This is a genomic window from Daejeonella sp. JGW-45, assembly GCF_029360805.1.
Taxonomy (GTDB): domain Bacteria; phylum Bacteroidota; class Bacteroidia; order Sphingobacteriales; family Sphingobacteriaceae; genus Daejeonella.
Genome location: NZ_JARKNC010000001.1, coordinates 403,700 through 461,370 on the forward strand (window position 1 = coordinate 403,700; position 57,671 = coordinate 461,370).

Annotated in this window: 56 protein-coding genes (1 of these 56 cut by a window edge); 7 read left to right on the forward strand and 49 right to left on the reverse strand. The window is 44.0% G+C overall.

The features are described from left to right. Positions 1 to 2,038, forward strand: the 3' portion of a protein-coding gene (locus tag P2W76_RS01845) for a YfhO family protein (protein ID WP_276345763.1). 452 nt of this gene lie to the left of the window's left edge; 2,038 of the gene's 2,490 nt are visible here — the last part of the coding sequence; its start codon lies beyond the left edge, outside the window; the stop codon is at positions 2,036 to 2,038. Between the two features lie 112 nt (positions 2,039 to 2,150). On the opposite strand, the gene P2W76_RS01850 is transcribed toward P2W76_RS01845, so the two are convergent. From P2W76_RS01850 to typA, 8 genes are all read right to left on the reverse strand, one after another. After that, on the reverse strand, positions 2,151 to 2,903 hold the full coding sequence (locus P2W76_RS01850) for a glycosyltransferase family 2 protein (RefSeq protein ID WP_276345764.1): 753 nt from the start codon (positions 2,901 to 2,903) through the stop codon (positions 2,151 to 2,153). Then, entirely contained in the window at positions 2,890 to 4,164 is a 1,275-nt protein-coding gene (locus tag P2W76_RS01855) for a glycosyltransferase (RefSeq protein WP_276345765.1), read from the reverse strand. Before P2W76_RS01855 ends, P2W76_RS01850 begins: the two co-directional genes overlap by 14 nt. Further along, positions 4,161 to 5,057: a glycosyltransferase gene (locus P2W76_RS01860; RefSeq protein ID WP_276345766.1), complete on the reverse strand. Its 897-nt coding sequence runs from the start codon at positions 5,055 to 5,057 to the stop codon at positions 4,161 to 4,163. The genes P2W76_RS01855 and P2W76_RS01860 overlap by 4 nt, the downstream gene beginning before the upstream one ends. Before the next feature lie 21 nt (positions 5,058 to 5,078). Further along, on the reverse strand, positions 5,079 to 7,373 hold the full coding sequence (locus tag P2W76_RS01865; RefSeq protein ID WP_276345767.1) for a c-type cytochrome: 2,295 nt from the start codon (positions 7,371 to 7,373) through the stop codon (positions 5,079 to 5,081). After that, positions 7,373 to 8,155, reverse strand: coding sequence for a class I SAM-dependent methyltransferase (locus P2W76_RS01870; RefSeq protein WP_276345768.1), 783 nt, complete (start codon positions 8,153 to 8,155; stop codon positions 7,373 to 7,375). Before P2W76_RS01870 ends, P2W76_RS01865 begins: the two co-directional genes overlap by 1 nt. Continuing rightward, positions 8,155 to 8,799, reverse strand: coding sequence for an FkbM family methyltransferase (locus tag P2W76_RS01875; RefSeq protein ID WP_276345769.1), 645 nt, complete (start codon positions 8,797 to 8,799; stop codon positions 8,155 to 8,157). Before P2W76_RS01875 ends, P2W76_RS01870 begins: the two co-directional genes overlap by 1 nt. After that, positions 8,796 to 10,118, reverse strand: coding sequence for a flippase (locus tag P2W76_RS01880; RefSeq protein WP_276345770.1), 1,323 nt, complete (start codon positions 10,116 to 10,118; stop codon positions 8,796 to 8,798). Before P2W76_RS01880 ends, P2W76_RS01875 begins: the two co-directional genes overlap by 4 nt. A gap of 68 nt (positions 10,119 to 10,186) precedes the next feature. After that, entirely contained in the window at positions 10,187 to 11,998 is a 1,812-nt protein-coding gene (gene typA / locus P2W76_RS01885) for a translational GTPase TypA (RefSeq protein ID WP_276345771.1), read from the reverse strand. A gap of 126 nt (positions 11,999 to 12,124) precedes the next feature. Between typA and P2W76_RS01890 the strand changes: the two genes are divergently transcribed. Next, positions 12,125 to 12,289, forward strand: coding sequence for a FeoB-associated Cys-rich membrane protein (locus P2W76_RS01890; RefSeq protein ID WP_276345772.1), 165 nt, complete (start codon positions 12,125 to 12,127; stop codon positions 12,287 to 12,289). Here the strand turns inward: P2W76_RS01890 and ispF are convergent. Beyond that, the gene (gene ispF / locus P2W76_RS01895) at positions 12,279 to 12,764 is read right to left on the reverse strand and encodes a 2-C-methyl-D-erythritol 2,4-cyclodiphosphate synthase (protein ID WP_276345773.1); all 486 of its coding nucleotides are present in this window, start codon (positions 12,762 to 12,764) and stop codon (positions 12,279 to 12,281) included. The two genes, P2W76_RS01890 and ispF, sit on opposite strands and share 11 nt — an antisense overlap. A 2-nt stretch (positions 12,765 to 12,766) precedes the next feature. Then, the gene (gene porV, locus P2W76_RS01900) at positions 12,767 to 13,918 is read right to left on the reverse strand and encodes a type IX secretion system outer membrane channel protein PorV (protein WP_276345774.1); all 1,152 of its coding nucleotides are present in this window, start codon (positions 13,916 to 13,918) and stop codon (positions 12,767 to 12,769) included. Between the two features lie 434 nt (positions 13,919 to 14,352). Between porV and P2W76_RS01905 the strand changes: the two genes are divergently transcribed. Beyond that, entirely contained in the window at positions 14,353 to 15,954 is a 1,602-nt protein-coding gene (locus P2W76_RS01905) for an SUMF1/EgtB/PvdO family nonheme iron enzyme (RefSeq protein ID WP_276345775.1), read from the forward strand. 66 nt (positions 15,955 to 16,020) lie between these two features. Here the strand turns inward: P2W76_RS01905 and P2W76_RS01910 are convergent, their stop codons facing one another. The 30 genes from P2W76_RS01910 to P2W76_RS02055 form a co-directional block, all read right to left on the reverse strand. Further along, positions 16,021 to 16,704, reverse strand: a complete 684-nt coding sequence (locus tag P2W76_RS01910) for a gluconate 2-dehydrogenase subunit 3 family protein (protein WP_276345776.1) — start codon at positions 16,702 to 16,704, stop codon at positions 16,021 to 16,023. 4 nt (positions 16,705 to 16,708) lie between these two features. Then, positions 16,709 to 18,448 carry a GMC family oxidoreductase gene (locus tag P2W76_RS01915; RefSeq protein ID WP_276345777.1) on the reverse strand — a complete coding sequence of 580 codons (1,740 nt, stop codon included), beginning with the start codon at positions 18,446 to 18,448 and terminating at the stop codon, positions 16,709 to 16,711. Between the two features lie 163 nt (positions 18,449 to 18,611). Then, positions 18,612 to 19,112, reverse strand: coding sequence for an acetyl-CoA carboxylase biotin carboxyl carrier protein subunit (locus tag P2W76_RS01920; protein WP_276345778.1), 501 nt, complete (start codon positions 19,110 to 19,112; stop codon positions 18,612 to 18,614). A gap of 1 nt (position 19,113) precedes the next feature. After that, positions 19,114 to 19,785, reverse strand: a complete 672-nt coding sequence (locus P2W76_RS01925; RefSeq protein WP_276345779.1) for a DUF4159 domain-containing protein — start codon at positions 19,783 to 19,785, stop codon at positions 19,114 to 19,116. Next, complete coding sequence (locus P2W76_RS01930) at positions 19,782 to 20,483, reverse strand: 16S rRNA (uracil(1498)-N(3))-methyltransferase (protein WP_276345780.1); 702 nt, start codon at positions 20,481 to 20,483, stop codon at positions 19,782 to 19,784. The genes P2W76_RS01925 and P2W76_RS01930 overlap by 4 nt, the downstream gene beginning before the upstream one ends. 12 nt (positions 20,484 to 20,495) lie before the next feature. Next, on the reverse strand, positions 20,496 to 21,815 hold the full coding sequence (locus P2W76_RS01935) for a hemolysin family protein (RefSeq protein ID WP_276345781.1): 1,320 nt from the start codon (positions 21,813 to 21,815) through the stop codon (positions 20,496 to 20,498). A 6-nt stretch (positions 21,816 to 21,821) separates the two neighbouring features. Further along, positions 21,822 to 22,364, reverse strand: coding sequence for an inorganic diphosphatase (locus tag P2W76_RS01940; RefSeq protein WP_276345782.1), 543 nt, complete (start codon positions 22,362 to 22,364; stop codon positions 21,822 to 21,824). Next, complete coding sequence (locus tag P2W76_RS01945; protein ID WP_276345783.1) at positions 22,357 to 23,031, reverse strand: DedA family protein; 675 nt, start codon at positions 23,029 to 23,031, stop codon at positions 22,357 to 22,359. The genes P2W76_RS01940 and P2W76_RS01945 overlap by 8 nt, the downstream gene beginning before the upstream one ends. A gap of 45 nt (positions 23,032 to 23,076) precedes the next feature. Then, on the reverse strand, positions 23,077 to 24,456 hold the full coding sequence (locus P2W76_RS01950; protein ID WP_276345784.1) for an NADH-quinone oxidoreductase subunit N: 1,380 nt from the start codon (positions 24,454 to 24,456) through the stop codon (positions 23,077 to 23,079). Positions 24,457 to 24,458: 2 nt separating this feature from the next. After that, positions 24,459 to 25,919, reverse strand: coding sequence for an NADH-quinone oxidoreductase subunit M (locus P2W76_RS01955; protein ID WP_276345785.1), 1,461 nt, complete (start codon positions 25,917 to 25,919; stop codon positions 24,459 to 24,461). A 22-nt stretch (positions 25,920 to 25,941) separates the two neighbouring features. Continuing rightward, complete coding sequence (nuoL, locus tag P2W76_RS01960; RefSeq protein WP_276345786.1) at positions 25,942 to 27,849, reverse strand: NADH-quinone oxidoreductase subunit L; 1,908 nt, start codon at positions 27,847 to 27,849, stop codon at positions 25,942 to 25,944. 57 nt (positions 27,850 to 27,906) lie between these two features. Then, positions 27,907 to 28,236 (reverse strand): NADH-quinone oxidoreductase subunit NuoK, encoded by a 330-nt coding sequence (nuoK, locus tag P2W76_RS01965; protein WP_276345787.1) that lies wholly within the window; start codon positions 28,234 to 28,236, stop codon positions 27,907 to 27,909. Continuing rightward, positions 28,236 to 28,739, reverse strand: a complete 504-nt coding sequence (locus tag P2W76_RS01970; RefSeq protein WP_276345788.1) for an NADH-quinone oxidoreductase subunit J — start codon at positions 28,737 to 28,739, stop codon at positions 28,236 to 28,238. Before P2W76_RS01970 ends, nuoK begins: the two co-directional genes overlap by 1 nt. Before the next feature lie 128 nt (positions 28,740 to 28,867). Next, positions 28,868 to 29,365: an NADH-quinone oxidoreductase subunit I gene (locus P2W76_RS01975; protein WP_276345790.1), complete on the reverse strand. Its 498-nt coding sequence runs from the start codon at positions 29,363 to 29,365 to the stop codon at positions 28,868 to 28,870. A 64-nt stretch (positions 29,366 to 29,429) separates the two neighbouring features. Next, a complete protein-coding gene (gene nuoH, locus P2W76_RS01980; protein ID WP_276345791.1) occupies positions 29,430 to 30,467 on the reverse strand; it encodes an NADH-quinone oxidoreductase subunit NuoH in 1,038 nt (345 codons plus the stop codon). Beyond that, a complete protein-coding gene (locus P2W76_RS01985; protein ID WP_276345793.1) occupies positions 30,467 to 31,468 on the reverse strand; it encodes a 2Fe-2S iron-sulfur cluster-binding protein in 1,002 nt (333 codons plus the stop codon). The genes nuoH and P2W76_RS01985 overlap by 1 nt, the downstream gene beginning before the upstream one ends. Then, the gene (nuoF, locus tag P2W76_RS01990; RefSeq protein ID WP_276345795.1) at positions 31,465 to 32,829 is read right to left on the reverse strand and encodes an NADH-quinone oxidoreductase subunit NuoF; all 1,365 of its coding nucleotides are present in this window, start codon (positions 32,827 to 32,829) and stop codon (positions 31,465 to 31,467) included. The genes P2W76_RS01985 and nuoF overlap by 4 nt, the downstream gene beginning before the upstream one ends. A gap of 74 nt (positions 32,830 to 32,903) precedes the next feature. Then, positions 32,904 to 33,419, reverse strand: coding sequence for an NAD(P)H-dependent oxidoreductase subunit E (locus P2W76_RS01995; RefSeq protein WP_276345796.1), 516 nt, complete (start codon positions 33,417 to 33,419; stop codon positions 32,904 to 32,906). Next, complete coding sequence (locus tag P2W76_RS02000) at positions 33,412 to 34,623, reverse strand: NADH-quinone oxidoreductase subunit D (RefSeq protein ID WP_276345797.1); 1,212 nt, start codon at positions 34,621 to 34,623, stop codon at positions 33,412 to 33,414. Before P2W76_RS02000 ends, P2W76_RS01995 begins: the two co-directional genes overlap by 8 nt. Then, positions 34,620 to 35,123, reverse strand: a complete 504-nt coding sequence (locus tag P2W76_RS02005) for an NADH-quinone oxidoreductase subunit C (RefSeq protein ID WP_276345798.1) — start codon at positions 35,121 to 35,123, stop codon at positions 34,620 to 34,622. The genes P2W76_RS02000 and P2W76_RS02005 overlap by 4 nt, the downstream gene beginning before the upstream one ends. Continuing rightward, on the reverse strand, positions 35,123 to 35,665 hold the full coding sequence (locus P2W76_RS02010) for an NADH-quinone oxidoreductase subunit B (RefSeq protein ID WP_276345799.1): 543 nt from the start codon (positions 35,663 to 35,665) through the stop codon (positions 35,123 to 35,125). The genes P2W76_RS02005 and P2W76_RS02010 overlap by 1 nt, the downstream gene beginning before the upstream one ends. Before the next feature lie 104 nt (positions 35,666 to 35,769). Next, positions 35,770 to 36,141, reverse strand: coding sequence for an NADH-quinone oxidoreductase subunit A (locus P2W76_RS02015; protein ID WP_276345800.1), 372 nt, complete (start codon positions 36,139 to 36,141; stop codon positions 35,770 to 35,772). A gap of 82 nt (positions 36,142 to 36,223) precedes the next feature. Further along, positions 36,224 to 37,903, reverse strand: a complete 1,680-nt coding sequence (locus P2W76_RS02020; RefSeq protein ID WP_276345801.1) for a hypothetical protein — start codon at positions 37,901 to 37,903, stop codon at positions 36,224 to 36,226. A 22-nt stretch (positions 37,904 to 37,925) separates the two neighbouring features. Continuing rightward, a complete protein-coding gene (locus P2W76_RS02025; RefSeq protein WP_276345803.1) occupies positions 37,926 to 38,825 on the reverse strand; it encodes a substrate-binding domain-containing protein in 900 nt (299 codons plus the stop codon). Between the two features lie 223 nt (positions 38,826 to 39,048). Then, positions 39,049 to 39,873 carry an energy transducer TonB gene (locus P2W76_RS02030; protein WP_276345805.1) on the reverse strand — a complete coding sequence of 275 codons (825 nt, stop codon included), beginning with the start codon at positions 39,871 to 39,873 and terminating at the stop codon, positions 39,049 to 39,051. Between the two features lie 36 nt (positions 39,874 to 39,909). After that, positions 39,910 to 40,461, reverse strand: a complete 552-nt coding sequence (locus P2W76_RS02035; protein ID WP_276345806.1) for a biopolymer transporter ExbD — start codon at positions 40,459 to 40,461, stop codon at positions 39,910 to 39,912. A 23-nt stretch (positions 40,462 to 40,484) separates the two neighbouring features. After that, positions 40,485 to 41,108, reverse strand: a complete 624-nt coding sequence (locus tag P2W76_RS02040) for a biopolymer transporter ExbD (RefSeq protein WP_276345807.1) — start codon at positions 41,106 to 41,108, stop codon at positions 40,485 to 40,487. A 91-nt stretch (positions 41,109 to 41,199) separates the two neighbouring features. Next, positions 41,200 to 42,027 carry a MotA/TolQ/ExbB proton channel family protein gene (locus P2W76_RS02045; RefSeq protein WP_276345808.1) on the reverse strand — a complete coding sequence of 276 codons (828 nt, stop codon included), beginning with the start codon at positions 42,025 to 42,027 and terminating at the stop codon, positions 41,200 to 41,202. Positions 42,028 to 42,508: 481 nt separating this feature from the next. Beyond that, positions 42,509 to 42,853, reverse strand: coding sequence for a translation initiation factor (locus P2W76_RS02050; RefSeq protein WP_276345810.1), 345 nt, complete (start codon positions 42,851 to 42,853; stop codon positions 42,509 to 42,511). A 5-nt stretch (positions 42,854 to 42,858) separates the two neighbouring features. Next, positions 42,859 to 43,731: a diacylglycerol kinase family protein gene (locus tag P2W76_RS02055; protein ID WP_276345811.1), complete on the reverse strand. Its 873-nt coding sequence runs from the start codon at positions 43,729 to 43,731 to the stop codon at positions 42,859 to 42,861. A 208-nt stretch (positions 43,732 to 43,939) separates the two neighbouring features. On the opposite strand from P2W76_RS02055, the gene metK reads away from it, so the two are divergent. The 3 genes from metK to P2W76_RS02070 all read left to right on the forward strand — a co-directional run bounded on the left by metK (position 43,940) and on the right by P2W76_RS02070 (position 46,597). Next, on the forward strand, positions 43,940 to 45,196 hold the full coding sequence (gene metK, locus P2W76_RS02060; RefSeq protein ID WP_276345812.1) for a methionine adenosyltransferase: 1,257 nt from the start codon (positions 43,940 to 43,942) through the stop codon (positions 45,194 to 45,196). Positions 45,197 to 45,270: 74 nt separating this feature from the next. Further along, positions 45,271 to 45,825: an NUDIX hydrolase gene (locus P2W76_RS02065; RefSeq protein WP_276345813.1), complete on the forward strand. Its 555-nt coding sequence runs from the start codon at positions 45,271 to 45,273 to the stop codon at positions 45,823 to 45,825. Between the two features lie 25 nt (positions 45,826 to 45,850). Further along, positions 45,851 to 46,597, forward strand: a complete 747-nt coding sequence (locus tag P2W76_RS02070; RefSeq protein WP_276345814.1) for a lysophospholipid acyltransferase family protein — start codon at positions 45,851 to 45,853, stop codon at positions 46,595 to 46,597. 11 nt (positions 46,598 to 46,608) lie between these two features. Here P2W76_RS02070 and P2W76_RS02075 read toward each other — a convergent pair whose 3' ends face one another. Both P2W76_RS02075 and P2W76_RS02080 read right to left on the reverse strand, forming a co-directional pair. Next, entirely contained in the window at positions 46,609 to 47,328 is a 720-nt protein-coding gene (locus P2W76_RS02075; protein ID WP_276345815.1) for a LytTR family DNA-binding domain-containing protein, read from the reverse strand. Position 47,329: 1 nt separating this feature from the next. Continuing rightward, on the reverse strand, positions 47,330 to 48,343 hold the full coding sequence (locus P2W76_RS02080; RefSeq protein ID WP_276345816.1) for a sensor histidine kinase: 1,014 nt from the start codon (positions 48,341 to 48,343) through the stop codon (positions 47,330 to 47,332). A 202-nt stretch (positions 48,344 to 48,545) separates the two neighbouring features. On the opposite strand from P2W76_RS02080, the gene P2W76_RS02085 reads away from it, so the two are divergent. Continuing rightward, a complete protein-coding gene (locus tag P2W76_RS02085) occupies positions 48,546 to 48,728 on the forward strand; it encodes a hypothetical protein (RefSeq protein WP_276345817.1) in 183 nt (60 codons plus the stop codon). Between the two features lie 94 nt (positions 48,729 to 48,822). On the opposite strand, the gene P2W76_RS02090 is transcribed toward P2W76_RS02085, so the two are convergent. The 7 genes from P2W76_RS02090 to pdeM form a co-directional block, all read right to left on the reverse strand. After that, entirely contained in the window at positions 48,823 to 50,175 is a 1,353-nt protein-coding gene (locus P2W76_RS02090; protein WP_276345818.1) for a M20/M25/M40 family metallo-hydrolase, read from the reverse strand. Positions 50,176 to 50,246: 71 nt separating this feature from the next. Continuing rightward, positions 50,247 to 51,653 carry an MBL fold metallo-hydrolase gene (locus P2W76_RS02095; protein ID WP_276345819.1) on the reverse strand — a complete coding sequence of 469 codons (1,407 nt, stop codon included), beginning with the start codon at positions 51,651 to 51,653 and terminating at the stop codon, positions 50,247 to 50,249. A gap of 164 nt (positions 51,654 to 51,817) precedes the next feature. Next, positions 51,818 to 52,354, reverse strand: a complete 537-nt coding sequence (locus P2W76_RS02100) for a hypothetical protein (protein WP_276345820.1) — start codon at positions 52,352 to 52,354, stop codon at positions 51,818 to 51,820. 842 nt (positions 52,355 to 53,196) lie between these two features. Beyond that, positions 53,197 to 53,964: a succinate dehydrogenase/fumarate reductase iron-sulfur subunit gene (locus P2W76_RS02105; protein ID WP_276345821.1), complete on the reverse strand. Its 768-nt coding sequence runs from the start codon at positions 53,962 to 53,964 to the stop codon at positions 53,197 to 53,199. A gap of 93 nt (positions 53,965 to 54,057) precedes the next feature. Beyond that, positions 54,058 to 55,992, reverse strand: coding sequence for a fumarate reductase/succinate dehydrogenase flavoprotein subunit (locus P2W76_RS02110; protein ID WP_276345822.1), 1,935 nt, complete (start codon positions 55,990 to 55,992; stop codon positions 54,058 to 54,060). Between the two features lie 41 nt (positions 55,993 to 56,033). Next, positions 56,034 to 56,819 (reverse strand): succinate dehydrogenase cytochrome b subunit, encoded by a 786-nt coding sequence (locus P2W76_RS02115; protein ID WP_276345823.1) that lies wholly within the window; start codon positions 56,817 to 56,819, stop codon positions 56,034 to 56,036. A gap of 131 nt (positions 56,820 to 56,950) precedes the next feature. Further along, positions 56,951 to 57,655, reverse strand: a complete 705-nt coding sequence (pdeM, locus tag P2W76_RS02120; RefSeq protein ID WP_276345824.1) for a ligase-associated DNA damage response endonuclease PdeM — start codon at positions 57,653 to 57,655, stop codon at positions 56,951 to 56,953. Positions 57,656 to 57,671: the final 16 nt, after the last annotated feature.

The following is a 57,671-nucleotide window of genomic DNA, read 5'->3' on the forward strand; positions in this document are numbered from 1 at the left end:
TATTGCATTTTTCGCTCCTATCCTCGCGGGGATAATAATGACTTTCCGTCGCCAGTACCTCGCCGGTGCGGCGGTTACAGCGCTTTTCCTGGCTATCGAAATACGGACGAACCATATACAGATGACTTATTATCTGTTTATAGCCCTTTTAATATTGGTTGGGATCGAACTATATCATGCGATCAAGGCAAAAGCTACAAAAGACTTTCTTAAATCATCCGGCTACCTGGCTGCTGCTGCTTTACTTGCCATTGCTGTAAATGCAGGCGCGTTGTGGACGAGTTATGAATATGCCAAGGAATCCACTCGGGGCAAATCGAATTTGAGTACCGACAAGTCGGAACCAAACAATGGACTCGACCGGGACTATGCTTACGCATGGAGCCAGGGTGTGGGCGAAAGCCTGACATTCCTTGTTCCGAACGCTTATGGCGGCGCATCCGGAATAGCAGAACTTGATGCTGAGTCTGAAGTGGCCAAAGCCCTAACTTCCAAAGGTATCCCGGCAGAACAGGTGGTGCCTGCAATGCAGCAGCTGTACCAGCTCGGACTGACCACCTATTGGGGTGATAAGCAATTCACTTCAGGACCATGGTATTTTGGGGCTATTATCTGCTTCCTGTTTGTTCTCGGTTTATTTATCATTAAGAGCAGGGTCAAATGGTGGATCGTTGGCGCTACACTCTTATGCCTGCTGCTCTCTTTCGGAAGGCATCTTCCCTTCCTGTCAGATCTGTTTTTCAATTATTTCCCGCTATATAACAAGTTCCGGGCTGTAGAATCTATACTGGTAATAGCCGCACTGCTTGTTCCGGTACTGGCCATTCTGGCTGTTAAGGAAGTGGCTTTCCATACAGAAGAGCCTAAGAAATTGACTAAACACCTGCAATATTCCCTTTACATTACCGGGGGCATCCTGCTCATTTTGCTACTGGTACCCTCAGTCGTGTTGGATTTCAGATCTGCGAATCACAGTATGTTCCTTGAGCAGCTGGCCCAGGCAACGGGCGGTGACAAGCCATTTGCCGAAAGTATAGCAAACGCTCTTGTACAGGACAGGATCAGCCTCGCACGTATGGATGCCCTGCGTTCACTGATCTTCGTATTAATAGGCGCCGGCCTGATCTGGGCTTTAATTAATAAAAAGCTTAATACCCAGCTGGTGTTCATCCTTTTAGCTGCCGTGATCTTGGGCGATATGTGGAATATCGACCAACGGTATCTCAACAACAGTAAGTTTGTTGAAAAGAATGTGCTTGCGCAGCAGTTCCAGCCGCGGGATGTGGACCAGATGATCATGCGTGATACATCGCATTTCCGGGTATTTGACCTCAGCCAGGGAAGTCCGTTCTTAAACTCTGCTCCCTCTTATTTCCACAAGAGCCTTGGCGGATATCATGCAGCTAAATTAAAACGTTACCAGGAGCTATTGGATAAACAGTTTAACGGCGCCATTAACGAAGATGTGCTTGATATGCTGAACACCAAGTACGTGATCACATCTGATGAAACCGGCCAGAAACAAACTATTCAGAACCGCGCTACCGCAGCGGGCAATGCCTGGTTCGTTTCAAATGTTACTTATGTTAAGAATGCAGACCAGGAAATGTCTGCGATCAGCAGTTTCGATCCTAAAAAGGTGATGATCGTTTCCGAAGAGTTTAAATCATTGATCGATGAGAAACGTATTGGCTATGATGCAAATGCGTTTATACGGCTGACGTCTTATCACCCGGACCTGATGACCTATGAATACTCTTCAGGCAAAGACGTTCTGGCGGTGTTTTCGGAGATCTATTATGACAAGGGCTGGAACGCTTATGTAGATGGTGAAAAGATCCCTTACTTCAGGGCCGACTATCTTTTGAGGGCAGCACAACTACCCGGGGGAAACCATAAGCTGGAATTCCGCTTTGAGCCGGCTTCTTACTATACGGGCGAGATCATTTCACTGATCGCGTCGATCCTGCTGGTTCTGGCGCTGGCGTATGCGATCTATCTGGAGGTTAGGAAGCGGGAACCGGAGGGGAAGCTGTAATCAATCCAGGTTTGCAGGGCTTTGCATAGCTTAATAGGCTCCCTGGCACCTGCGGCTGGAGGCCGCGTGCCATCACGAGATCCCCGACCCAGTCGGGGAAAATCTAGAACCGCTAATCGTTAGTCCTCCTGTGCTTCACATAATACAGCGCCAGTTTTGCAGCGATGACGGCATGGTTAAAGAGGTTGGGAATTAAACCATAATGTTTTGAAAAGATGTGGAAGCGCTCGACAAGACTTTGGCGGTGCCTTTTCTTGGACATGCCTCCCACAAGATATTTAGCAACGTACATTTTTGTGTTCACGATCCGGCGGGCCTTTTTTGCTGCTTTCAGTATCCAGTCGATATCGGCGCTCAGCTTGTAAACAAGATCGTAAGGCTCTGTTAGCGACTTCCTGATATAAATGGCCTGGTGACTGATGCTCATCCCATAGCGAAAATCCCTCCAGGTAAAATTCTCCGGCGTCTTATGCCGCCGCCGGCCCAGACTTTGCCAATTTTCATCGTACATTTCCGTTTCGCCGTAATAAATATCTGCATCAGGCTCAGATGCAAATACTTTCTCAACCGTGTCGGGTGCGTAGACCTCATCCCCCGAATTCATAAAAAGAATATAATCGCCTTCAGCCAGGACCAGTCCTTTATTCATCGCGTCGTAGATGCCCTTGTCCTTTTCAGAGACCAGCTTGTGAACCCTGGCCTTATACTTTTCTACAATCTCCAGCGTACCGTCGGTTGAGCCTCCATCAATAATGATATATTCAATTGAAGGGCAGGTTTGTCCCAATACTGAAAGCATTGTGCGTTCAATGCCACTGGCGTTGTTAAAGACTATGGTGATGACAGTTAATTTAGGCTGGGGCATTTTCTCTCACTAAAGAATTGTATAGTTCAATATGGCGGTCAGCAACCTGCTTCTCAGAAAAGTTATCCTCAATAAATTTTCGTGAATTCGCACGCAGCGTTGCCTTGTCAGGATGATCAAAAACCCAGCGGATTCCGGAAGCGAGATCCGTCGCGGAACGGTATTCGGCCAGGTAACCATTATGCAGGTGCTGCACCATGTCGGGGATACCGCCTGTAGTGAAGCCCACTACGGGAGTTCCGCAGGCAAGGCTTTCCATCACGGTATAGGGCAGGTTGTCTTCAAGGGATGGCGCCAGGAATACATCCGCAGCGCTATAGCACATCGCCAGTTTTTCTTCCGCAGCTATTGTACCGAGGAAGGTTGCCTTGACCGGAAAGACGGGTGTATTCGAGACATCCCTGTTCCCAAAAATCACGAGCTCCACGTCCTCAGGACTGATAGAATGGTCAGCGATAAAAATACCGATGGCCTCTATAAGGTAAGATGTGCCTTTATGAAGATCATTACGGGAAGGCATAAATCCACTCATCATGATGAATTTACTGACGGGAAGCCCGAGGCTCCGGCGCGATTCACTCTGATCTATGGATTTGAAAACTGTCGTATCGAGTGTGTTGGGAATGTTTACCGCTGGCTGGGAACCCATCAGCTTGCTTTGCCTTACTGACCTTTCCATCCATTTACTCGGTGCAATCACCGTATACTTATTGCCCTGGTAGGCGCGCGCCTTGCGTTTCCAGATACTGTGGGAAAGATCGTCAGGACCTGATTTCTTCAGAACCGGGCAATTACCGCACTCATTTTGATAGTGCTCGCAATTATAGCGCACATGACAGCCGCCGGTAAAGGCATTGCTGTCATGAAAGGTCCATACGATAGGCTTATTCAGCGCAGATAGCTTTTTAATATCGTCAGGGCGAAGAAATGCATGATTTATCCAATGAATATGAATAAGGTCAGCGGATCTCAGCAGCTCCCGGCCGGATATATCGCGGCCCCAGAAAGGTATAGAAAACGGAACAGGCACCGGCTTCACAAATAGTCTATTTAGCAGGCGCTCCAGAATGATACCGGCTGCGGTGAGCCATTTAAAGAAAAACCCCCGGGAAAGATCATGTACTTCAGGATTCCTTTTAAAAAGAAAATTAACGGCTACCACGGAATCTGTTCCCTGCGACTTCAATGCTTTGCTCAGCCTGAGGCATGCTTTTCCCGCTCCCCCGTTTCCAGCATAGGTATTGAGATGAAGTACTTTCACGAGAGCTTCTCCTTCATAAATCTTATTAATCGGTCCACCAGGCTACCTTTTCTATGCTTTAGAAAATGCTTTATTGCCGAATAAGCTTCCGGGTGTTCCTCAATAACGTCCGGAAAATCCGTTACCGGCTTGTCGCTGACCTTTACATCGTAAATAGTATTTGTACCTGAATGAATGCCTGTCCCATCATGACCGATATTGTTTATCAGGGAGCGCGAGGGATTAAGGGTCAGCCCGTTATTCAGGAATACCGAGGCATACCACCGGATAGCCCAGGAATTGTTCTTCCCTCGTTTAAACTCCCGCACCTGCTTCCAAAAGTTCATTGTCCAGTCGATAGAAAACCGGCTTCTTTTTTGGGCATCAAACTGGCTGATGATCTTATCGATATCGGGCTCGAAATGTTTCCATGCCCGGTCCCAGGTTGCCCAGCCCCAGCTGGATGCAGCGCGGTAAAAGAAAGTCTGCGGAAGCTGTGCGTTTCCAAGAGGATACATATATGCCCCGATATGCATAATCCTTTCTTCATTTTCGTATCTCCTGAGCGCATCATTGAAATATTTAAGGGTGTAGGCCGAACTAATCAGGTCGTCCTCAAAGACGATCACTTTACCGTACTTCCCTGTGAGCATCGTTACCCCGTCGATTATTGATCCGGCAAGGCCCATATTACTTGGCCGCTCGATCACCTGAACCGATTTAAAGCCTTCCGCCGACCGGATGATCTCCCGTACTTCATCGACCTTAGCCTGATCGCTTTGCCCCCTGGCCGCATCTGAAAAAATAAAAAGCCGCGACTCATCGGCAAGCAAGTTTTGCCTCAGGAATGTAAGGGTACGCCTTGTATGCTCAGGGCGGTTATATACGAATAAGGCTATTGGAGCAAGAGTCATTTAAATTTAATATAACAGGCGTTAAAAACCATTCAATTCTTCCATGGTAAAGGGCTTTTGACGCCCTTTAAACTTATTTCTGATGCCAGTTACGTCCCCAGGCTGAAGCACATTCCCTTTGTTGCTCCATGAGTTCCTGATATAATTGAGCAGCTGGGTAATATCCTCGTCAGAAAATTCATTATTAGAAGCAATTCCGGGCATGTCGCCATTTATTTCAGGGGATTTATACAGTTTGTTACCAATCTTTACCGGACCTGTCAGCCCATATAAAACGATAGCACTTAGCTTATTCTTATCGGCAGTGACCCATTCCGAGTTATTAAGAGGCGGGGCCAGCGAGGCAACCCCGTTCCCATCGGGTCCGTGACAGGTTTGGCAAAAGGATCTGTAAATTAAAGCTCCTTTGGGGAACTGTTTGGATACATCTGCTTTGGCGCTTTTCGCTTTTTCACTATCAGCTATGATCTTCATCAGCTTTTTATTTATAACCAGCCCGGTATCCGTATTGACGCCAGCAAGTTCTTTTAAATAGGCTGCTTCTTCATTCTCGAGGCTGCTGATGATGGCATCGGCGATATACGGGTCTTTACCAAACCTGCGGCCCAGCCCCATTAGCAGTTCCTTATGCGCAGCCGTATCAAAAGGCCTGATGTTTTCTGCCAGAAAAGCAATATATGGAGCCGACAATGTATCGTTTTGTTCTATCCGCTTGTTAAATCTCCTTACGAATTCTTTATAATTTCTGTTGCTGATGACCGAGGGAGAAAGGGCAAAACCTTGCATCTGTATTTGCCAGTATGGGTTTTCCAGCAAGGGAAGAACGTCATCTTTACTCAGCCCCCCCAGGCCCTCTATCGTCCACAGGGCATGGGTTACCATTCTTGTATCCTTGGACTCTTTTGATAATTTCCTCAGTGTGGGGATGACAGACTGGTCTCCGGAATCGACCAGAAGCTGCTGAGCCATGCTCCGGACCCACCCGTTATCGTGGCCCAGCAGACGGATAACTTTCGCATTATCATCCGGAAACTTTACAGCTCTCGGTTTTTTACCTTGCGGTACTACCCGGTAGATCCGGCCATAGGAAAGTGGCTGGGTAAGTGACCGCTCCCGGATCTCATTTTTGAGATAGGGAGTTAAGTATGTTTTATGCTGAATGATGCCCCGGTACATATCGGTAATATACAGAGCCCCATCCGGGCCATTATAAAGGCTTACCGGCCTGAAACGCTCGTCAGTGCTTCTCAGGAACTCATTATTGATATAAGCCTGCTTTCCGTTGATTGAATTGCCCCTGTTTGTTAAGATGTTCCTCTTAATCAGGTTTGCCGAAGGTTCAGCAACAAATGCATTGCCGTAATATTCTTTATTGAACAGGTGCCCGCTATAGATAACCGGCCCGCAGGCAGCCGTAAAGTTAACAAGCCGAAGGCTGTCGTCGAGGATACCAGGCAGATAAGCCCTGTTTACCCCGGTCGTCGCCCTGGCGGGGTAAACCTTATTATTTCCGACAATTTTCTGGTTAAAGCCTGAAACTGTTCGCTGGTTTTGATTGGCGGCACCAAAGCCGGGGCTAAAAAGATCGCCCAGAAGATTATCTGAATTGGTATTGTAAAATAAGCGGCCCTGCTCATCCTGCGTAATTCCCCACTGCCCGCGGAAATGTGTTTTCTCAATCAGCCACTTATCACCCTGCTTACGGTAGCGTTTACTTGACTTGGCATTATAGATCCAATTATCCAGGGCGCGAAACAAGCCGTTAGGCTGATGCTCTACATTTCCCCCTTCTGCATAGGCCGCGTCTACCAGCGTCCTTTTAACAGGCTTGTCGTCCTTCATCTCATAGAACCATAGCTTCGGCGACTCAGCAATGAGTATCCCATCACCTATCAGGCAAAGAGCCCTTGGCAGTATCAAGGAATCCAGGAAGACTGTCCGGCTGTCCATTTCACCATCTTTATTTTTGTCGCTGAGGATCACGATCTTTCCGCGGGGCTGATCTTCCCCCGTACCGGCTGTGTCGGGCATATACCCTTCCATCTCAGCAACCCATAACCGCCCCCGCTTGTCGAATACCATAGCCACCGGTGTACTGGTAAGCGGCTCCCTGGCAACGATCTCTATCCTAAATCCATCCTCCAGCTGCATGGCTTTCATTGACTCTTCTGCCGATAAAACGGGGGAAGAAGCAAACTGTTTTCGGATAAGCAATGAATCCAGACTTAAGCTTTTCTCCGCTCCGCGAAATGCACCGCCGCCAATAAGAATAAACAGGCCGGTTAAAATTGAAATAAGATATACTATTCTATGCATTAAGTATTTGCTAGGATGGCTGAACCTTTTGTCTTTTGAAGTAATACGGTATAAGCACTGGCCAGCTGCTCATGTCTTTTCCGGCCGCCGAGCGTGACCAGCACCGTTTTAACAAAATATTCAAGTTCAATCTTTAACGAACGAAACAGGTTCCTTGGTTTTTTCTGGTTAATAAAAGTATTGAATTTCGTAACCTCGGGATTGATGAGGGAGCTCTTATCTGTGATAACTTCAAAGCCCTCGGTTTGTACAAGGAACCTTAAGGAAGTAGGTGTGTACATGTTAATATGACCGTAACTGAGGAAATGCTTCATTCTCTTATCCACGCCATAACGATAGTCCCTGGGAACTTCAATCACCACGTATTTCGATACTCTCCTGATTTCCCGGAGAAGCATCCGTTCAAATTCTACATGCTCGAGAACATGGGACAAGATCACGAGGTCAAATTCATTATCACCAAAAGGAACACCGTAACCATCGAACAATTGAACCGATTTCAGGCTAACAATCTTCCTGCTTTCAATTTGTTGCACCCCGCTTTGGGATATCTCCAGGGCATGCATCTCGGGAGCAAACTGCCACTCGTCCAGGTATTTTAAGATACTCCCATCCCCAGCCCCTACTTCAAGGATTTTCTTAAACTGCTGTTTCGCGCAAACATCTATAATATTACGCGCTTTGTACTTAGCGCTCAGCATACGCCACTGCTCATCAAGTCCCACGTAAAAGCTATCGTAGGAAGTCTTTAGGCCAGCACTAACTAAATCGACATTTTTCATCAGATCCCCAGGCAATTGGCAGATTTGTAAAATACAGAGGTAGACTTCCTGTAAAATAAGCCAGGTGATATTCCGCTAAATGATAGTTCTTTAAACCCTTCTTTCTGGAAAAAGATCCTGGCGTCATTATATTTTGCCCGCTCAGAATCATCCAGCACCACCACGCCAGTTTCGCCTAAGGCCGGTATGGAATGATAACAGCAATTCACGCGGTCGCGGCCATCTACTATAATAATATCAAATTTCTGACCCATGGATGCAGGCATCTTGCTGTAATCGCCATTGGTTTGCAGCTCGCAGAAAACCATATCTGAATTAGCGGGCTTGCCCGATGATATCTTATTAAACCAATCCTTGTCGTGCTCTACAGAAACTACCTTTTTTGCTCTTTTTGCATAATACAGGGTAGAATTGCCCGATCCAAACTCAAATACCGTATGTTCTTTTTTTATGCGTTCTGCAATAAAGTCGATGAAAGAATAAGTAACCCATGGAATGGGATCGCCATCAGACCCTACAGGTGAGTGTGTATTAAACGCTTTAAACCAGCCAATTTCAGTAAGGTAGCCTTTTACTCCAAAAGACAAAAGAGCTTTTAGCTTCGCCGCGTCAAAGAGGCTTGTGTATGATTCTGTTCTTTTCAACGTTTTGTTATTTTTTGTATCAATGAGATTAAAAATAGTGATTTAAGCATGTTAATGCCCTGCTTTCTTGTTTCGGGAAAAACAAGAATAAAAAAAGTTGCCGAAAAATAGGCGATTAATGTTGCATAAGCGGCGCCCTGTAGACCGTATACAGGTATCCAGAGGTAACCCAGAACAATATTTACCACTGCGCCGGCTCCGGTCCGGTACAAAGAATACTTTGTATAACCTTCAGCAACAAGATACTGGCCGCTGGCGTTTCCAAGAAACACGAAAACAGAGGCCCATATATAAATAGAGAGAACTTTCGCACCTTCGGCGAATTCAGGCGTATAGAGGTAGCCATAGATGTATGGCGCTAAAAAGGTCATAACAACAGCGATCCCGAGGCTGAAGATCACCATGAGATCATACATATCCTGCAGCCGCTTCTGATATCTTGCCGGGTCATCGCGGCGGGCGTTCATCAACGCGGGAAATACGGAAGTAACTATGGCAACAGGGATAAAATAAAAGCTTTCCCCCCAGCCTATGGCCGGAGAATAAACTCCCAGAGCATTTACTCCAAGGTAGCTTTCAACCATCAGCTGGCCGATCCTCATATAAAGCGTAACCAAAATGGCGGAAAAAGCCAGTGGCCAGGAATGTTTTAAGAGATAGCCGGCACGCGAGCGGTCAAATGTCCATTCGCGGGGGGCATGGCCATTCCGGGTATAAGCGATCAGGTAACCTGCAGCCAATAAAATTGCATCGGCCAGCAAGGTCCACACAAACCATAACAAGGGCGCGCCAATAAAAATTAAAAAGAGCTTGGCAAAGGCTGAGATGAGGTTAGCAGCTACCTGAACCATCATAACGTATTTTCCCTGCACCTTTGACTGGAAGAAACTATCAATGATATTTAAAGACTGCGCGATACCGATACCCGAGGCAATAAGTATATAGCCCACCGGAACTTCGACGTTCTTTCCAAAGAATACATAAATAATATACGCCAGGGGTATGATCAATATACCAGCAATGAGGCGCAATCCGAACGATGTTCCGAGTATTGCAGATTTCTTTGAGGGGGAAGCCAGTAATTCTCTGGTCACGAACCCGTCAAGGCCAAGTGCTGCCGCCGCGATAAAAAAAGAAATAAAGACGAGAGGATAGCTCAATAAGCCATATTGAGAAGCCCCGAGATAGTTTGCTACCTGTATGCCGGCAAGGATCTTTATGATGAGGCTGCCTATACGTGCGAGAAATAACCAACCCGTGTTTTTCAGATATTTATCAAAAGCTTGCTGGTCAAAACCGGGTACAGCTGGAATCTTCATCAACACAAATATAAAAGAAAAGCCCCGGAATAAATCCGGGGCCTTCCTGTGGCCGATAAAAACTGATCTTACTGGTTCACAAACTTTTTAGCATTGATCTTACGCTCGTTTTCACTCAGATAGATCTTACGCAGGCGCATGCTTTTCGGCGTGATCTCGATATACTCATCAGCCTGGATATATTCCATTGCCTCTTCAAGCGAGAACTTAACTGCGGTTGCAATACGTGTATTATCATCTGTACCCGAGGCACGCATATTGGTGAGGGCTTTACCTTTCACCACGTTAACAACCAGGTCATTATCCCGGATGTGTTCGCCCATGATCTGACCCTCGTAAACTTCCACTCCCGGTTCAACGAAGAAACGTCCGCGATCCTGTAATTTATCGATCGAATAAGCAGTTGTAGATCCTTTTTCCATAGAAACAAGAACACCGTTCAGGCGGCCCGGAATATTTCCTTTCCAGGGCTCATACGCTTTGAAGCGGTGAGCCATAATAGCTTCCCCTGCTGTAGCTGTAAGCACGTTATTGCGCAGGCCAATTATCCCACGTGCCGGGATCTCAAACTCAAGGTGCTGAAGGTCGCCCTTCGGCTCCATAACTAACAGGTCGCCCTTACGTTGGGTAACGAGCTCAATTACTTTCCCTGAAACCTCGGCAGGTACATCCACGATCAGCGTTTCTATCGGTTCGCATTTTACGCCGTCAATTTCTTTAACAATAACCTGCGGCTGACCTACCTGAAGCTCGTAACCTTCGCGGCGCATGGTCTCGATAAGGACAGACAAATGGAGGATACCGCGGCCGTAAACGAGATATGAGTCAGGAGATTCTGTTTCGACAACCTTTAACGCAAGGTTCTTCTCCATTTCTTTATATAATCTTTCGCGGAGACGCTGAGACGTTACAAATTTTCCTTCCTTGCCAAACATAGGGGAGTTATTGATCGTAAAGAGCATATTCATGGTTGGCTCATCGATCTTTATAACTTCCAGTTGTTCAGGCTTTTCAAAATCGGCTATAGTATCGCCGATGTCAAAACCATCGATACCGACAACGGCACAGATATCTCCTGAAGAAACCTCCTGGACTTTAACCTTACCTAAACCTTCGAACGTATATAATTCCTTGATCCTCGATTTCTGAATAGTTCCGTCACGTTTAACAAGGGAAACCGGTTGATTTTCTTTTATCACTCCGCGGGCGACACGTCCGATAGCTATCCGGCCAACGAAAGAAGAATAATCCAATGAAGTGATCTGCATCTGCAGGGTTCCATCAAAGCTTGGGGCTGGCGGTATATGCTCAAGAATCGTATCCAAAAGAGGTGTTATATCTTCGGCAGGTACTTTCCAGTCGGTGCTCATCCATCCCTGTTTAGATGATCCGTATAATACCGGGAAGTCAAGCTGCTCTTCGGTAGCCTCAAGATTGAAGAATAACTCGAACACCGATTCGTAAACCTCTTCAGGCCGGCAATTTTCCTTATCTACCTTATTTACAATAACTACAGGTTTTAGTCCCAGGGAAAGTGCTTTTTGGGTAACGAAGCGGGTCTGGGGCATTGCGCCTTCAAAAGCATCCACTAAAAGACACACTCCGTCTGCCATTTTTAGCACCCGTTCAACCTCACCTCCAAAGTCGGCGTGACCGGGAGTATCAATAATGTTTATTTTAACGCCTTTATAACTTACAGAAACGTTCTTTGAGACAATGGTAATACCACGCTCGCGTTCCAGATCGTTATTATCCAATATCAGATCGCCAGTGTCCTGGTTGTCACGAAACAGATTAGTTTGGTGTAAAATTTTATCAACCAAAGTAGTCTTGCCATGGTCAACGTGAGCGATGATCGCTATATTCCTGATTTTTTGCATTAAAAATTATTATGAAAAATTTTTGCAAAGGTACTGTTTCTTAAGGGAAATGAAAAGATTTTCTACACCTCACACAATTTACACTTAACAGACTCTTCACCCATACATATTAACTATTTTTGCCGCATGGACTTACAGACAATCTTAGTATTCCTTGTCTTTTCCGCGGCTGTTTTCTGGATCGGGCGGCTGATGTACCGCAATGTTTTCACCAAAAAATCGTGTGCGAGTAATTGCGGGAAATGTGCTGCTGATTTTTCGAATGTGAAGGTTCCCGAAATTAAGAGCTGACCTTTTCTATCAGGCATACGGCATAAGCCACCACGCCCTCCTGGCGACCGATAAAACCCATGGTTTCATTCGTAGTTGCCTTAATGGATATATCGTCTTCGCTTATCCCGGCCGCACCTGATATATTGCGTTTCATCTGGGGAATGTGGGGATTAATCTTGGGTGCTTCCAGGCATAACATCGCATCGATATTACCGATATTCCATCCTTTTTCTTTCAATAATGCGACGCACTCTTTCAAAAGGACCAGGCTGCTGATACCTTTCCAGCGATCATCAGTATTCGGAAAGTGAAAGCCAATATCACCGAGGTTAGCTGCTCCGAGCAGGGCGTCGCAGATAGCATGCGCAAGCACATCTGCGTCAGAATGGCCGAAAGCTCCTGAATGATGCTGAAGATTAACTCCGCCTAAGATAAAAGGATGTTTTTCAGCTAATTGGTGAACATCAAAACCAAATCCTACCCTGATCTTCATTATTATTTTTCGAAATTAAATACCAGGGAAAAACGAAGAGTTTGCGCCAGCGGGCTTCTCTGCTGGTTAGCCAGCAGGTATGCAAAATCGAGATTAAAGACATTATATTTCAGCCCTGCACCGGCAGTAAAATACCTCCTGTCGCCTTTTGAAGGTGTTTCATAAAAATACCCCGAGCGAAGTGCGAACTGCTTATTATACCAATACTCCATGCCAAGCGAGTAACTGATCTCACTGATTTCCTCAGAAAAACCACGTGGCGCATCGGTAAAAGACCCGAATATCCCTGCCGGCACAGAACGATCCGGATCCTTACCACTGATAATGTTTCCGTCCGCATCCCTGACCGGGCTGGTAGGTACAAGCAGCTTATTCAAGTCGAGCGCTACAGTGAACTGATTCAAATCATCTATATTAATAGTTGAAGCTCCTCCCAGTTTCATATTTGTTGGAAGAAAAGACCTCGAGCTTCCGTTGGAGTAATTCATCTTTGTACCAATATTGGAAATATTAAGGCCGAAAGCAAGCTCGGTATCTTTACCAAACATTAAGGTGCCTTTCTTACCGTAAGCTGAAACATCAGCCGCCAATGCGGTTGCGGGCTGTATGTCTTGCCCGTTAAACTGGCCGTTGCTTAAACTGGACCGGATGTACCTGACAGAAGTCCCCAGGGAGAAAGTCTCGCCGAATTTCCTGGAAAACGTTCCGTCAATGGAAAACTCATTGGGGCTATAAACGCCGATATCGTTATTCCTGTCGTCTGTAAGCTGAATAGATCCATACGAGAAATATCTTAATGAGCCGCCAATAGTATTCCGGTCATCGAGCCGGTGAAATACGGTAAGGTAGCCAAGGTCGACATCAGGCACAAGATTGCGCAGCCAGGGTGTATAGGAAGCGGAAACACCCGTAGGCTTATCCAAAAAGGCAAGCTTTGCAGGATTCCAGTGGCTTGAATTAGCGTCGGGGGATGTCGCTGCTCCCACATCTCCCATAGCGCCCGATCTGGCATCGGGAGCAATAAGCAGGAAAGGGGCTGCAGTTTGTATCGTATTTGTACGTTTTCCGTCGCTTTGCGTCTGCGCTGCAGCCGGATCAGGAAACCCCGCGACGATAAAAACAACACAACAGGAAAAGGAGAGTCTATTAATCATTAATCTAGTAAAGCTACACCCCAAATTGAAAATTAACGTGCCTTAAATATACGCTTTTGTAGTCACAATCAAGCTCAAGCATACATACAACGCTTGTTTACGATAAAAAATATCAACACCCGTGATTTTATAGGCTGTGCTAAAAATATCAACTGACTTTAAGCAACTGGGTACTAATATTTTATAAAAATCAATATTTATATTTACTATTAATACGTATATTCTTCCTGACAGGTAACACGACATTGACTGGTTACATTAATCGTTTGAGACATGGCTTTTCAAAAATAAGTATTGTAACCTTAACAGTAGTTTTTCGTTTAAACGTTTAGCCGGTATATGCGGCGACAATAATTACTCACAAATATCCGTTGGGGGATATTATCGATATTTCGTATTTTTATAAAATTAATGCTCTAATTACATTGCTAGTAATGAAAAGAATACCCTTAGTTTTTATCGCGGCCATAAGCATTTTAAGTGTTATGAGCGCGTGCAACAAAAAAACAGGCGGGGCGTCCTCCAAAACCGGGATGGCCTATAACGACAAATACAACGGCGGATTTCAGGTAAATAATAAAGTTAAGGCCGGCCCGGGCCCAGGTTTGATCGCTATTGAAGGTGGTACATTTGTGATGGGAGGAAGCCTTAATCAGGACCTTGCGTATGAATTTGATAACGTTAGAAGGAGAGTTACGGTAGCATCATTTTACATGGATGAAACCGAGGTTTCTAATGTTGATTGGTTAGAATATTTATACTGGATCAGGAGGAATTATGCAAATGATGCAGAGTACTATTATAATGCCCTGCCGGATACCCTGGTTTGGAGACAGCCTTTATCTTATAATGAACCTTACGTTAACAATTACCTTCGTCACCCGGCATTTCAGGATTACCCGGTGGTAGGTGTTACCTGGGAGCAAGCTAATGCGTATTGCGAATGGCGTACAGACCGTGTTAACGAAGATATTTTACGTAAAAGAGGGAATTTGCTGGATTATAAAACTCTAGCGGGAGGTGGTAAAGCGGGAGCAGCTACCTCTGTTTCTACATCTACCGATCCGTTTAATACTGATATCTACCTGAACGGCCAATACCGGGGCGAGGGCATAGATGGAAAAAAGATGGAAAAGGATTTAAATCCTAATGCCGCCAACGGTTCTACTACAGGCGGTAAAGGCGGACCTACACGTCCGGTTCGTCTGGAGGATGGTGTGCTGAAACAACCTTACCGTTTACCGACTGAAGCAGAGTGGGAATATGCAGCCCTTGCTCTGGCTGGTAATACTGAATATGAAAATATTGCAGACGGAAGAATATATCCCTGGAACGGTCTTGGAGTACGTTCTCCAAAAAAGAAAACACAGGGTATGATACTCGCCAACTTTAAACGGGGCGAGGGTGATAACATGGGTACCGGCGGGTACCTGAATGATAAGGCAGACATTACTGCCCCTGTAAGAGCTTACGTACCAAATGATTTCGGATTATATAATATGGCCGGTAATGTGAACGAGTGGGTTGCGGACGTTTATCGTAAACTATCGTTCGAGGATTTTGCGGATTTTAACCCCTTCAGAGGAAATGAATTCGTAAATAAGCGGATGGCTGACAGGGAAAAAGGTATTTACGCGAAAGACAAGTACGGACGCCCAATTAAGGACCCTGCGAAAGCTGGCAAGAAACAGACATGGGCGGAAATGCAAAGCAACCAGGCTGCACAGGATACTTCTGCGATAGCAGGAAAGCCTTATAACCCTGATTTCCGCGGACACCTGGATTCAGTTAATTCAAACCTGTACGGGGTAACTACGCTGGTTAATGATCGTTCAAGAGTTTATAAGGGGGGCTCCTGGAATGACAGGGCTTACTGGCTGAACCCTGCTACCAGAAGGTTTATGCAACAAGATGAGACCAGTGCAGAGATGGGCTTCCGCTCTGCAATGACACTTGTTGGTGCACCGGAGATAATCTCTAAAGGAAAACCGCAGTTCAATCAGCCTAAGTCAAAGGCTCCAAAGAGGACCAAGTAAAAAACATTTAATTACATAAAAAGGGGCGATTTTACCGCCCCTTTTTTATGCCTTGCATTTTGCAAACTAACTATCCCACACCATCATCTTCCCGCGATCCTCGGCCTTCAGGCATTGCTCCAATGTTTTTGCATCGTATTCCAGGCCGAATTGCTTTAAAACGTCATCAGGAACACCATCCCATGCATTTGGTTGGTTACCCTTGTAGCCCATATCTTCAAGGCCGATCTTACTTGTGAAAAAACCGGTTGCGGTAAGACCGCGCATCGTGTCGAAGAAGGCTACGCCTGCTGCATTCTCGGGGAGTGCCTTTTCAGGATACGCAATAAGATCAACCAATTGTATCCGCTGCTCGGCGCTTGCGTCCGCAAATGATTTCTTAAACATTTTGTAGGATTTGATATCTACCCACTTCAAGCCACCTCTCAACGGTATCTGAAGTTTAGGCTGATCTTTAACGATAAACTCTATGAAATCAGGAACTTTAGCATCGCCCGCACTTCCTGAGTGTTCATCTGCAGGAATTATTATGTCTGCCAAAATAGCAATGGCGGCAAATTCCTCTTGAGTGAAGAATTTTTCGGCCATTAGCTTTTGATCAAAAAGTTTTTCCTCGGGTGTCCGCCCATAGAGGCCTGTTTCACCTGAGGCAGCCGCTTGCTGGCCTTCCTTTTTATCACATGAAGACAATAAGGTACCAACACTTACTGTTCCGACGGCTAATGCCTTGAGAGAATCTCTTCTATTCATCTGATTAAATATTTTGCTTTTTTAGTTGATCAACAATGTATTCCGAAGCGCGCATTGACAAGGCCAGGATTGTCCAGGTTGGGTTCTTATCAGCCTGGGAAACAAAAGCACCGCCGTCCACAACGAACAAGTTTTTCACGTCGTGCGCCTGATTGTACTTGTTCAACACCGAAGTATTCTTGTTGTCGCCCATACGCGTAGTACCTACCTCATGGATGATTCTTCCAGGGGCTTCAAGTCCGTACTTCCTGTCGGCACCAGGCTTCTCACCGCTGGCAACACCACCCATAGAATGAATGATCTCCTCGAAAGTATCCTGCATATGCTTAGCCTGCTTGATCTCCTGATCTGTCCAGTTGTAATTAAACCTTAATACCGGGATACCGTATTTGTCTACTGCTCCGGGGTCGATCTCGCAATAGTTGTCAACACGCGGAATACTTTCTCCGCGGCCTGCAAATCCTACGGTAGACCCGTAATAGCGGCGGTAGTCATTTTTTAACGATGCTCCGTATCCACCCGCATCTTTCATTTTACCATCGATACTCGGATACTTACCATTGGTTTTCTCGATGCCGAATCCGAACCCATAGGACGGCATTCCCATACCGCCCCAGAATTCAATGTGGTAGCCTCTCGCGAAATCCAGCTTCTTGTTTTCCAGCCACCACGGAATATAAAGATGAAGACCTCCTACGCCATCCTCATTGTATCTCTTGCGATCCATCAGCTGCGGAATAAAGGCTCCCCTTGAAGAGCCGGTAGAATCGTGCAGATATTTACCAACCATGCCGCTGGAGTTTGCCAACCCGTTAGGATGGGCCGACGATTTCGAATTTAAGAGCAGGCGGGCAGACTCACAGGCGCTTGCGGCAAGGACGATCACTTTTGCATTAACCTGGTATTCCTGCATATCGGTCTTATCGACATAAGAAATACCTGTTGCTTTTCCCTCTTTATCAGTGAGCACCTCGCGCGCCATTGCATTTACGTACACATCGGCGTTCCCGGTTTTCCTGGCAGGCTTTACCAGGCATGTCGATGAGGAAAAGTCGGCGTGAACCGAGCATCCGCGATTACATTGATTACAGAAGAAGCAAGAACCCCTGTCGTTATTCACAGGCCTGGTAAGAATTGATAGCCGGGATGGGATAACAGGTATCCCGATCTTTCCGGCTGCCTTTTTTATCATCAATTCGTGGAGCCTTGGTTTGGGGGGAGGCAGAAAATAACCGTCTGGCTCGTTGTAAATCCCTTCCTTGGTTCCAAATACACCGATCATTTTATCTACCCGGTCATAATATGGCTTTACATCGTCATAGCCGATCGGCCAGTTATCGCTCAGCCCGTCAAAATCATGTCTTTTAAAATCCTTGGGACCAAAACGTAAAGAAATCCGGCCCCAGTGATTGGTACGGCCGCCAAGCATCCTTGAACGGAACCAATCGAATTCGGTACCCTTTGTTTTCGTATAAGGCTCCCCATCTATCTCCCAGCCGCCGTATGCGGCATCAAAATCCCCAAAAGCCCTGTTTGTATTAGCCCCGCGGCGCGGTGATTCATACGGCCATTTCAGCTGTGTCTGCTGTTCTTTGTTGGCGGGATCGTAATCTGGTCCTGCTTCCAGCAGGGCCACTTTCAGACCGGCCTCGGTAAGTATCTTAACTGCCATTCCGCCACCGGCACCCGAACCGACTATACAAACATCGTAGAGCTCGCCCTTGGTTTTAATTTCTATCGCCATCTAAATATGTTTATGAAAAACTTATGTAATGTTTGCTGAACCCTTATGATCTGTCCAAATCCGCAGGCAAACAACAGATGAAAATAAACAATATTTAGAATTGCAAAGAATATTATTCCGGGGAAGAACAGTTAAAATGAAATTAAGCAGGCGAAACGCGTTTTTAATTAAAAATGATCATCACCTGATTTTTTTCCACCTTATCGGATGGGAGTACTTTAATTGATCTTATGCTGACATCTGCAGGAGATTTAATGATATTCTCCATCTTCATCGCTTCAAGTACTAACAGGTTCTCGCCTTTTTTTACCTCCTGGCCTTCCTCGACTAATATCTTCAGAACCATCCCTGGCATGGGGGCTTTCAGTTCGGCTATTTTGGCCGAATTCATGGTGTCCATTCCTAACTTGTGAAGCAATTCATCGAATTGGTCAGTAAGAGAGATTTTGTATATGTTGGAATTAACACGTACGGAGCATGTTTTCTCTTCCCTGTTTATCTCCACGAGTTCTGCATTAAAAGAACGGTTATGATAAAGAACATGAAGGGACGTTTTACTAAGATGGAGAAGATCGAGGTCAACAGGATTGCCGTTCACAAAAGTTTTACCGCCTTCAGACAGCAATTCAAAATTAAACTGATCATTTACCTTTACTTTAAACATACTATTGCGTTAATGCATACTGAACGAGGTTTGCTCCCATTCTAAGAGCTTTTTGCCGCGTCTCCTCGGAGTCGCTCGAATAAGTGCCGGCAACTTCCCAGCCGTTACCAAGATCACACTCAAAAGTATAATAGCAAACGATCCTCCCCTTATAGATCAATGCAAAACCCTGGGGCCGCTTTCCATCATGCTCATGGATCTTCGGCAAACCGCCGGGAAATTTATATTTCTGATTGTACAGAATATGATTGGAGGGCAATTCAACAAAGTCGAGATCCGGGAAAACCTTCTTCATTTGAGGACGGATGAACTTATCAAGCCCGTAGTTGTCGTCAATGTGTAAAAACCCGCCTGCTATCATGTACTTTCTGAGGTTTTCTGCTTCCTGATCTGTGAATACGATATTACCGTGACCGGTAAGATAAACGAAAGGATAGTTGAAGATCTCGGCGCTTCCGGCCTCTACTATGGCCTCTTCCCGGTCAAAATTAGTCCCGAGGTTTTTATTACAGAAACTGATCAGGTTGGGCAAGGCCGTCCGGTTAGCATACCAGTCTCCCCCACCATTATATTTTAACTTGGCAAGCTTGTAACTGGGAGCTTTGAATGACAAAACCATTCCGGTTAACAGAACAAAAAGAGTTACAAGACTGATGCTTAATAGTCTTTTCATCGGTTGAGAAAGTTTATTTCAAAGCATGCTTCCAGAGCAGCGGTTTCGGTCCTTAACCTGGAGTTACCGAGTGTCAGGGGTAAAAAGTCTGCATCAAGGGCCTCACGCACCTCCGCAGGTGTAAAATCTCCTTCCGGGCCTATAACTACAAGATATTCAGAATTCAATTCTATATTTCCCTTTAACGTGAATTTTTCACTTTCTATACAATGGGCGATATATTTGTGTTTGCCTGAAGCAGAACAAAGAAAGTCCCTGAGCCGTATCGCTTCATTCAGCTTCGGGTGGTACGCTTTGATCGACTGCTTTACTGCAGATGTGATGACCTTGTTTAAGCGCTCTGTTTTCAATTCCCTACGCTCCGATCGCTCGCAGATAAGCGGGGTTATTTCATCAATGCCGATCTCTGTCGCCTTCTCCAAAAACCATTCGAACCGCTCTATATTTTTGGTCGGCGCGACTGCGATGTGCAGATAATGATTACGCTTCCCATAGCCGCGCTCAACCTTTGTAACTTTTAAGACCGCTCTCTTGGGATGCGGGTCTTCTAAAATTGCTTCGTAAAAGCCTCCGGTTCCATCAACAAGTTGTATTGAGCTTCCTTTTTGAAGCCTTAATACCTTTACACAGTGTTTACTCTCTTCTTCGCTGAGGATATAAATATCTGAATCTATATCCGGGGTGTAGAAAATATGCATAATGTTGCCCGTTTAACGGATGTCAACAGCATCGTCGTCATTGATCACGAGTTCAAGTTTAACTGACTCGACGTTCTGGTCAGCTTTCTTTAGAATTGTTATGTTATAGCCATTGAATTCGCGCGCTTCTCCAACTTCAGGGATCCTGCCAAATATCTCGCTCACCAGTCCGGCGACAGTATCGTAATCGCCGTCTTCCGGAAGGTCGTGAGGAAGATATTCATTTACGTCATATATCGATGCAGTGGCATCGATTACAAATTCTGACGAAGAGACCTTATCTACGATAGGCTTTTCCTCGTCGTACTCGTCCTGGATCTCGCCGACAAGTTCTTCCATAATATCTTCCAGGGTAACCATTCCGGCCGTGCCCCCGAATTCATCGAGCACGATAGCGATCTGGATCCTCTTTAACTGGAGTTCACTTAAAAGATCATTGATCTTTTTGGTTTCAGGGATAAAGTATGGCTTCCGGATAATATCCTTCAGAACACACTCTTTATTGTCGGCCAGCAGAGGCAACATATCTTTAGCATGAACAATCCCCACAATTTTATCTATGGTGTCATCGTACACAGGTATGCGGGAATAGCCTTCGCTGATGATCAGGTCCAACAATTCGCGATGTGGCGTATTTAATTCAATGCCGGATATCTTGGTCCGGGGGACCATGATGTTCTTTACAACCCGCTCGTTAAAATCGAATACATTCTTGATAAGCTCGTGCTCGTTAGTCTCAAGCGCACCGCTTTCTTTCCCCTGATCCAAAAGATACTGTAATTCCTCTGAACTGTGATGAGCTTCATGCCCGCTGATAGTAGTAATTCCGAGCAACTTCAGGATAAAGTTTGCAAATCCGTTAAGTAACCAGATGAAAGGACGGAACAGGAGGTAAAAGAAATGCAGCGGTAATGCAATACCCATGGTGGTACCAATAGGACGCTGAATAGCTAGCGACTTGGGGGCCAACTCTCCAAAAACAATATGCAAAATAGTAATTATGGCAAACGCAAGTACATGGCCGATATTGGTGGCCACGGCGGTACTCATGTCGACATTAAATAAATTGAAAAATTTAGTCACAACCTCGGTCATCACTTCCTCACCGACCCAACCCAATCCGAGAGAGGCTAAAGTAATCCCGAGCTGTGTGGCAGCCAGATATCCGTCCAGATGCTGGGTCATGTGCTTGGCAATCTTGGCTACACGATTGCCTGTTTTTGCCTTGATCTCAATCTGTGAAGCCCGAACTTTTACGAGCGCAAACTCGGCGGCTACAAAAAAGCCATTCAGGAAAACCAGGAAGAAGGTAAAAAATAAAGCGAGACCCATAGGATATTACTTGTTTAAAAACGTAGTCTTATATAATTCCAAACTCTCTTTGATCACTTTATAGGCATAGTTTTTACCGAGCAGATGCTCAATAGTAACATTTTTCATTTCGAGCGCCTTATAGTCCTGAAAAAACCTGACAATCTCATTCATTGTGTGCGGAGGCAACTCCTTAAGGTCTTCTATATAATTAACAGACATATCGTTTTTAGCCACCGCAATAATCTTATCATCCTGCTCCCCGTTGTCGACCATATGCATCACACCGACCACCTTTGCTTCAACAATTGAAAGAGGATATACATCTACAGAACACAGCACTAAAATATCCAAAGGATCTTTATCATCGCAATAGGTTTGAGGGATGAAGCCGTAGTTTGCAGGATACATTACTGATGAAAACAGGACACGGTCAAGCTTGATGAGCCCGGAATCTTTATCAATTTCATATTTGGCTTTTGAGCCCTTCGGAATTTCAATAATTGAGTTTACGATCGAAGGGGTATCTTCGCCGGGCGAAACCGTATGCCAGGGATTGTCATTAATCATATTTATTCAGGTTTTTTAATTCCTCTTCTTCATCTATTTGCTTTGCCATTTTCCTCTTCAGGTAAGTCACGATGAGAGGAATGGTTGTTATCAGGATAAAACCGACGATAATGTATAACAGGTAGTCGTTTATTTCCTTCTCAAATTTTCTGCCAAGGAAGAAACCGAGTAAAGTTAATGATGTTATCCAAAGGAAAGCACCGCTGATATTATAAAAAGCAAACTTCCTGTAATCGAGACGGACGATACCAGCAATTATTGGCGCGAAGGTTCTCACAATAGGTATGAACCGGCCCATGATAAGGGCAAATGCACCCTGCTTTTTATAATAGTCCTCCGCTGCCCTCAGGAAGCGCTTCTTGAAGAATATAGAATCGTCCCGGTGATACAGGACGGGGCCGGTCTTCTTCCCGAACCAATAACCTACGAAGTTCCCCGCAACAGCTGCTGTGATAAGTCCGCATATCAGTACGTAAATTGAAACATCGAGTCTGTGTGTAGCCACAAACATGCCTGCCAGGAATAGCAGATAATCGCCGGGGAGAAAAAACCCAAAGAACAAACCTGTCTCTGCAAAAACCACAAATAAAAGAAGATAAAAACCTCCTTCACGAAGCAATTTTACAGGATCAACAAGATGTTGCAGGGAGTCCCAAATATCGTGCATAAATTAAATATGCGTAAAGCTACAATATTTATGTAATAGTTTGCCTTAGAAAAGGTTTGAGATGAGCCCCGGATACACTCCTATAACTATTGTTATCAGAGCTGAAAAACCCAAAACAAAGTTAAAGTAAGAAGAAGACTGGATCTCATTTCTTTCGGCACTGCGGAAATACATCGCCACGATAACCCGCAGATAAAAGAAAATCCCGATAACAGAATTAACTATTGCAAGACCTACCAACCAAACCTGATATTCAGCCAGAGCCGAGGAGAACATCATGAATTTACCTATAAATCCTGCGGTAAGAGGTATACCTGCGAGGGATAACATGGATACAGTGAGCGTAAAAGCAATAAATGGATTTTTTCTTGCCAGTCCATTGAAGCTATCAAAATTGTCTGATCCTGTTTGTCGTTTAACGAGGATAAGGACGGTAAAGGCTATAATTGACGCTATTGAATATGCAGTTGCATAAACAAACACAGCATTGGTCGAAGCAACTCCTAAAGCTACTATGGCAAAGAGCATATAGCCGACATGGGAGATACTTGAAAAAGCCAGCATCCTTTTAAAACTATGCTGATAAAGTGCTGTAACATTTCCGATAAACAGCGTCAGAACCGAAATTATAAGAATTGCCGGTGTCCAGAAATCGTGTAAAGGGGCAAAACAGATATAGAACAATCGTAATAATGCTGCAAATCCTGCGGTTTTAACGACCGTACTCATGAAGGCAGTTATCAGCGTAGGCGAACCTTCATAAACGTCAGGTGTCCAGAAATGAAAAGGAGCGGCACCCACCTTAAAGCAGAGCCCAATGATCATCAGCACTATACCTGTATAGAACATAGGTGAGATACCCTCGTGATTAGCGACGACGTAATCCCTGATACCTGCAAGATCAAACGTACCGGATGCTCCATATAAAAGGGCTATGCCAAACAGCAGGAACCCGGTGGAAAATGCTCCCATCAGAAAGTATTTTAAAGCCGCTTCGTTGGATTTAAAATCGTCCTTCCTGATACCCGCAAGTATGTACAAGCTGACGGACATGATCTCTATGCCGATAAAAAGCATCGAAAGATTATGATAAGAAACCATCACAAGTATTCCGGCCAGCGAAAACAGGATAAGTGTGTAGTATTCTGCAACGTGATCGCTGATACTTTCGAAATAATCCTTAGAAATCAAAAGAATAAGCATCGTGGAGAATATACAGATAGATGTGAAGGCGATGGCAAAATTATCGAACAGCATCATTCCGCTGTATATGGGCTGCGCCCCGCTGTTCCACTCAAATACTGCCAGCGCAAGCGAGCCTGCCAGCCCGAGTAAAGTAACGGGTAACAAAGCATTTTTTGCCTTATACAATCCGAGATAAAGAACCAGGATAGCTAATATGGATAGGGTAATTAATGCACTCATTCTTACTGTACTAAAATCTTTTGATTTACCTGCTCTATCAGATTACTTACTGCCGCTTCTGATATATGAAGGACCGGTTGCGGAAAAACTCCGATTACAATGATCAAAACTGAAATAATGAACAAAACTGACTTCTCAGTTCTGTCGAGATCTGTAAAAGTAGCTGTCAGGTGGTTTGTTTTCCCAAGCATAGCCTTCTGATACATCCGGAGCATATATACTGCGCCCAGTATGATCGTCAGTCCTGCGAGAGCCGAATAATAAATGTTGTAATTATAAACCCCCATCAACAGAAGGAATTCGCCTACGAATCCGTTTGTTAAAGGAAGGCCGACAGTTCCAAGAACTATTATTAAGAACGCCGCTGCAAGTGCAGGAGCTGGCTTAGCAATACCGCCCAAAAGGGTCAGATCACGGGTATTCATCCTGCGAATAATAATATCAGCAATAAAGAACAGGCCGACGACATTAATACCATGGTTAAGCATCTGGATCATCGCGCCTTGTAGACCCTGCACATTCCACGCAAAAATTCCCGCAGATAAAAGTCCAACGTGTGCGATTGATGAATAGGCTATAAGCCGCTTTATATCATTTTGCGTGAAGGCGATAACAGAAGCATAAACAATTCCAATAATGGATAGTATCAGTGCGGTCTGCCCCCAATCGTGAAAGCCAAGCGGAGCAACAGGAATAAGCCATCTGATCACACCGTACACGCCCATCTTGAGCATGATCCCGGATAAAAGCATGGTACCCGCGGTAGGAGCTTCGGTATAGGTATCCGGCTGCCATGTATGAAACGGAAAAACAGGCATCTTAATGGCAAATGCCAGAAAGAATGCCCAGAATATCCAACCCTGGGTTACCGGGTCGAGATCCAGTTTATAGAACTCTGCAATGTCGTAGCTGTTATTGGGTGTTTGAATATGCAGGTAAATAATCGCCAGAAGCATAACCAAACTACCTGCTATCGTATAGACGAAGAATTTAAGGTTAACCTTTATTCTATTTTCGCCTCCCCATAATGCACAGATGAAGTAGATCGGTATAAGCGCAACTTCCCATCCCACATAAAACAGAAAACCGTCCAAAGCCGTAAAGACCAATAGCAAGCCGGTTTGCATGAAAAAGACCAGGGCATAAAATGCCTGCTCATTTTTGATATCCTGCTTGAAACTTGAAAGAACTATTATCGGCACAAGAACATTCGTCAGGATAAGCAGGATCATACTTATACCGTCGACCCCCGCATAGAAGTTTATACCAAATTGAGGGATCCATGGTAAATTGACCAGGAACTGCGTTGATGCATCGGGTACGAAATTAGCATACAAATACCCGGTGATCGCCAACGGTATCAAAGAAAGTATACCCGCTGACCCCTTTACCGATTTTCCGGAAATCAGTATAACGATTGCAGCAATAAGCGGAATAAAAATTTGTAACAGTAAAATATCCATTTATGTTGTTCTACTCTCTCTATTAAACTTTATAAATACTATAAGCCAGTAAAGCGATTATGCCGGCGACCATCATGAAAATATAGAAGCCAACCATACCTGACTGCAACAGCCTAAAGCCCTTGCTGGCTTCGACAGCTCCTTTGCCAAAGCCATTTACGATACCGTCGATACCCTTTCTATCCACTACACTGTAGAAGAATGCTGATAAAGAATCTAGCGGCCGTGTGATCAGAGAATTGTAAATCTCGTCGATATAATATTTATTGTATGACAGTTTCGCCAGGGTACCTCTTTCGCCACGATCTTCTGCAGGGACACGGCCATTTTTAACGTAGCGATTGTAAGCAAATAACAAGGAACCTAATGCTCCTGCAACGGATACAGCCATCAAAATATATTCTGTACTGTGGTCTAAACTGAAAGGCTGTACTTTCCCGGCAGACACTTCGAACACAGGAGCAAGAAATCCGGCCAGCCAATGATTTCCACCTAACAGTTCTGGAATACCAATAAAGCCCCCGATAGCTGACAACACGGCTAATATGATCAAAGGAACGGTCATAGATGACGGTGATTCATGCAGGTGATGATCTTGTTCTGTAGTGCCCCGGAACTTTCCATTAAAAGTCAGGAACATCATACGGAACATATAGAAAGAGGTAAAGATGGCTCCAAGCACACCTAAAGCCCAGAACAATTTATTATACTCATAAACATGGGCCAGGATCTCATCCTTAGAAAAGAAACCTGAAAACGGGGGCAAACCCGCAATCGCTATTGTCCCGATCATCATTGTAAGAAAGGTAACAGGCAATCTCTTTTTTAAACCGCCCATATTACGCATATCCTGTTCATTACTCATAGCGTGAATAACCGAACCTGCGCCAAGGAATAATAACGCTTTGAAGAAGGCGTGAGTGATAACATGGAAGAAAGCCCCCGTGTACGCACCTACACCCAGGCCCAAGAACATATAGCCTAACTGCGATACAGTAGAATAAGCCAGTACCTTCTTTATATCTGTTTGTGAAACCGCAATGGTAGCTGCAAGCAAAAGTGTAGCGAGCCCTATTATTGCAACAACATATAACGTCTGAGGAGCCAGGGTAAACAATATATTAGATCTCGCGATCATGTAAATACCTGCGGTAACCATCGTCGCGGCATGGATCAGTGCTGACACAGGCGTTGGTCCTGCCATCGCATCCGGCAGCCACGTAAATAAAGGAAGCTGTGCAGATTTTCCTATTGCACCGACAAATAGCAGAGCTGTTATAATGATTAGCGCCGTATCACCCGCAAGCATATTCGCGGCGAGAGGAAACACAACAGCAAACTCCACGCTATTAAATGTTGTAAAAATGAGGAACACTGCGATAAGAAAACCAAGGTCCCCTATCCGGTTCATTATAAAGGCTTTTTTTGCGGCGCTTGCATACGATGAGTTTGTATACCAGAAGCCTATCAACAAATACGAACAAAGGCCTACCCCTTCCCAGCCGATGAACATGATCACATAATTGGAACCCAGCACCAGCAGGAGCATGAAGAAAATAAAGAGATTCAGGTAAGCGAAAAATTTAGCGAATCCCGCGTCATGAGACATATACCCGGCAGAATATACATGAATAAGAAAGCCAATTCCTGTTACGATAAGCAACATCAATGCGCTCAGAGGATCTATCATGAATGAAAATGGCACGTTCACTGTGCCCGCACTGATCCAATCAAACAGCGGGATGAGAAAGAATTTTGTTTCTGAAGAATTTAGTTCAAAGAATATTCCTAAACTGACGATGAACGAAGCGAGCACGGAAATGCACGCTGTAAAGCTAACGACACTCTTGGGCAAACTATTCCGGCCAAGGCCGTTAATAAGAAAACCTAATAGTGGAAATAAAGGAACTAACCAAACTAAATTTATCATTCTTATATTCTATATGTCATCCCTGTCTGCGGCAGGCAGGCTGAACGCAGCGAAGGATCACCATTTTAATTTATTCAATATGTTAACGTCGTTCGAATTGGTGTTCCTGAACACCATTACGATTATTGCCAGGCCGACCGCAACTTCGGCCGCTGCAAGCGCCATGATAAAAAACACAAAAACCTGACCTGATGCATCATTATGGTGCACAGAGAATGCTGTAAGCAATAGATTAACCGCATTAAGCATTAATTCGATAGACATGAATATTACTATCGCATTCCGGCGAATAAGAACACCAATTACACCTATCGCGAAAATGATCGCGCTAAGCATGATATAATGATTTAATGGTACGCCCTGAATTGCTTGAGTTACATTTTCCATTATGCCTTTTTAATATCTCGTTTAGCTAATAAAACCGCTCCAACCATTGCTGATAACAGCAAAAGCGAAGAAAGCTCAAACGGCAGAAGAAATTTGCTGAATAAGACCTTTCCCAAATTCTTCACCAGGCCCAGATCTTGAGTCTTCAGGATCAAAGGATCTGAGACGTGAAGTGCTTTAACTGATCCGACCAGGGTTACTATGAGACACATTCCTGCGATGACCCCGATCATCTTGATCAGGGTAGATTTGGACGCTTCCCGGTTTTCGTTCAGGTTTAGAAGCATAAGTACAAACAGGAATAGTACCATTATCGCACCCATATAAACTATAAAATTCACAATCGCCAGGAACTGGGCGTTTAACAAGACATAGTGAATTGTAAGGGTGAAAAAAGTAACGATCAGATATAACACGCTATGTACCGGGTTCTTCGAAAAGATGACCAGCAGCGCGAAAAAGATCGACAGAAAAGCAATAAAATAGAATAGAGATATACTCATTAATAATGTCTTTAAAACCTCGTTCCGTTTCGGGGCAAAGGTATAATTTCTGCCGAAATCCGGCTATTCAAAAATTGAGACCGCGGAAACTTCTTCGGGATGTCCGGATCTCACCAGTCTATGTTGATTTATGATCCAATCGGATCTTCAACCAGTTTATCTTTACCGTAAATAAAGTCCTTCCTCAGGTAATCCGCCGGGACTATCGGGCCGTCCAGATAGATCGCCTCCTTCGGACAAGCCTCTTCGCAAAGGCCGCAAAAGATACAGCGCAGCATGTTTATTTCATAAACAGCAGCATATTTTTCCTCGCGGTATAAATGTTCTTCTCCTTTTTGCCTCTCACCGGCGATCATTGTTATCGCTTCTGCAGGGCACGAAAGCGCACAAAGCCCACAGGCAGTACAGCGTTCCGCGCCGTTCTCATCACGCTTCAAAGAGTGTAAACCTCGCCAGTTCTCAGAGAACTCACGTTCAACTTCAGGATAAAAAATGGTTTCCTTCTTTTTGAACATGTGCATGAAAGTAATTCCCATACCCTGAAAAATCGCCGGAAGATATAAACGCTCCCAGAAATTCATCGGTTTCTGCTCTAAAACTTTTTTTCTGTTACTTAATGGTTCCATACACCTTAAATCCTCTCAACAGAGTTAAATTAAATGTATCGCCTTTCTGAAAAGCAGCTGGCGATTAAAGTTTATCCACTATCGTGATCACGATACCTGTGATAACGATATTAGCTATTGCCAAAGGAATCAATATTTTCCATCCTAAATTCATCAGCTGATCGTAACGGAAACGCGGAACGGTCCAGCGCACCCACATGAAAAAGAAGATGAATACAAATATTTTGAGGAACAGCACACCCATTCCTATCAATGGACCGATAGTAGGTCCTGTCATATCATTAACCCAGTCCATACCGGGGTAGTTATATCCGCCAAAATATAGTGTAGACATTACTGCTGATGCCAGGAACATGTTCAGATATTCCGCGAACATAAACGCGCCCATTTTGAAACCCGAATATTCAGTATGATATCCGCCAACGAGCTCGGTTTCACATTCCGGCAAGTCGAATGGTGTACGGTTGGTCTCAGCGAAAGAGCAAACCAGGAAAATCAGAAAGCCAAGAGGCTGATAAAGTATATTCCAGTTCGCACCGTGCTGCTGCTCGGCGATCTCCTTCATGCTCAGTGTATTCGTTGAGAGCAGTAAGGCAATAATGGACAGACCCATTGGGATCTCGTAACTGATGCTCTGAGAAGCCGCGCGAACCGCCCCCATTAAAGAGAACTTATTATTTGATGCCCATCCTCCGATCATAATACCGTAAACGCCAAGAGACACCACTCCAAATATATACAGGATACCTACGTTCACATCCGTTACTTGCAGGCTCACCAAACGGTCGGCAATGAGGATTTCCTGCCCCCAGGGAATTACTGCACTTCCGATACACGCAGTAAGAAGGGCAAGAGAAGGCCCGAGAATAAACAGTGTTTTTGATGACTCTGCCGGTATTATCTCTTCCTTAAAGAACATTTTTAAACCGTCGGCCAAAGGTTGGAACATACCACCCCAGCCCGCCCGGCTCGGCCCTACACGATCCTGAAGATAGCCGGCGATCTTTCTTTCCGCGAGGGTAGAATAGGCAGCAACACCCAGGCTAACCGAAAAAATAACAGTTATTAAAATAAACTTCTCTATTACAAATGCTATTTCCATCAGATCTTGCTTGCTCTGTCAAATTCAATTTTGTTGGCTTCAATTAGCGCCTGGTTCTGTTTAATAACCGGTAAGGGAAGCATTTCGTAGTGATTAGCCGAGATGACCGATGTATGTGCAATTTGCCGCGGTCCCTCGATCACCCAATCGCTGGTGTTCTTGGTTTCAAAGCGGCAAGTATTGCAGATAAAATCTTCAACCTCGCCAAACTGATCTTTCCGGCCGGTAACACGAAGAACTTCTTCGCCTTTATACCATAATGTTACCTTTCCCTTACAGGTAGGGCAATCTCTGTGAGCATCAACGGGTTTAGTAAACCATACCCGGTTTTTAAAGCGGAAAGTCCTGTCGGTCAAAGCCCCTACCGGACAAACATCTATCACGTTACCAGAAAAATCATTATCAATAGCCTTCTCAATATAAGTTGAGATCTCAGAAGCATCGCCGCGGCCTAAAATTCCATGCTGACGACCATCAGTAAGCTGATCAGCCACGTACACACACCGGTAACATAAAATGCAGCGGGTCATGTGGAGTTGGATCTTATCTCCTATATCAATCCTCTCGAAAGTGCGTCGTTCAAATTCGTAACGGGTATTTGCCACCCCATGCTCATAAGAAAGATCCTGTAAATGGCATTCGCCAGCCTGATCACATACAGGGCAGTCCAGCGGGTGATTGATCAGCAATATTTCTACGACACCTTTACGGGCTTCAATCACTTCAGGTGAAGTGATGTTCTGGACCTCCATACCATCCATTACACCGGTTCTGCAGGAAGCTACCAGCTTTGGCATCGGACGAGGATCTTTTTCAGATCCCTTACTTACCTTTACAAGACAGGTACGGCATTTTCCGCCACTCCCCTCAAGCTTCGAATAATAACACATGGCAGGAGGTACAATATCCCCCCCGATTTGGCGAGCAGCATTTAATATACTTGTACCCGGGTCGACATCAATGGTGATGCCGTCTATCGTTACTTTTACCTTTTCGCTCATTGACTTACCTCCTCTAACTTTGGCAGGGGATCGGCATATTTTGCTAAACCGTAATTTCGGTCCATTGCTTCTTTAGGGTTTGTTACATGCCATTCAAATTCATCCCTAAAATGGCGTATTGCACTGGCTACCGGCCAGGCAGCGGCATCACCCAAAGGACAGATTGTATTTCCTTCGATCTTCCTGGCAACATCGACCAACAGATCGATATCACTCATTTTTCCATGACCATACTCAAGCCTGTGTAAAACCTTTTCCATCCATCCTGTGCCTTCGCGGCAAGGGGAACACTGACCGCAACTCTCATGATGATAAAAGCGCGCAAAGTTCCAGGTATTCCGGACGATACATTGATCCTCGTCAAATGCGATGAATCCACCTGAGCCCAACATGGAACCAGACTGGAAGCCGCCATCTGAAAGCGATTCATAACTCATCAGGCGGGATTCGCCGTTTACAGTTTTAAGGCTAAGGTTAGCGGGCAGAATTGGCACTGATGATCCGCCGGCAACCACTGCCTTCAGTCTCTTGCCATTGGCTATACCACCGCAATATTCGTCGGAGTAGATAAACTCTTCAACCGGAACTCCCAGATCGATCTCATAGACCCCTGGCTTATTCAGATTCCCCGAAGCCGAGATCAGCTTAGTACCTGTACTTCTTCCTATACCAATTTTTGCATATTCCTCTCCGCCATCATTGATGATCGGAACTACGGCCGCAATGGTTTCTACGTTATTTACAACTGTTGGGCAGGCCCACACACCTGAGATCGCAGGAAATGGAGGCTTAATCCGGGGGTTGCCACGTTTTCCTTCAAGTGATTCAATCAAAGCGGTTTCCTCACCACAGATATAAGCACCACCACCCGGTTGTACGTATAATTCCAGGTCGTATCCAGTCCCCAGTATATTCTTTCCTAAAAACCCGGCATTTTTTGCTTCCGCGATTGCCTTTTCAAGTATCCGTATTTGCGGCATCATTTCACCGCGCACGTATATATAGGAAGTTCTGGCACCCAGAGCAAAGCTGGAAACGATCATTCCCTCGATTAGAGCATGAGGTATGTATGTCATCAAATACCGGTCTTTAAAAGTTCCCGGTTCGGACTCATCTGCATTACACACCAGATATCTTTCCTTCCCCTCAGGCTTGGCGAGGAAGCTCCATTTCATCCCCGTAGGAAAACCAGCGCCGCCACGGCCTCTGAGTCCTGATGTTTTTACCTCTTCAACTATCGCATCAGGCGACATAGTCTTTAAAGCCTTCTCTACCGAACGGTAGCCGCCATGCTGACGATACACATCAAGGGTATTAATTCCCGGGACATTAATATGCTCTAATAATAATTTACGCGCCATCTTAACTAGATTTGAGATGTGAGAGATGAGATGTGAGAGATTATTCTCCTTTCTCATATCTCATATCTCATGTCTCATATCTTATTCTTCAAATCGTTTATTAACTGATCAACACTTTGTTCGGTCAGGTTTTCATAAAATGTATATTCAGGACCGATCTGTAAGACCGGTGCCATACCACATGCAGCCAGGCATTCTACGCCTCTCCAGCTAAATTTACCATCGGCGGTTACCTCGCCTTCTTTCACTCCTAGGGTCTTCTCAATATGATCCATGATCTTCTCAGCCCCAACAAGGCAGCATGGCCCGGTACGGCAAACCTCTAATACAAACTTACCCTGCGGACGCAGAAAGAACATTGTGTAAAAAGTAGCGACCTCGTATACTTCGATAGGCTTAATCTCAAGGTAGGCCGCGACCTTATCCATAGCCTCCGGGCTAACCCAGCCATATTCAGCCTGAACAAGATGCAGGATAGGCAATAAACCAGCCTTTTGCTTTCCGGCCGGATAACGGGTAACTATCTCATCGAACTGGCTTATAAGCGACGATGAAAATTCAATATCTTTCTGTTCAGTTACGCTAAGCATCTAATTCTCCTGCAATTACGTTCAAACTACTCATATTAATGATAGCATCAGACAATAACATACCCGCGCTCATAGGAGCATACATCTGATAATTAATGAAACTTGGTCTGCGGAAATGCAACCTGTAAGGTGATCTTCCGCCATCATTGACTAAATAAAAGCCCAGTTCGCCGTTACCTCCTTCAACCGCGTGATAGACTTCGGTCTTTGGAGTTTCAATCTCTCCCATCACAATTTTGAAGTGATAAATAAGGGCTTCCATATTATTGTAAACCTCTTCTTTTGGAGGCAAATAAAATTCCGGCACATCGGCATGGAAAATACCTTTGGGCTCTTTTTCTAATTTATCAAGTGCCTGTTGAATGATACGCAAGCTTTGCCACATCTCTTCATTTCGTACGATAAAGCGATCGTATACATCCCCTGTTGTGCCAACCGGAATATCAAAATCGAAATCCTGATAGGACGAATAAGGTTCGTTAACACGTACATCATAATCAACGCCGGTTGCACGAAGTATAGGGCCACTCCAGCTATAGTTCAATGCTACTTCCGGATCAACCGCGGCTACACCTGAGGTACGTTCAATAAAGATCCGGTTACGGTTAAACAGGGTTTCAAATTCTTTAAGTATGGGCGGGAACTTTTCCAGGAACTTTCTGATCTTGGCGAAAGCTATGTCGTTGAAATCACGTTCAAATCCACCGATACGCCCGATATTGGTGGTTAAACGCGCGCCACAGATCTCCTCGTATATTTCATAAATATGCTCCCGCTCCTCCATCAGGTAAAGGAATCCGGAAAATGCCCCTGTATCCACCCCAAGAATTCCATTACAGATAAGATGGTCGGAGATACGCGCCAGTTCCATCACAATCACCCGCAGGTAGTCAACGCGTTTAGGTGTCTCTATATTAAGAAGCTTCTCCACCGTCATGTGCCATCCCATATTGTTAATCGGGGACGAACAATAGTTCATACGGTCGGTAAGAGGTGTGATCTGGTAGAACGGTCTGTGCTCGGCTATTTTTTCAAATGCCCGGTGGATATAACCTATCGTAGAAACCCCGCTCACAATACGCTCGCCGTCCATTTCCAGAACGTTCTGAAACACACCATGTGTTGCGGGGTGCGTAGGACCAAGATTTAAGGTAATGGTTTCCTTCTGAGGATCGCTATCTGTAAGTATTGGCTGGTTTATCATCTTCCGAAGAAATAATCCTTTTTATCAACGCGGTTTGGATCTTCAAGAGGATATTCTCTTCTCATTGGAAACACCGTCATTTCATCTACATTTAAAATTCTCACCAGGTTAGGGTGGCCTTCGAATATGATCCCGAAGAAATCATACGTTTCGCGTTCCATCCAGTTAGCACCTTCCCATAAGGTTGTAGCCGTGGGTATTACCGGGTTGTCCCCGTCAATGAATACCTTTATCCTGACACGAACATTATTCTGAAGGCTGTGAAGGTGATAAACAACCCCGATAGATAATGCCTGATCCGGAAAATGAATACCTGTAATATCCGTCAGGTAATTAAACCTTAGGTCGCCATCTTCTTTAAGAAAGCGAAGTACTTCATGTATATTTTCAGCAGTAGTTTCAAATGTCAGCAGACCAAACGGCTCTGAGGGAACCGATATCCTCTCACCAAAACGAGAGGTCAAACTCTGAACTACTTGCTGATTATTTAATTTGCCCATTACTGGATGCCGTATCTGTTTAATAATTCCTTGTATTCCGGCGATTCCCTTCGGCGAAGGGACTCGTTCTTTACAAGCTCCTGTATTTTATTAAAACCGTCTATGATAGCTTCTGGCCGTGGCGGACAACCCGGTACATATACGTCTACCGGAATGATCTCATCAATTCCTTGCATCACAGAATATGTATCAAATATGCCTCCGCTGCTTGCACAGGCACCCACTGCGATAACCCAGCGCGGTTCTGCCATCTGAAGATATACTTGTTTAAGAACCGGTCCCATTTTCTTGGCTATTGTACCCATTACCATCAACAGATCCGCCTGGCGGGGCGAAAAGCTGGGTCTTTCGGAACCAAACCTTGCAAAGTCATAATGAGAGCCCATTGTGGCCATAAATTCAATACCACAGCATGATGTAGCAAAAGGCAGCGGCCACAATGAATGTGAACGCGCCAAGCCTACTACTTTATCCATAGATGTTGCAAAGAACCCTGATCCTTCTATACCCGGAGGGGCCTCTACCATTTTTACATCAGTCATAATCTTTCAAACGAAACCTAATCTTAACCAGCCGTATTGAGCCGCAAAATTAAGAAATTTAAAGTTTTCAATTAGTTAAACCATTATTTAGAAACAGTCTAACCTTAATCCCAGTCGAGAGCTTTCTTCTTAATTATATAAATGAAGCCTGCCAACAGGGTACCCATGAAAATGAACATTTCAATCAAACCATTAACTCCAAAATCACGAAAGTTAACAGCCCAGGGGTACATAAAAATTACTTCTATATCGAAAAGAACAAATAAAATCGCGACAAGGAAATATTTTATAGAAAAGGGCTGCCTCGCATCGCCGACAGATTTGATACCGGATTCGAACGCAACTAATTTATCGCCGGTCTTACGTTTAGGCCCGACAAGATGTGTAATGGTCATTGTCAGCGCTACAAAACCAAAGGCAACCAGCATTTGAAAGATTATCGGCAGGTAATTTACTGCGGTACTTTGTGCTTCCATTTTCTATAATTATGCCGCAAAGATAAATAAAAAAGAGCCCTAAACAATGTTTAGAGCTCTTCTTAATTATCTAACTAATTTTTTACTTACTCCCGCCGATAGCTTTTATAGCTTGCTGGGCCGTGGTGTTATTGGGATCTAAGGCAAGTACTTTATCAAAGTATTCCTTCGCCTTGGCATTATCACCATCACGTCTCGCAGCAACTGATCCTAAATAAGTGTATGCCTGAACCAGATTCGTTCCATTTGCTGCAGCCAGCTCTGGTTTTTCCACAGTAACCAGGTTCACATATTTCTCATAGAACGGAACTGCAAGGCCTTTCTCATCTTCCGGACCGTCCAACAACCGATTAATCCGCCCTCTATACAACCAGCCCTGATGGGTAGTTGGCGCACGCTGCACCAGATAACTAAAGGCACTGTCCGCTTTCACCAACAGATCGTTTGACGGATTCTGCTCTGCAGCCTTCTTAGCCCCATAATCGAAATAATATGATGACCCCAGGTAGAAATAATCCAATAGAGCAACATCCGGGTTTTTCATAGCGATCTCGTAAGCTTTAGCCGCTTCTTCGTATTTCCTTGCTTTATATAAAGCCAGGGCGATCTCACTCATAACTTCAGCATTGGTTGAATCCATTTCAACTGCTTTAGTTATGTTAGCCATTCCTTCATCTAACTGAGTGGTGTCTTTCATCTGAGCTCTGCCCAGGTAAAGATAATCCTGTGAGATTATACGCGCAGGTTCAACCTTTGCCATGAAATCTTTCAGTGCCTGAGCACTGGCAGCGTAGTTTCCGTTCTCAAAAGAAGAATAAGCCAGGTATCGCAAAACTCTGGCATTTGCCTTTTCAAGCTTTGCCATCTCATTAGCCTCAGCTTCAAGAGCTTTGAAATCTTTAGCTAAATACAAGAAGTCAGCATGGCGTAAACGCGAATCCAAAGATCTGTCTGTAAGGTCCATGTACTTCTCGTAATTTTCAAGCGCCTGTTTTATACGGCCTTCATACTCTTTTTGGGATGACCATGCCCATGCCTGATAGGCTTCAGCACGCTCCCTGTAAGCAGGGCCGTAATTAGCATCCAATGCGATGACCTTGTTATACTCCTCTATGGCTTCAGGATAGGCTTTAGAAAGCTTATTGATCTTTCCAAGCTCAACCAATGATCTGATCAGGGTTTTGTCCAGATCATAAGCTGTCCTATATGCGCTGAAAGCCTCGCTATTTTTCATTTGTGCACGATACGCGTCTCCAAGAGCCAGGAATACCTGAGCATCCTTCTCATCTAAAGCCTTTGCCTTTTCAAGATGCGTCAATGCTTCGGGAATTTTTGGTACAGCTGCATAAGTATAAGCTTTACCAATGTAAAGATCTGTTACGTGATCCTTTCTCTTTGTTAACTCCAGTGCTTTATCAAAGTTCGCTTTCGGATTTCCCTTTTTTGCAAGCTCCACAGCCCCAAGACCGACGTAATTAAGAGCAAACTCTGCGTCTGCCGCAATGCCTTTGTCGAACGATGCCTTAGCTGAGTCAATGTAATCAGGTCTCTGGTTAATAGGACTGGTTGTAAGGTAAAGGTTACCTAATACAAAAAAGTTCTCTGGGTTTGTCGGTTGAGAAGTGGTCAACGTTTTTAATAAGGCTTTACCTTTCTGGTACTGCTCAGCATCAATAGCTTTCCGAGCATCGGCCAAGCTCTGAGCAAAAACTGCTGAACCCACTAACATCAACCCGAGGGTTATCTTAACTGCCTTGTTCATTATGTTTGAATTTAAATTTAACTTACTTAATTATATTAATCTCACGCGGAGGTATACTATCTGGTAACAGTCCCGATTTTAGTACGATCCTTTGTCCGCGTTCTCCAGCGATAAAAGATGCAAAACCTGTGCCCAAACCAGGGCCGCCTTCGCAATTAATTATATACAAAGATCTCAAAAGCGGATATACCCCTAAAGCTATATCGTTCTGAAAAGGTCTATAATATGCGTCAGATCCGGGCTTACCCTGCACGTTCTTAACACCCAATATTTTCAATGAACCAACCTGCTCTTCCAATTCCACAGGTGGTTGAACTATCCAGTTAACTCCAACAACTCCAATCGTTCCTGGATTGTCATAAACGTATTTAATGACTTCTGGATTCGTTTTGAGCGCGTAAACTCCCTTAGCGGGAAGTTCTTTAACGCCGGCCAGCTCTTTAAAGTATCTGACGGTACTTGAATTCGCATTATCGAAAACCAGATTCCCCAATCTTGAACTCTCACCTTTCAACACTCTTATAATGTCTTCGACCGTTGCGGTTGTGTCCTTAACTGAATTATGAGTTATAAGCGCAATGCCGTCAACAGCAAACCGATTTACCCTAATTTTGATCTTTCTACTTTCAAAATGCTTGCGTTCACTATCTGTTAACTCACGTGACAGGATGGCTACTTGTGCCGTATCATCCATGAACGCGTTAATGAGCTCGTTCTCGGATTTCAGAACCAGGTTAAGTTTCGCATCGGGATAGGTACTTTCAAATACATAGGTCTGATCTTCAATGATCGGAGCCAACGATTCGTCCACTAATAATACCTCGGTGCCGCTGGTATATGTTTGCACTTCCGCAGTTTTCTGCTGGCACGAGCTCACAGTAACTGCAAACACTAGTATAAAGAAAGATCTTAACCTAAACATACTTAAGAACGAAGCAAACGCACAAACCTTATAAACGAATATCCTATTAATAAAACTCCGAATGCAATCCTGTAGCCCTGGGACATGTCAATAGGAAAATCCTTCCAGAACATGATTATTACACCCAAAACGAAATAAAGGGTAAACATCGTGAGGCCCAAAATAAACAGAAATCGCTTTGCGGGCGATTTCTGTATTTTCTCCTTTTCTTTATTCAATGACATTATTGTCCAGCTAGCTGGAAGAATATCGGCATTGTATAAGCAACACGAACAGGACGGCCATTCTGGATACCTGGCTTCCATGCTGGTGCATTCTTAAGTACGCGCATCGCTTCTTCATCACATCCACCACCAATACCGCGTACTACTTTAATATCTGTAAGCTGTCCGTTCTTCTCAACAACAAAGCTCATGATTACACGGCCTGTAATATTGTTTTCACGGGCCATTGGCGGATACTTCAGGTTCTTCTGAAGATATTTGCCCCATCCTGCCATACCACCCTGGAACTCAGGGAGAACTTCAACGCTCGCGAAATCCTTTATACTATTGTCCTCAACAACCTCCTGTACCTTTGGAGCCTCGCCTACCGGTTCGTCGATAACGATCTCAGCATCAGGGTTACCTTCAATAGTCTTTTGTCCGGGATCAGCTTCCTTCAGCTCTTCAACTGTCGGCGGCTCTTCGTCCCTTACTTCCTCAGCTGGTACTACTACCGGAGGAGGGAATTTCACCTGGTCTATTTTTGGCTTCGGTGGCTCCGGTGGAGGAGGAGGAAGCTCTTCTTTATTGATCGGCGGAGGGGGGGCTAAAACTACCTCGGTAATTTTCTCCTTTTCCTCCTCCGGAAGTATTCCGGAAATATAGCGGATGATCAGCGGCAATGAAACCATTACTATAAATAGTAAGGAGCCTATGATCACGGCGCGACTGGTAGTTTTGGAATTGGTTTTCCTCAACTCGTACGCACCATAGGCTTTATTCCTACCTGCGAATACCACATCAAGCCATTGCGGGTTGAATAAATCTATTTTTGACCCTAACATATCTTATTTTTTTGAGGGTTAACTAATTGTGTTAAATTACTTGAGTAAGCCATCACGTTTTAACAAAGCGATATCAGGGTCAGAAATGTCGACAATCGCATACTGTTGTATGTTTGAGACTTTCATTTCATCCAGTATATCGACGAAATTACGGTAATTTGACTGGTCACTTGGTTTGATCAAAACGATCAAGCCCTTTTTTGGGTCTCCAGTCGCCGCGATAACCTTCTTTGAATTCTCGATCAAAGCTTTTCTAATTCCATTCCGGCCATAATTATCGACCTGAGGAGGTGTCATAGGCTTATCAACTAATCCCATGTACCATTCGAGACGATTATTAGCGCCTAAAAGTATCGTCATCGTTCTGTTATCAGCGACGGTTAATTCCTGCTGTTCGGTTTTATCCTTATCCGGCATGGCCATATCCATTGCCTGTGGCTTTGCCAATGTAGTGGTAAGCATAAAGAAAGTGATCAGAAGGAAAGCAAGATCCACCATCGCTGTTAGATCCACACGTGTGGACTGCTTTTTACTTCTAACCTTCCCGCCTTTATTCTTACCCCCGCCGGAGGTATCTAATTCTGCCATTGCGTTTTAATTAAATTATACGATTACTCTTCAGATGCTCTCAACGAAGTGATTAAACTGAATTTATTAATATTCTGGTCCTGCAGGATGCTTGTAACTTTCTTTATTTGTGGATATTCTTCGCGGGAATCTCCTTTGATACTCACACGCATATCTACATTATGAAGCTCTTTCGTCGCGTACCTGGCAGAAAGGATCCAATTGTGCAGTTCAGAAGGATTCTGGCCTATCGAATCAGTAGGAATTCCCGGCTGCAAACCTTCTTTGTTCCTTTCGTCACCCTTCAGCGCAATTATCTGTTTTAAATTACCGATCGGAACCCCGAAACTCTCAATTAATGAGAATCTGAGTTTTTCCTCTTCAGTGAACTGCATTGAATACTTCTCTCCCATCAGCTCCAGGGTACGAACCCTTATAGGCTGCCCGGGAACGCCAAAAAACACTTTCCCCTGGCCTACGGTCAACGTTGCAATATCTGAATCCGGCAGCTTAAACTTAACCGTTGATGCCGGGGTGTCCACAGGAAGCGGTTCTGGCTGACGAGCGGTTGCTGTTAAAATAAAGAATGTAAGCAACAAAAACGCCACATCGCACATCGCTGTCATGTCGATAGCTGTACTTTTTCTGGCAACTTTAGCTCTTGGCATAGTTTATATTATAATATTAAAAGATCCTGTTATTATATAGATGAAAAGATTCCGGGTTTTCCATAAAGCCCGGAATCTTTTTTCAAATATATTATTTATGAGTACTGGCGTACGTTTGAACGATTGAGAAACCGGCTTCGTCAATTGCATAAGTTAACTTATCAATTTTTGACGTAAACAAATTATACATAACGATGGCTAATGCTGAAGTAGCAATACCAGTCGCCGTATTAATAAGAGCTTCAGAGATACCATTCGCAAGAGCCGCCTGATCTGGTGATCCTGCAGTTGACAATGCCGCGAAGGCCTTGATCATACCTGTTACAGTTCCCAAAAGACCCATCAAAGTACCGATAGATACTAATGTTGCGATAACTGTAAGGTTTTGCTCAAGCATTGGCATTTCTAATGCTGTAGCTTCTTCGATATCCTTTTGGATAGCCAGACATTTTTGCTCAGTATCCATTTTAGTTTCAATTTCCATTTCCTTGTACTTTTTCAAGCCGGATTTGATAACGTTTGCGACAGAGCCTTCTTGTTTATCACACTCAGAAATAGCTGCGTCGATATTTCCTGCACCAATAAATCCCTGGATCTTTTTAACAAAAGCATCGATGTTACCTTTTCCGGTAGCTTTGCTGATTACGAAGAAACGCTCAAAAGAAAATACGATTACCATAAGGAACAATCCCATTAATACAGGTACTACATAACCGCCTTTGTAAACCATTCCGAAGTAATTACCTGGCAGTGGGTGGCCGTTTTCAGGATCGCCTCCTTCAAAGTTCGATGGATCGCCCATTACGAATTTCCATAAAAGTACTCCTACAAGGATACAAAGTACGATAGACAGACTTGCAAAAATGCTTGAACCAGAGCTCTCTTTCTTCGCTGTTGTTGGTTTTGGTGCGTTCGCCATTTTTTTAATTTTTAAATTTTAGTTGTTGATTAAATGTATGAGTTAATTGATTTTGTGTTTGCGTATTATTTTTAAATGTTTTAAAATAAAATATCAATATTATGTTCGCCGATATAACGGATAACAAAAATATAATTTTCGATTTAATAAAAAATTATTTGTGAATTTATTAATCCTATTTGTTCAGTCCTTTAAATCCATCCCTAGAATTAAGCAAGAGCAATGCTGTTCTAAAAGAAGATAACCACTTTGTGACTATCATTTTACAATGAAAACTATTTTTTATTGCAAATGCAAATTTAGGTTTGGTTTTTAACGAAAATATAAAAAATACACTTCTATTTCCGGATACAATTTGCTGATTTTCAATATACTTAAAGAAATGTTTAAAATTTGATACATTGTAACATTGGGTTTAAACGTTTTAAACGGGCTTTTGGTATTTACATGAAAATCACATAATTATAACATATAATTAACCTTACCCGCCCGCTTTTTTAACCTTGTAACCATCCCCAAGAAGCATGGCAACTACCTTATCCCTGAAATCTCCCTGGATCAAAATCTCTCCGCCTTTGGCCGAGCCTCCTACTCCGCATTTTTGCTTGAGCTTTTTACCTAGTATAGCCAGGTCTTCGTCTGTGCCCCGGAAACCGGTGATAAGTGTAACTGCTTTCCCGTTCCTTTGTTTCTTATCAAGCTGAACCCGCAGATCCTGCGCGCCCGGCGGAAGGGTACTTACAATGTCATTGAGTTCTTCCTGGTACTCAAAGTCCGGATCTGTAGAGTAAACCACGCCCGATATGTTTCTATTTTTCTTCGACATAAAATTTAAGTTAATACTGAGAGGGATAAAGGTTTTATCTCAATCTGCAATTCCGAAGCCATATCGCAAGGCTCGCCGTCCAGGTGAATTGTTCCCCGCCCCTCTCTCACAATTCGAATTTTTTTACCTTTTATGATCTCAACATATTTTGACTTGTGAGTACTTCTGCTGAACATCCGGTATCCCAGAACAGGAAACTGGTATAAAGGGAACGGCTTAGTAATACATACGTCAAGAAGCCCATCTTTAAGAGATGCGAAAGGAGATATATGCGCATTATTACCAAATTGCGATGAATTAGCAATACTTATCATAAAAGCGTCCCTGTTAATCCGCTTGCCATCAATCTCCAAAATATAATGCTGACACTGATAGTTCGTAATCTCCGTAATCGCAGTTTTTACGTATCCCCCAAGACCTCTTTTTACATTACTGGCGAAAACGGCACTAATATGAGCGTCGAAACCAATACCTGCCATATTAAAGAAACTTCTTCCATTAAACGTTCCAGAGTCAATCCGGTTTACGTTCAATTTATTCAATCTTTGTACAGCCTGCTTATCATTTAATGGTATCCCAAGTGACCGGGCTAATCCATTGCCTGAGCCATAAGGTATAATGCCAATGATCTTGCCCGACCCTTCTACTGCGGATGCTATCTCGTTAATTGTCCCGTCGCCTCCTACTGCAACCAGGATATTTGTGTCACCCTCAACCATCTCCTTTGCCAACTGGTGAGCATGTCCCGCTGCTTCTGTAAAGATGTACGTGGGGCAAAATTTAGCTGGATCTATAAATTTATCAGCCATTTCCGGAAAATTTAATTTGGTTTTGCCCCCGGAAATGGGGTTGATAAAAAATGTTATATTTTTTTTCAATTAAAGTTCGTTTAAAACTCAAAAATACCGTTAAATTTTCTCAGAACTTAAAAATTATCCTACTTTTGCAATGCAAAAAAGTGGATCGATTTGCGTTGATTGCAACCACGTAAAAAAAAGTGCTAAAACATACTCTGATTTTTACCTGCCTGCTGTTAATGCTTTCTTTCTTCTGATAAAATATTAACGATTTAATTAATAAACCTTTATGCCTTATTTATTTACCTCGGAATCCGTTTCAGAAGGACATCCGGACAAGGTTTCAGATCAGATATCTGATGCATTAATTGATAATTTCTTAGCCTGGGATGCGGATTCGAAAGTAGCATGTGAAACCCTCGTTACCACGGGACTTGTTGTGCTTGCTGGCGAGGTAAAATCACAGACTTATCTGGATGTTCAAAAAATCGCCCGTGATGTGGTCCGCAAAATAGGATACACTAAATCTGAGTACATGTTCGAAGCAGATTCATGCGGAGTTATTTCAGCTATCCATGAGCAATCGGCCGACATCAATCAGGGAGTCGACAGAGTTAAAAAACAGGATCAGGGAGCTGGCGATCAGGGTATGATGTTCGGTTACGCAACAAGCGAAACTGAAAACTATATGCCTTTAGCCCTCGACCTTGCCCACAAAATATTGGTTGAACTTGCTGCGCTTCGCCGCGAGGATTCAGCGATAAAATATCTTCGTCCTGACGCAAAATCACAGGTAACCATTGAATATAGCGATGATCACAGGCCGATCCGTATCGACGCAATCGTTGTTTCAACCCAGCATGACGACTTCGACAGTGAATCAGCGATGCAGAAGAAGATCCAGGATGATATCATTTCCATCCTTATCCCAAGGGTGAAAGCGCAGTTAAAGCCTGAACTTCAGTCGTTATTTACTGATGCCATTAAATACCATATCAACCCAACGGGTAAATTCGTTATCGGAGGTCCACACGGTGACACTGGATTGACAGGCCGCAAGATCATCGTTGATACTTACGGCGGTAAAGGTGCACACGGTGGCGGAGCATTCTCTGGCAAAGACCCTTCAAAAGTGGATCGTTCAGCAGCTTATGCTACACGTCACATTGCTAAGAACCTGGTTGCAGCGGGAGTTTGTGACGAAATCCTGGTACAAGTATCCTACGCCATTGGCGTAAAGGATCCGATGGGAATTTTTGTAGATACCTATGGAACGGCTAAGGTTGACTTTAACGACGGGGAGATCGCACAAAAGATCGCTTCCATTTTTGACATGACTCCTTACGGAATCGAAACCCGTTTGAAACTTCGCAATCCTATATATTCTGAAACTGCGGCTTATGGTCATATGGGACGGAAAAGCGAAACAGTAACTAAAACCTTCACCGGCTCAAACGGAGAGAAGAAAACTGTTGAGGTAGAACTATTTACCTGGGAGAAACTTGATTTTGTTTCTAAAGTTAAGGAAGCTTTCAAGATCAACTAATTACTTGGTTCTTAATTAATAAAAAGCCCTCTTTTTTCACGGAAAAGAGGGCTTTTTTTATTTATTATTGTGAGATGGCCGGTCAACACAAGAATCCCTGGAAAACGCTCTCTGAAAAAAAGATCTATGAAAATCCGTGGATAAGCCTTACGGAATCCCAGGTGATTAATCCGGGGGGTGGAACAGGAATTTACGGAAAAGTTCATTTTAAAAATCTGGCAATAGGTGTCGTCGTACTGGATGAAGAATATAATACCTGGCTGGTGGGACAGTACCGTTATGTACCTGACCAATATAGCTGGGAAATCCCTGAGGGAGGCGGGAAGCTTGAAACTGATCCATTAGATTCAGCAAAAAGAGAATTGCTCGAAGAGACCGGAATATCAGCTGCTTCCTGGGTTGAAATACAGCGAATGCACCTTTCCAATTCCGTGAGTGATGAACTGGCTATTATCTATTTAGCACAGAACCTGAGTTTCGGGGATTCAGACCCCGAGGAAACCGAGGAACTCAGCATTCTCAAGCTGCCGTTTAAGAATGCTTATAAAATGGTCATCGACGGAGAAATTACAGACTCTATGAGTGTAGCAGCAATATTAAAAGTGAAATTATTAAACATTGTTCCTTAAATTATAAGGTATATTTTTATTGCATATGAACAAATTGCTGGGCTATATTTTTACACCTTTACATTACTTGTTCTTTGGTCTTACCCTCTGCATATTCCACCCCGTCCAGTGGATCTCATTTAAACTTGGCGGAATAGAAGCGCACAAAAAATCTGTCGACCTGATGAACCTGTTCCTGCTGGGAACATATTTTATTATGGGGGCCAGGATAAAATTCAGAAATGAATTCGCATCATATCTTGAAAGGCCTGTCATTTTTATAGCCAACCACCAGAGTATGTATGATATACCTCCCCTGATCTGGTTTCTCCGCAGATATCATGCAAAGTTCATTTCCAAGATCGAACTCACCCGCGGAATTCCCGGTATCTCGATCAACCTGAAGTATGGCGGCGGCGCTAATATTGACAGAAAGGATAGCAAACAAGCAGTCTCAGAGATTTTGAAGCTTAGTAGCAGGATGAAGGATAACAACTGGTCGGCAGTTATATTCCCGGAAGGAACACGTTCGCGGAATGGAAAGTTAAAGGACTTTGCAGTAGGCGGGGTTGCTACCCTGTTGAAAAAATGCCCTCAGGCACTGATTGTACCTGTAGCAATTCAGGGATCATGGAAGTTTGTCCGCTTTGGGGCCTTCCCTCTCAGCTTCGGCGAAAAAATGAGCTGGACGGTACTGGAGCCAATTGAAAAGTCAGAAAAATCACTGGAAGAAATAGTGCTCCAGGCCGAGAATGCTATAAGAGACATTGTTGAAGAACGCCAGATTAAATAAATCTCTCGTTACTAGCCAATGTTTTTATCTTCAATCTGCTTAAAGAAATATTCCCTGTAAGTATCTCCGATTGGAATGATCTTTTCTCCTATCTGAATCCGGCTCCGTTCAATACTCTCGATCTTTCCGACTGCCACAATGTAGGATTTGTGCACGCGTATAAAAGATTTTGCAGGCAAAGACTCCTCCATTTTCTTCATGTTCTGAAGAGTAATGATTCTCTCCGACTTAGTAAATATCGAAATATAATCTTTCAGACCTTCTATGTAAAGAATATCATCGAGGTATATTTTTTGGATCTTATGCTCCGTTTTAACAAAAATAAAATCGTGGCTTCCCTGAGGAGCGGGCTGTTCTGAAGTCGACGGCTGACCGTTGCCATTGTTCTGAAGAACCTTTTGTGCCGCTTTATAAAAACGGTCAAACGCTATAGGCTTCAGCAGGTAATCTACCACATCCAACTCATAGCCATCCAGGGCATATTGGGAATAAGCGGTGGTAAGGATGACATCACATTTGCCATTTATGATCTTCAGGAACTGGATCCCCGTAAGCTCAGGCATCTGAACATCCAGGAAAACGAGGTCTATAGCATCACTTTGTACAAGAGATAAGCCTTCTATAGCACTTGTTGTGGTCTTAACAAGTGTGAGAAACGGTACTTTACTTATATAATCTTCAAGAATATCAAGCGCAAGAGGCTCATCATCAACAACAAGGCAGCGTATCATTTTATAAATTTAGATATAATTCACAATTATATATTGTTTCTGTATCTTCAATGTGCAGACGATAGGCGCCTTTGTATAGCAAGTCCAGCCGTCTTTGAACATTCTGTAAACCGATACCGCCGGTTTCGTCCTTATTCTGATTGTTCTTCTTATTAATAACCTGGAAGTATAGTTTGTCGGATGAAACATTCAGAACTATGGTAATCGGATTTTCCTTGTCGGTGGCAAGTCCGTGCTTGAAAGCATTTTCCACAAATGAAATAAGTACCAGCGGGGTTATCTTTAGATTCTGAGTGTCGCCGTCGATTTCAAAATTTATATATGCTTTATCTTTAAACCTTAATTTCTGAAGTTCTATATAATTTTCCAGGTAGCGGATCTCCTCATCAAGACTCACCTTACTTTCATTGCTCTCATATAGCATATACCGCATAATCTCTGATAGCTTAAGCACGGCCTCGGGTGTCTTGGCTGATTTCTGATAAGCCAGCGAATAAATGTTATTGAGAGAATTAAACAGGAAGTGGGGGTTGATCTGAGATTTGAGAAAAGCAAGTTCGGATGCAAGTTTCTCATTTTCGAGGTTGCTTTTAATTTTTTCATTCAGGAACCAGTCGCTAACAAATTTCAGAATCGTGCTTAAGAAAATAAAAAGAGTGCTGACAACAGTTGCCAGGAAGAAGTAATCCCAGAAAACAATTACGTGCTTTCCCTTATCCCGGAGCATTATGATCTCATAAAAGTAGTATGCGAGGGCACACTTAACGAAGACTGAAATCAACACGAGAAATAAGATGGTAAGAATGCACCAGGCGTATCTTTTACGATTCAGGAAGGTGGGCAGAATAATAAGATAGTTGATATAAAAAACGGTGATATTGATGGCTCCAAAATACAGGAACCATACTACCGTAGAATAAGTTATTTTACCGCCACCCGTGCCTGTAAATACAAACATCAGCACAAGCACAAGCCAAACAACCAGATGAATAATAATCTGACCGGATTTATTCATAAGTTAAAAATACCAATAAGAGCCTTTTGGCGACCGCAGTTTCGACCAACTGGCAAAATCTATCTGCGAACTGGCATAAATCTACCCTGTTCTAATTAATCCCCAAATGCGACCGTTCGTCTGCATAATTGGCACCTTGGTCTAATACTTTTTAGAGAGAGTCTTATTAAACATTTATTTGTTTTACTAAATCAGACACAAGATGAAGAAGAATATTACAAACATCGTATCACCATTTATAATGTTATTAGTTCCTTTATTTTTGCTTATAGGTGTTTTAGCTATGAACGTAAATAACGAGATGCCGGCTGAAAAACAAAGAGCCAGCATTAAACTGCAAGTTCCTACTTTAAAAAGTTTCTTTCAGGCAGCGGTGGGAAAATAGTATGGCATATGAGCTGATCATTGAGACAAAGAGCATAGCCGTCGTCACCTTTGCCCTAGGATACTTTGTCATTAGCAAGAGGAGCATCAAATAATTACCTCGCCGCTTTCGGAATAATCACCAGGCTTTCATGCCCCTCAGCGTCAACCGATTGCACGCCAAAGAAATAATTATCTTTAGAGTAATTCAGCTCCGCAGTAGTATCAGTGACAAAAAACTTCTTCTCCCAAACAGGGCTGCTGGTTTCCCGCATCACTATAAAATATCCTGCAGGTACTTCGCCCTGAGGCTTTTCCCATTTCAAAACTGTTTTATTAGTTAACTGGCTGGTAAGTACCGCCACGTTTTCCGGTTCCCGCGGCGATAAAGCCAGATTGGCCAATGTAGCTAAATTCATCTTTGTTACTTTTTGAGTGTACTGATAGTCCACAAAGTCCGGAAGGTCACCGTAATCAATTCCGTTCTCCTTTCGAACCGTTTGATGCTGCCGTTCGAAATTCTCATTCATCTCAGTAATACGCACCCCGGGAAAACCGGCCTGCGAAAATGGTGTATGGTCGCCGCCCCTAAGATACCTGTCACGGCGATAGATCAGTTTAACGTTAAGCTGATCAACATACCGTTCACCAACTTCCTTGATATAACGTGCAAACTGCCGGGCACGACCGTCATTTTCAGAGCCAGTACTTGTGCGGGTTGCTGCTCCTGCAGGTGTTTCCACTACCGAAACGCCCTCACTAAAAATCCTGACGCTGTTATTATCCTTAATTCCTGTTTCAGTGCCATAGGTATTTCCGATAATGTCGTTTGTGATCATACCGGCAACATTCCATTTAGATTCCTTTGCCCTCTTTGCGAGATTAACAGCACCGAACAAGCCTTGTTCCTCGGCCACCATGGCCACAAAAATTATAGTTGAATTGAATTTGTATTTGCTCATTATACGAGCCATTTCCATAACAGCGGAAGTCCCCGACGCATCGTCATTAGCGCCCGGCGCAAAAATTTTCGAATCATTGGCGTCAGAAGCACGGGAATCATAATGACCTGAGACGATGAAAACCCGGTCATCCTGAGGATCAACACCAGGCAAAATACCAAGAACATTTTTCATAACCGTAGGAGCAGCAACCCGGCGACCATCCGCCGGCTGAACGAATACATCGAACTCTGCTTTTAACCGGCCTCCGGATTCCCTGGAATACCTCACCATTTCAGACCTGATCCAATTACGCGCAGCACCTATGCCTGTTGTTGCACTTAAGGTATCACTGAGACTATGGCGCGTTTGGAACGTAACCAGCTTTCTTACATTGGCTTCTATATTCTTATCTGAGACTTGCTCAATCAGATCCTTTATAAACAGGTCCTGGCGAATAAGGACGGGCTGGGCCTGGAGTACTCTTGTCAGGACCATAAAGGTCAATACCACAACGCTCTTTTTCATATTCTTGAGTAAAATCCTAAATTTAAGGATTAAACTTCGAAACTGACTCCCGTGCGATAGTACAATATCTTTTAAACATTCAACTCCACCTGCTGATGGCGTTGAGGTATCTCAACATTCCGGAACCCTTTCCCGATTAACTTCGCTCTAAATACTTCCTGAGTGTCGTATTCTCCATGAACGAGAAATATTGTTTTCACTTTTTCCGGTTCCTGGCAGGAAACAAATCTCAAAAGATCCTCATAATCTCCATGTGCACTCATCGACCGGATAGACCGCACCTCAGCGCGTACATCATAATGCTCACCAAAAATTTGTACGACCTTACTACCATTCATTAATTTGCCGGCAAGCGAATTAGGTTCACAATAACCGACCATAAGAATGGTGTTTTTCCCGTTGCCGATATTATTTTTTATATGATGTTTGATCCTGCCTGCCTCAGCCATACCCGACGCAGAAATTATAACACAGGGCTCCGGATTAGTGTTCAATGCTTTTGATTCGGCTGCATCCTGGATAAAAGTCAGCTTCTTAAAATGAAAAGGATCTTCGTCGGTTTTCATCACTTCCTGAACACCCCGGTTAAGTTCGTCCGTATGGCTTTTAACTACCATGGTCGCCTTTAATGACAAAGGGCTGTCCACATAATATTTAACATCCGGAAGAATGCCCTTCTCTTCCAGCCCGTTGAGCAAATAAAGTAGTTCCTGGGTACGGCCTACACTAAAAGCCGGAATAATGACCTTCCCTCTCTTTATGATACAGGTGTCATTGATTATATTCCTTAAAAGGCCTTCTGCCGCCTCAGCGTCTTTGTGAAGAGTATCTCCATAGGTGGATTCAAGTAAAATATAGTCTGCCTGCGGGAAACGCTGCGGAGCTTTCAATATGAGGTCATCATAACGGCCAACATCTCCGCTAAAGGAGATCCTGGTTGTTTGTCCCTTTTCTGTGATAGTGAGATGAATTGCTGCGCTGCCAATAATATGCCCCGCATCAGAAAAATTAACCTCAATGCCTTCGGTAATCTTATGATCGGTATTATATTCTACAATCTTAAACTGACTTATAGCTTTAACAGCGTCCTCCTCGTTGTATAGAGGTTCTAATAGCTCTTGCCCGTTCCGGCGGCGATGCTTATTACTGTATTCCGCATCCTGCTCCTGGATCTTTGCTGAATCCATAAGTAATATCCTGGTGAGATCCATGGTTGGAGCCGTACAAAATATTTCGCCGCTAAAACCCTCAGACACTAAGCGGGGTATCAGCCCGCTGTGATCTATATGAGCATGACTTAAAATCAGATAATTAACCTTAGCGGGATCAAAACCAAAGTGTTCGTTTAATTCATCGGTTTCCTCTCCCATACCCTGGAACATCCCGCAATCAAGTAATATCTGAATACCATTATCGAGAGTTATTAAGTGTTTGCTCCCGGTAACATTCCGGGCAGCGCCATGAAAGCCTATACGCATATATTTTTTGCGTCAATATAGCAACATGTCTGCCAAGTTCGTGATGAAATTTAGAGGAATTAATCAGAGTTTTCCGGACAGGAATGTTTATGAAATATCTGTTAAAGCAAAAAGTCCCGCAAATGCAGGACTTTTAGTTATGGAGAGTGTAATTTAAAAAATACTTATTGTTGTGTTACTGTATAAACAACCGGGATAACGTTTGTTCCGGTAGCTTTACCGGCATACGTACCACCGGCACCGATCAGGTAAGAAACGTTGAACTTGTTGGCTGATACTGCACCATTCCATGAGGTGTTGGTTGCTGTGATAACAGTGGCTGCTGTTCCGCCTGCTGCCGGTAAGGTAACTGATGATCCGTAAGTGATGCCTGCTGCGTTACCGCCGTTAGTAGCTCCGATTGCCGGAGTTAACTTTACTGAACCGGGAGCTAATGCTGCAATACCTGTTACCGTCCCTGCGATCGCCTTAACTACATAACCTCTGGAAGAGATCACGCTGATGTGGTCCGTTGCCAGTGAAGTGATACCATTATTATATTTTTCTTCCGTGTTGAAGTTTACATCAAGCGATCCCGGCTGTGTTACTGAGAATGATAATACATCAGACAATGTGATATTCACGTTCGCCGTTTGGGCAAATGAGCTGCTGCTGATAATTGATACGGTAACGAATGCGATTAGGAATAATACTTTTTTCATGTTCTAGTTTTATAATGCTTTTTTAGTTTTTAGTCTGTCTGTGTTTGGATATACTTAGGCAAACGAGAGTCCAATTTGTGAAACACCACGCAATTGCTCAAAACAGGGTTTCCCTTCAGAATATCAAATTATGACCCGGGATGTTATTGCTCAAATGGGGAAAATGTTACTCAAAGCAGTGGAAATAGACGCCTTCCTGGTTTCCAGAAGCACCCCCTGTGGATCCTACCGTGTACCCAAAACTATTGCTATGGTGCGACCTTGATCAATATCGCTGTTCAACCCCTCCGGGGTTGGCATATCGGCTACTTTTATAACCCCGATTCCATCGGGGGGTATCGCTATTTAAGCCCTTCAGGCTTACAAGGCGCCCAGCAAGCCCGGAGGGCTTGAATAACAATAACCACGGATGAAATCCGTGGATAAGCGAAAAGCACAACCGACTAGCAAGCCTGAAGGGCTTGAACAGTAAATAAAAGTTGTGGGTATACGGTAACTGTAGATCGAAAAACCAACTGGGTTCTTGTACCAGAAAATGGGAAAAAAAGGGCTTTTGTTGGGTTCTTCTAGGGCTCTTGTTGGGCGAAAACCGCATTTTGACGCATTTGGCCCAATAATCGCCCAACAAAGACCCTATGAGAACCCTTCCAGGTCCTATTAAACCTTAATCAAAAGACAAGAATGTGTAAGGAAGGGTAATCATAATTTCCCTTACGATTGGAATATGTGAGGCTCCAACAATGTCCTAATCCCGCACGGCATTAGGACATTGGTCGTTCACAGAACCTGGATAAACTGGATAATTCTCCCAGGGAAAATGCGATAATTATAATACTGACCGGCTATACTTCTTCTTCTTTAAACAACTTTGCGGTAAAGTAATCACGATTCATACGGGCAATGTTTGTGATCGAGATCTCTTTCGGGCATTCAGCTTCGCAGGCACCGGTGTTCGTACAGCTACCGAATCCTTCTGCGTCCATTTGCGCAACCATAGCCTGCGCACGGCGATAACGCTCCGGCTGGCCTTGCGGTAGTAAAGCTAACTGGGAAACTTTGGCAGAAACGAATAACATGGCAGACGCATTTTTACATGCTGCTACGCAGGCTCCGCAACCGATACATGTAGCTGAGTTGAAAGCCTCGTCGGCTATTACTTTAGGAATTGGAATATTATTAGCATCAGGAACGCCACCGGTATTTACCGAAACGAAGCCTCCTGCAGCCTGTATCCTGTCAAATGCCTGGCGGTCAACTGCAAGGTCGCGGATAACTGGAAAAGCTTCAGCACGCCACGGTTCGATAACGATTGTTTCGTTATTCTTAAAACTGCGCATGTGCAGCTGGCATGTTGTGATTGCATGCTTAGGACCGTGCGGCCGGCCGTTAATATGTAGCGAGCAGGCACCGCAAATACCTTCCCGGCAATCGTGGTCGAAATGAATAGGGTCATCTCCCTTCTTGATAAGATCCTCGTTCACCACGTCAAGCATCTCAAGGAACGACATATCCGGCGATACATGGTCAGCTTTATAAGTGGCGAAACTACCCTTGGTGTCGGCATTTTTCTGACGCCAAACCTTTAACGTCAAATTCATATTTTCACTCATTTTCTTGAGATTTGAGAAGTGAGAAGCGAGAACCTAGAAGCGAGATCGGACTAACACCCCTCTCGAATCTCGTATCTCGTTTTTCACATCTGATTATTTATAACTCCGTTGTGATAATTTAACATTTTCGAATACCAGCTCTTCTTTGTGCAATTCTTCGGGCTGGTTATCTCCTTTATATTCCCAGGCTGCCGCGTATGCATAATTATCATCATCACGCAAGGCCTCGCCCTCATCAGTTTGACTTTCTAAACGGAAGTGGCCGCCGCATGATTCCTTACGATCTAATGCATCGTCGACCATCAATTCGCCTAGTTCAAGGAAGTCGGCTACACGGCCGGCATTTTCAAGATTCTGGTTAAACTCTTCATTTGTTCCGGATACCCTGGCATTCTTCCAGAAGTCGGCACGAAGCTCGCGGATCAATCCTTTTGCTTTAGTGAGGCCTTCTTCTGTACGGGCCATTCCACAATACTCCCACATAATGTGACCAAGCTCACGGTGATAATCATTAACCGTGCGATCGCCTTTTAAGGCTAACAATTTATTAATGCGCTCTAGGACACTTTGTTTAGTCTGTTCAAAAGCCGGATGACTTGTATCAACCGCTTTAGGGCCAATATTGGCTAAGTAATCTCCTAATGTGTAAGGGATTACAAAGTAGCCGTCAGCTAAGCCCTGCATTAGTGCAGAAGCACCAAGGCGGTTTGCACCGTGATCAGAGAAGTTTGCTTCGCCTAAACAGTATAAGCCTTTGACAGTTGTTTGCAGGTTATAATCAACCCACAGGCCGCCCATCGTATAGTGAACCGCCGGATAGATCCGCATGGGTTGCTTATAAGGGTTTTCGTCAGTGATCTGTTGATACATATCAAACAGGTTCCCGTATTTCGCACGCACTGTATCTTCTCCCAAACGGCCTATTGCTTCGGCAAAATCAAGATATACCGCGATACCCGAAGCGCCTACGCCACGTCCCTCATCAACCATTTCTTTGGCATTACGCGATGCGACATCACGTGGAACCAGGTTACCGAATGCAGGGTATTTACGTTCCAGGAAGTAGTCCCTGTCTTCTTCTTTAAGATCTGTAACCTTTAATTCTCCCTTGCGAAGCTTTTGTGCAAGCTCAACCGTCTTAGGGGCCCAAACACGCCCGTCATTACGAAGCGATTCAGACATCAGCGTAAGCTTCGACTGGTGATCGCCTGTTACGGGGATACAAGTAGGATGGATCTGCGTAAAGCAGGGATTAGCAAAATAAGCACCGCGTTTATGAGCTTTCCATGCAGCTGTTACATTACATCCCATTGCATTTGTAGAGAGGTAGAAAACGTTTCCGTATCCGCCGGTACATAAAAGCACGGCATGTGCAGCATGGCTTTCAATTGCGCCGCTTATCAGATCGCGGGTTACTATTCCTTTTGCTTCGCCATCGATAGTAACTACATCCATCATTTCGTGACGGGTGTACATTTTAACTTTTCCCAGATTGATCTGGCGATTTAATGCTGAATATGCTCCAAGCAATAACTGCTGTCCGGTTTGACCACGCGCATAGAAGGTCCGTGATACCTGGGATCCACCAAAAGAGCGGTTATCCAGCAAGCCGCCGTACTCCCGGGCAAAAGGAACTCCCTGGGCTACGCACTGATCAATAATATTTACAGATACTTCAGCAAGACGGTACACATTACCTTCACGGGCACGATAGTCACCCCCTTTAATCGTATCGTAGAATAAACGATGGACGCTATCGCCATCATTCTGGTAATTTTTTGCGGCGTTTATACCACCCTGTGCAGCGATTGAGTGCGCACGACGAGGGCTATCCTGGAAGCAGAATGCTTTTACATTGTATCCCAGCTCAGCAAGAGACGCAGCAGCTGAAGCCCCCGCCAAGCCTGTACCAACCACTATTACAGTATATTTTCGCTTGTTAGCCGGATTAACCAGTTTAAGGTTAAATTTATGTTTTGACCATTTCTGGGCCAGCGGGCCTTCCGGAATTTTAGCATCTAATTTCATCTCAGAAATATATTTTAATCTGATCGCTCAGAATGTAATTCTTATTTAAAAAAGTAAAAGTAAACAGGCATTGCGGCGAATCCCAGCGGAATTAACACACCAAAGATCCAAACGCCTAAGAAGCGAATGATCGGAACATACTTTTTATTATCCCAGCCTATTGTTTGGAAGGCACTTCTGAATCCATGTATCAGGTGAAACGCAAGTGCTGCCATAGATACAACGTATAGCAATACGTACCACCAGGTTTGAAATGAATAGGCGACAACTTTATAAAGATCTTTTGAGACGACTATCTGTTTTCCCGCCTGTGTATCTACATAGTCTGAATGCACCAGACGCGTGGCATCCCAGGGCAACTCGGAAACAGTAATATTTGTTGGATCATCCAGGCTGATCTCATATTTAGCATAAGGTAATTCAGCATTATGGTATTTCCACCAGAAATTACTCATATGTACCACAATAAACACCAGTAAGATGGTACCCAGGATTCCCATGTTACGGGACGTCCACGGGCTGTTTTGTGAACCTGCCTGAACAGCATAGGCTACCGGACGGGCCTTCCTGTTTCCTGTGGTTAATACCAGTGCATAAACCGCATGAATAATAATTGATGCATATAATAAATAAGATACCACCTTGATCGGAACAAAGTGGGTCATAAAGTATGCATAAGCATTGAACGCCTGGCCTGCATCGTCTTTAAATAACTGAAGATTCCCAACCAAGTGTACGATCAGGAAAGTACAAAGAAACAAGCCTGTTGCGGCCATTATCAATTTTTTTCCCAATGAGGATGAGAACGTTTTTGCGAAATTGCTCATTACCTGTGCTATTATAAATATTCAGGGAGCAAATTTATCATTATATGGTAAAAAAACCGATGGAAATATAAGTGGCCGGAGAAATAATATCTATTTAGAAACGATCTAAATTTTACGGTGAAAGTTTAGGATCAAAAGCGGATGACTTGATTTTTAGCGATACCGAAAACCTGGTCTCCTTTCACATTTTTAACACATACCTTACCTGTAAACTTACCAAAGGCAGGGAGAATAGCTTGCCTTGCGCCAAAATGAAAACAGGGCAGGGTAAGAATCTGCCTTGCGCCGCCCTTAAGCGTTACGCCGGGATGAATATGTCCGCAAACAACGTAGCTGTCAGCATTTACAAGCTCATTAGGTTTTAGGGGTGCATGAGAAAACAGGAAAGGACCTATTTCAAGCCTGTCGTGTAATTCAAAATTCAGGTCCTTGTAGAAATCGTCATTCAGAATATCATGATTGCCTAACACCAAAATCATATCTATCTTCTTAAATAAGGAACGCCACAAAACAAGCCAGCCCCAGTCGTTATTCATATCGCTGTGAAAAAGATCGCCAAGAAAAATGATCTTTAAAGGCTTATACTCGTGGATCAGATCCGAAATAAGAGCAAGGTCCTGTTGCTCCATTTCCTTAGGAATTCCTATACCGGCCTTACGAAAATGCCCAACTTTTCCGAGGTGAATGTCGGCTATAATCAAAGTCTTTTCTTCCTCCCAGAAAACGGCTTTCTCGGGCAGGAGTAGTAAGGTTTGGCTAAGAAAATTAAATGAAAGAGGAACGGATATCATCGCACAAAAATACAAAAGCCTTCTCAGTATCGAGAAGGCTTTCATTCTAAGACCTTTGCGT

Excerpts from the sequence above, each read along its gene's own strand:
- metK (WP_276345812.1), top strand. The coding sequence starts at position 43,940 with ATGCCTTATTTATTTACCTCGGAATCCGTTTCAGAAGGACATCCGGAC.
- P2W76_RS02045 (WP_276345808.1), bottom strand. The coding sequence starts at position 42,027 with ATGGCGAACGCACCAAAACCAACAACAGCGAAGAAAGAGAGCTCTGGT.
- P2W76_RS02090 (WP_276345818.1), bottom strand. The coding sequence starts at position 50,175 with ATGAAAAAGAGCGTTGTGGTATTGACCTTTATGGTCCTGACAAGAGTA.
- P2W76_RS01890 (WP_276345772.1), top strand. The coding sequence starts at position 12,125 with ATGGACTTACAGACAATCTTAGTATTCCTTGTCTTTTCCGCGGCTGTT.
- P2W76_RS01920 (WP_276345778.1), bottom strand. The coding sequence starts at position 19,112 with ATGTTTAAAGTAAAGGTAAATGATCAGTTTAATTTTGAATTGCTGTCT.
- P2W76_RS02075 (WP_276345815.1), bottom strand. The coding sequence starts at position 47,328 with ATGATACGCTGCCTTGTTGTTGATGATGAGCCTCTTGCGCTTGATATT.
- P2W76_RS02010 (WP_276345799.1), bottom strand. The coding sequence starts at position 35,665 with ATGACTGATGTAAAAATGGTAGAGGCCCCTCCGGGTATAGAAGGATCA.
- P2W76_RS01870 (WP_276345768.1), bottom strand. The coding sequence starts at position 8,155 with ATGAAAAATGTCGATTTAGTTAGTGCTGGCCTAAAGACTTCCTACGAT.
- nuoK (WP_276345787.1), bottom strand. The coding sequence starts at position 28,236 with ATGGAAAATGTAACTCAAGCAATTCAGGGCGTACCATTAAATCATTAT.
- P2W76_RS01935 (WP_276345781.1), bottom strand. The coding sequence starts at position 21,815 with ATGGGTCTCGCTTTATTTTTTACCTTCTTCCTGGTTTTCCTGAATGGC.
- P2W76_RS02085 (WP_276345817.1), top strand. The coding sequence starts at position 48,546 with ATGAAGAAGAATATTACAAACATCGTATCACCATTTATAATGTTATTA.
- P2W76_RS02095 (WP_276345819.1), bottom strand. The coding sequence starts at position 51,653 with ATGCGTATAGGCTTTCATGGCGCTGCCCGGAATGTTACCGGGAGCAAA.
- P2W76_RS02110 (WP_276345822.1), bottom strand. The coding sequence starts at position 55,992 with ATGAAATTAGATGCTAAAATTCCGGAAGGCCCGCTGGCCCAGAAATGG.
- porV (WP_276345774.1), bottom strand. The coding sequence starts at position 13,918 with ATGATTAATAGACTCTCCTTTTCCTGTTGTGTTGTTTTTATCGTCGCG.
- P2W76_RS02080 (WP_276345816.1), bottom strand. The coding sequence starts at position 48,343 with ATGAATAAATCCGGTCAGATTATTATTCATCTGGTTGTTTGGCTTGTG.
- P2W76_RS01995 (WP_276345796.1), bottom strand. The coding sequence starts at position 33,419 with ATGCTTAGCGTAACTGAACAGAAAGATATTGAATTTTCATCGTCGCTT.
- P2W76_RS01905 (WP_276345775.1), top strand. The coding sequence starts at position 14,353 with ATGAAAAGAATACCCTTAGTTTTTATCGCGGCCATAAGCATTTTAAGT.
- P2W76_RS02025 (WP_276345803.1), bottom strand. The coding sequence starts at position 38,825 with ATGTTTAGGTTAAGATCTTTCTTTATACTAGTGTTTGCAGTTACTGTG.
- P2W76_RS02020 (WP_276345801.1), bottom strand. The coding sequence starts at position 37,903 with ATGAACAAGGCAGTTAAGATAACCCTCGGGTTGATGTTAGTGGGTTCA.
- pdeM (WP_276345824.1), bottom strand. The coding sequence starts at position 57,655 with ATGAAAGCCTTCTCGATACTGAGAAGGCTTTTGTATTTTTGTGCGATG.
- ispF (WP_276345773.1), bottom strand. The coding sequence starts at position 12,764 with ATGAAGATCAGGGTAGGATTTGGTTTTGATGTTCACCAATTAGCTGAA.
- P2W76_RS02000 (WP_276345797.1), bottom strand. The coding sequence starts at position 34,623 with ATGATAAACCAGCCAATACTTACAGATAGCGATCCTCAGAAGGAAACC.
- P2W76_RS01985 (WP_276345793.1), bottom strand. The coding sequence starts at position 31,468 with ATGAGCGAAAAGGTAAAAGTAACGATAGACGGCATCACCATTGATGTC.
- P2W76_RS01910 (WP_276345776.1), bottom strand. The coding sequence starts at position 16,704 with ATGAATAGAAGAGATTCTCTCAAGGCATTAGCCGTCGGAACAGTAAGT.
- typA (WP_276345771.1), bottom strand. The coding sequence starts at position 11,998 with ATGCAAAAAATCAGGAATATAGCGATCATCGCTCACGTTGACCATGGC.
- P2W76_RS01950 (WP_276345784.1), bottom strand. The coding sequence starts at position 24,456 with ATGAGTGCATTAATTACCCTATCCATATTAGCTATCCTGGTTCTTTAT.
- P2W76_RS01850 (WP_276345764.1), bottom strand. The coding sequence starts at position 2,903 with ATGCCCCAGCCTAAATTAACTGTCATCACCATAGTCTTTAACAACGCC.
- P2W76_RS01865 (WP_276345767.1), bottom strand. The coding sequence starts at position 7,373 with ATGCATAGAATAGTATATCTTATTTCAATTTTAACCGGCCTGTTTATT.
- P2W76_RS01945 (WP_276345783.1), bottom strand. The coding sequence starts at position 23,031 with ATGCACGATATTTGGGACTCCCTGCAACATCTTGTTGATCCTGTAAAA.
- P2W76_RS02100 (WP_276345820.1), bottom strand. The coding sequence starts at position 52,354 with ATGAAAAAAGTATTATTCCTAATCGCATTCGTTACCGTATCAATTATC.
- P2W76_RS01915 (WP_276345777.1), bottom strand. The coding sequence starts at position 18,448 with ATGGCGATAGAAATTAAAACCAAGGGCGAGCTCTACGATGTTTGTATA.
- P2W76_RS01940 (WP_276345782.1), bottom strand. The coding sequence starts at position 22,364 with ATGATTAATGACAATCCCTGGCATACGGTTTCGCCCGGCGAAGATACC.
- P2W76_RS01925 (WP_276345779.1), bottom strand. The coding sequence starts at position 19,785 with ATGAAAAGACTATTAAGCATCAGTCTTGTAACTCTTTTTGTTCTGTTA.
- nuoL (WP_276345786.1), bottom strand. The coding sequence starts at position 27,849 with ATGATAAATTTAGTTTGGTTAGTTCCTTTATTTCCACTATTAGGTTTT.
- P2W76_RS02015 (WP_276345800.1), bottom strand. The coding sequence starts at position 36,141 with ATGGAAGCACAAAGTACCGCAGTAAATTACCTGCCGATAATCTTTCAA.
- nuoH (WP_276345791.1), bottom strand. The coding sequence starts at position 30,467 with ATGGAAATAGCATTTGTAATAGAGAAGTTTATTTTAATAACTGTTATT.
- P2W76_RS01975 (WP_276345790.1), bottom strand. The coding sequence starts at position 29,365 with ATGGAACCATTAAGTAACAGAAAAAAAGTTTTAGAGCAGAAACCGATG.
- P2W76_RS02035 (WP_276345806.1), bottom strand. The coding sequence starts at position 40,461 with ATGGCAGAATTAGATACCTCCGGCGGGGGTAAGAATAAAGGCGGGAAG.
- P2W76_RS01955 (WP_276345785.1), bottom strand. The coding sequence starts at position 25,919 with ATGGATATTTTACTGTTACAAATTTTTATTCCGCTTATTGCTGCAATC.
- P2W76_RS02005 (WP_276345798.1), bottom strand. The coding sequence starts at position 35,123 with ATGGGCAAATTAAATAATCAGCAAGTAGTTCAGAGTTTGACCTCTCGT.
- P2W76_RS02105 (WP_276345821.1), bottom strand. The coding sequence starts at position 53,964 with ATGAGTGAAAATATGAATTTGACGTTAAAGGTTTGGCGTCAGAAAAAT.
- P2W76_RS02070 (WP_276345814.1), top strand. The coding sequence starts at position 45,851 with ATGAACAAATTGCTGGGCTATATTTTTACACCTTTACATTACTTGTTC.
- P2W76_RS02065 (WP_276345813.1), top strand. The coding sequence starts at position 45,271 with ATGGCCGGTCAACACAAGAATCCCTGGAAAACGCTCTCTGAAAAAAAG.
- nuoF (WP_276345795.1), bottom strand. The coding sequence starts at position 32,829 with ATGGCGCGTAAATTATTATTAGAGCATATTAATGTCCCGGGAATTAAT.
- P2W76_RS02030 (WP_276345805.1), bottom strand. The coding sequence starts at position 39,873 with ATGTTAGGGTCAAAAATAGATTTATTCAACCCGCAATGGCTTGATGTG.
- P2W76_RS02050 (WP_276345810.1), bottom strand. The coding sequence starts at position 42,853 with ATGTCGAAGAAAAATAGAAACATATCGGGCGTGGTTTACTCTACAGAT.
- P2W76_RS01930 (WP_276345780.1), bottom strand. The coding sequence starts at position 20,483 with ATGCATATTTTCTACACCCCGGATATAGATTCAGATATTTATATCCTC.
- P2W76_RS02115 (WP_276345823.1), bottom strand. The coding sequence starts at position 56,819 with ATGAGCAATTTCGCAAAAACGTTCTCATCCTCATTGGGAAAAAAATTG.
- P2W76_RS01880 (WP_276345770.1), bottom strand. The coding sequence starts at position 10,118 with ATGAAGATTCCAGCTGTACCCGGTTTTGACCAGCAAGCTTTTGATAAA.
- P2W76_RS01970 (WP_276345788.1), bottom strand. The coding sequence starts at position 28,739 with ATGAGTATATCTCTATTCTATTTTATTGCTTTTCTGTCGATCTTTTTC.
- P2W76_RS02040 (WP_276345807.1), bottom strand. The coding sequence starts at position 41,108 with ATGCCAAGAGCTAAAGTTGCCAGAAAAAGTACAGCTATCGACATGACA.
- P2W76_RS01860 (WP_276345766.1), bottom strand. The coding sequence starts at position 5,057 with ATGACTCTTGCTCCAATAGCCTTATTCGTATATAACCGCCCTGAGCAT.